This window comes from Massilia sp. 01N417, assembly GCF_056399645.1.
On record NZ_JBFTRS010000015.1, the window covers coordinates 1 to 57671 of the forward strand.

45 protein-coding genes and 1 pseudogene (1 of these 46 running past the window's edge) are annotated in these 57671 nt (G+C 66.7%); 25 read left to right on the top strand and 21 right to left on the bottom strand.

Translation table 11 applies throughout. The features are described 5' to 3' along the window. The 5 genes and pseudogenes from AC1DOQ_RS16380 to AC1DOQ_RS16400 all read left to right on the top strand — a co-directional run. Positions 1-360, top strand: a pseudogene (locus tag AC1DOQ_RS16380) (CheR family methyltransferase); the annotation flags it as partial. Then, entirely contained in the window at positions 357-1037 is a 681-nt protein-coding gene (locus tag AC1DOQ_RS16385; protein ID WP_477366294.1) for a chemotaxis protein CheW, read from the top strand. The pseudogene AC1DOQ_RS16380 and the gene AC1DOQ_RS16385, both read left to right, overlap by 4 nt. Further along, entirely contained in the window at positions 1034-3274 is a 2241-nt protein-coding gene (locus tag AC1DOQ_RS16390; protein ID WP_477366297.1) for a hybrid sensor histidine kinase/response regulator, read from the top strand. Before AC1DOQ_RS16385 ends, AC1DOQ_RS16390 begins: the two co-directional genes overlap by 4 nt. Then, a complete protein-coding gene (gene cheB, locus AC1DOQ_RS16395; protein ID WP_477366300.1) occupies positions 3271-4260 on the top strand; it encodes a chemotaxis-specific protein-glutamate methyltransferase CheB in 990 nt (329 codons plus the stop codon). The genes AC1DOQ_RS16390 and cheB overlap by 4 nt, the downstream gene beginning before the upstream one ends. 35 nt (positions 4261-4295) lie before the next feature. After that, complete coding sequence (locus tag AC1DOQ_RS16400) at positions 4296-5297, top strand: diguanylate cyclase (RefSeq protein WP_477366303.1); 1002 nt, start codon at positions 4296-4298, stop codon at positions 5295-5297. Between the two features lie 6 nt (positions 5298-5303). On the opposite strand, the gene murB is transcribed toward AC1DOQ_RS16400, so the two are convergent. Next, on the bottom strand, positions 5304-6326 hold the full coding sequence (gene murB, locus AC1DOQ_RS16405) for a UDP-N-acetylmuramate dehydrogenase (RefSeq protein WP_477366306.1): 1023 nt from the start codon (positions 6324-6326) through the stop codon (positions 5304-5306). 108 nt (positions 6327-6434) lie between these two features. Between murB and AC1DOQ_RS16410 the strand changes: the two genes are divergently transcribed. From AC1DOQ_RS16410 to AC1DOQ_RS16420, 3 genes are all read left to right on the top strand, one after another. Further along, positions 6435-6920, top strand: coding sequence for a YajQ family cyclic di-GMP-binding protein (locus AC1DOQ_RS16410; protein WP_477366309.1), 486 nt, complete (start codon positions 6435-6437; stop codon positions 6918-6920). A 108-nt stretch (positions 6921-7028) separates the two neighbouring features. Next, positions 7029-8294, top strand: a complete 1266-nt coding sequence (locus tag AC1DOQ_RS16415) for a nitronate monooxygenase (protein WP_477366312.1) — start codon at positions 7029-7031, stop codon at positions 8292-8294. Positions 8295-8360: 66 nt separating this feature from the next. Then, complete coding sequence (locus AC1DOQ_RS16420) at positions 8361-10754, top strand: sensor domain-containing protein (protein WP_477366315.1); 2394 nt, start codon at positions 8361-8363, stop codon at positions 10752-10754. Between the two features lie 72 nt (positions 10755-10826). On the opposite strand, the gene AC1DOQ_RS16425 is transcribed toward AC1DOQ_RS16420, so the two are convergent. Continuing rightward, positions 10827-11678 (bottom strand): exopolyphosphatase, encoded by an 852-nt coding sequence (locus AC1DOQ_RS16425; RefSeq protein WP_477366658.1) that lies wholly within the window; start codon positions 11676-11678, stop codon positions 10827-10829. 340 nt (positions 11679-12018) lie between these two features. On the opposite strand from AC1DOQ_RS16425, the gene AC1DOQ_RS16430 reads away from it, so the two are divergent. The 4 genes from AC1DOQ_RS16430 to AC1DOQ_RS16445 all read left to right on the top strand — a co-directional run bounded on the left by AC1DOQ_RS16430 (position 12019) and on the right by AC1DOQ_RS16445 (position 16579). Then, entirely contained in the window at positions 12019-13389 is a 1371-nt protein-coding gene (locus AC1DOQ_RS16430) for a sensor histidine kinase (protein WP_477366318.1), read from the top strand. A gap of 57 nt (positions 13390-13446) precedes the next feature. Continuing rightward, positions 13447-14229 (top strand): LytR/AlgR family response regulator transcription factor, encoded by a 783-nt coding sequence (locus AC1DOQ_RS16435; RefSeq protein ID WP_477366321.1) that lies wholly within the window; start codon positions 13447-13449, stop codon positions 14227-14229. 76 nt (positions 14230-14305) lie between these two features. Next, positions 14306-15466 (top strand): PAS domain-containing sensor histidine kinase, encoded by a 1161-nt coding sequence (locus AC1DOQ_RS16440; protein WP_477366324.1) that lies wholly within the window; start codon positions 14306-14308, stop codon positions 15464-15466. Positions 15467-15556: 90 nt separating this feature from the next. Continuing rightward, positions 15557-16579: a porin gene (locus AC1DOQ_RS16445; RefSeq protein ID WP_477366326.1), complete on the top strand. Its 1023-nt coding sequence runs from the start codon at positions 15557-15559 to the stop codon at positions 16577-16579. 61 nt (positions 16580-16640) lie between these two features. Here the strand turns inward: AC1DOQ_RS16445 and AC1DOQ_RS16450 are convergent, their stop codons facing one another. The 3 genes from AC1DOQ_RS16450 to AC1DOQ_RS16460 form a co-directional block, all read right to left on the bottom strand. Next, a complete protein-coding gene (locus AC1DOQ_RS16450) occupies positions 16641-17435 on the bottom strand; it encodes a DUF427 domain-containing protein (RefSeq protein WP_477366329.1) in 795 nt (264 codons plus the stop codon). Positions 17436-17516: 81 nt separating this feature from the next. Continuing rightward, positions 17517-18059, bottom strand: a complete 543-nt coding sequence (locus AC1DOQ_RS16455) for a class I SAM-dependent methyltransferase (protein WP_477366332.1) — start codon at positions 18057-18059, stop codon at positions 17517-17519. A 3-nt stretch (positions 18060-18062) separates the two neighbouring features. Then, positions 18063-19004, bottom strand: a complete 942-nt coding sequence (locus AC1DOQ_RS16460; protein ID WP_477366335.1) for a CysB family HTH-type transcriptional regulator — start codon at positions 19002-19004, stop codon at positions 18063-18065. Positions 19005-19185: 181 nt separating this feature from the next. On the opposite strand from AC1DOQ_RS16460, the gene AC1DOQ_RS16465 reads away from it, so the two are divergent. Genes AC1DOQ_RS16465 through cobA form a run of 6 tightly spaced genes read left to right on the top strand, consistent with a single transcriptional unit; the run spans position 19186 to position 25294 of the window. Then, positions 19186-20877, top strand: coding sequence for a nitrite/sulfite reductase (locus tag AC1DOQ_RS16465; protein ID WP_477366338.1), 1692 nt, complete (start codon positions 19186-19188; stop codon positions 20875-20877). Continuing rightward, a complete protein-coding gene (locus tag AC1DOQ_RS16470; protein ID WP_477366341.1) occupies positions 20870-21433 on the top strand; it encodes a DUF934 domain-containing protein in 564 nt (187 codons plus the stop codon). Before AC1DOQ_RS16465 ends, AC1DOQ_RS16470 begins: the two co-directional genes overlap by 8 nt. Continuing rightward, positions 21430-22170, top strand: coding sequence for a phosphoadenylyl-sulfate reductase (locus AC1DOQ_RS16475; RefSeq protein ID WP_477366661.1), 741 nt, complete (start codon positions 21430-21432; stop codon positions 22168-22170). The genes AC1DOQ_RS16470 and AC1DOQ_RS16475 overlap by 4 nt, the downstream gene beginning before the upstream one ends. A gap of 42 nt (positions 22171-22212) precedes the next feature. Then, complete coding sequence (gene cysD / locus AC1DOQ_RS16480) at positions 22213-23166, top strand: sulfate adenylyltransferase subunit CysD (protein WP_477366344.1); 954 nt, start codon at positions 22213-22215, stop codon at positions 23164-23166. Continuing rightward, positions 23166-24515 carry a sulfate adenylyltransferase subunit 1 gene (locus AC1DOQ_RS16485; protein WP_477366347.1) on the top strand — a complete coding sequence of 450 codons (1350 nt, stop codon included), beginning with the start codon at positions 23166-23168 and terminating at the stop codon, positions 24513-24515. The genes cysD and AC1DOQ_RS16485 overlap by 1 nt, the downstream gene beginning before the upstream one ends. Positions 24516-24571: 56 nt before the next feature. Beyond that, complete coding sequence (gene cobA, locus AC1DOQ_RS16490) at positions 24572-25294, top strand: uroporphyrinogen-III C-methyltransferase (protein ID WP_477366350.1); 723 nt, start codon at positions 24572-24574, stop codon at positions 25292-25294. Between the two features lie 224 nt (positions 25295-25518). Here cobA and AC1DOQ_RS16495 read toward each other — a convergent pair whose 3' ends face one another. The 4 genes from AC1DOQ_RS16495 to lptF all read right to left on the bottom strand — a co-directional run bounded on the left by AC1DOQ_RS16495 (position 25519) and on the right by lptF (position 31080). Further along, entirely contained in the window at positions 25519-28176 is a 2658-nt protein-coding gene (locus tag AC1DOQ_RS16495; RefSeq protein ID WP_477366353.1) for a DUF4214 domain-containing protein, read from the bottom strand. A 180-nt stretch (positions 28177-28356) separates the two neighbouring features. Next, positions 28357-28740, bottom strand: coding sequence for a sirohydrochlorin chelatase (locus tag AC1DOQ_RS16500; protein WP_477366356.1), 384 nt, complete (start codon positions 28738-28740; stop codon positions 28357-28359). Between the two features lie 10 nt (positions 28741-28750). Further along, the gene (gene lptG / locus AC1DOQ_RS16505; protein ID WP_477366359.1) at positions 28751-29935 is read right to left on the bottom strand and encodes an LPS export ABC transporter permease LptG; all 1185 of its coding nucleotides are present in this window, start codon (positions 29933-29935) and stop codon (positions 28751-28753) included. Then, a complete protein-coding gene (gene lptF / locus AC1DOQ_RS16510) occupies positions 29932-31080 on the bottom strand; it encodes an LPS export ABC transporter permease LptF (RefSeq protein WP_477366362.1) in 1149 nt (382 codons plus the stop codon). Before lptF ends, lptG begins: the two co-directional genes overlap by 4 nt. An 86-nt stretch (positions 31081-31166) precedes the next feature. Between lptF and AC1DOQ_RS16515 the strand changes: the two genes are divergently transcribed. After that, entirely contained in the window at positions 31167-32663 is a 1497-nt protein-coding gene (locus AC1DOQ_RS16515; RefSeq protein WP_477366365.1) for a leucyl aminopeptidase, read from the top strand. Positions 32664-32795: 132 nt separating this feature from the next. Here AC1DOQ_RS16515 and AC1DOQ_RS16520 read toward each other — a convergent pair whose 3' ends face one another. Genes AC1DOQ_RS16520 through AC1DOQ_RS16530 form a run of 3 tightly spaced genes read right to left on the bottom strand, consistent with a single transcriptional unit; the run spans position 32796 to position 33801 of the window. Beyond that, complete coding sequence (locus AC1DOQ_RS16520; RefSeq protein ID WP_477366368.1) at positions 32796-33236, bottom strand: hypothetical protein; 441 nt, start codon at positions 33234-33236, stop codon at positions 32796-32798. Then, positions 33233-33424 (bottom strand): DUF1653 domain-containing protein, encoded by a 192-nt coding sequence (locus tag AC1DOQ_RS16525; protein ID WP_477366371.1) that lies wholly within the window; start codon positions 33422-33424, stop codon positions 33233-33235. The genes AC1DOQ_RS16520 and AC1DOQ_RS16525 overlap by 4 nt, the downstream gene beginning before the upstream one ends. Next, positions 33424-33801, bottom strand: a complete 378-nt coding sequence (locus AC1DOQ_RS16530) for a phiTE_015 family protein (RefSeq protein WP_477366374.1) — start codon at positions 33799-33801, stop codon at positions 33424-33426. Before AC1DOQ_RS16530 ends, AC1DOQ_RS16525 begins: the two co-directional genes overlap by 1 nt. A gap of 621 nt (positions 33802-34422) precedes the next feature. Between AC1DOQ_RS16530 and xth the strand changes: the two genes are divergently transcribed. Beyond that, on the top strand, positions 34423-35187 hold the full coding sequence (xth, locus tag AC1DOQ_RS16535) for an exodeoxyribonuclease III (protein ID WP_477366377.1): 765 nt from the start codon (positions 34423-34425) through the stop codon (positions 35185-35187). Here xth and AC1DOQ_RS16540 read toward each other — a convergent pair. The 6 genes from AC1DOQ_RS16540 to prpB all read right to left on the bottom strand — a co-directional run bounded on the left by AC1DOQ_RS16540 (position 35168) and on the right by prpB (position 44767). Next, positions 35168-38047: a sensor domain-containing protein gene (locus AC1DOQ_RS16540; protein WP_477366380.1), complete on the bottom strand. Its 2880-nt coding sequence runs from the start codon at positions 38045-38047 to the stop codon at positions 35168-35170. The genes xth and AC1DOQ_RS16540 overlap by 20 nt on opposite strands. A 140-nt stretch (positions 38048-38187) precedes the next feature. After that, entirely contained in the window at positions 38188-39390 is a 1203-nt protein-coding gene (prpF, locus tag AC1DOQ_RS16545) for a 2-methylaconitate cis-trans isomerase PrpF (RefSeq protein ID WP_477366383.1), read from the bottom strand. Between the two features lie 119 nt (positions 39391-39509). After that, on the bottom strand, positions 39510-42122 hold the full coding sequence (gene acnD, locus AC1DOQ_RS16550) for a Fe/S-dependent 2-methylisocitrate dehydratase AcnD (protein ID WP_477366386.1): 2613 nt from the start codon (positions 42120-42122) through the stop codon (positions 39510-39512). After that, on the bottom strand, positions 42119-42640 hold the full coding sequence (locus AC1DOQ_RS16555; RefSeq protein ID WP_477366389.1) for an N-acetyltransferase family protein: 522 nt from the start codon (positions 42638-42640) through the stop codon (positions 42119-42121). The genes acnD and AC1DOQ_RS16555 overlap by 4 nt, the downstream gene beginning before the upstream one ends. Before the next feature lie 44 nt (positions 42641-42684). Beyond that, positions 42685-43854, bottom strand: a complete 1170-nt coding sequence (gene prpC, locus AC1DOQ_RS16560) for a bifunctional 2-methylcitrate synthase/citrate synthase (protein ID WP_477366391.1) — start codon at positions 43852-43854, stop codon at positions 42685-42687. Positions 43855-43876: 22 nt separating this feature from the next. Beyond that, positions 43877-44767, bottom strand: a complete 891-nt coding sequence (gene prpB, locus AC1DOQ_RS16565; protein WP_477366393.1) for a methylisocitrate lyase — start codon at positions 44765-44767, stop codon at positions 43877-43879. A gap of 267 nt (positions 44768-45034) precedes the next feature. Here prpB and AC1DOQ_RS16570 point away from each other — a divergent pair, with 267 nt between their 5' ends. Together AC1DOQ_RS16570 and AC1DOQ_RS16575 are read left to right on the top strand one after the other, a co-directional pair. Then, positions 45035-46648 (top strand): M20/M25/M40 family metallo-hydrolase, encoded by a 1614-nt coding sequence (locus AC1DOQ_RS16570; protein WP_477366396.1) that lies wholly within the window; start codon positions 45035-45037, stop codon positions 46646-46648. Between the two features lie 2 nt (positions 46649-46650). Continuing rightward, complete coding sequence (locus AC1DOQ_RS16575; RefSeq protein ID WP_477366399.1) at positions 46651-47766, top strand: alpha/beta hydrolase; 1116 nt, start codon at positions 46651-46653, stop codon at positions 47764-47766. A gap of 146 nt (positions 47767-47912) precedes the next feature. On the opposite strand, the gene AC1DOQ_RS16580 is transcribed toward AC1DOQ_RS16575, so the two are convergent. Together AC1DOQ_RS16580 and AC1DOQ_RS16585 are read right to left on the bottom strand one after the other, a co-directional pair. Continuing rightward, complete coding sequence (locus AC1DOQ_RS16580) at positions 47913-49574, bottom strand: cation acetate symporter (protein ID WP_477366402.1); 1662 nt, start codon at positions 49572-49574, stop codon at positions 47913-47915. Continuing rightward, positions 49571-49933, bottom strand: coding sequence for a DUF485 domain-containing protein (locus AC1DOQ_RS16585; RefSeq protein ID WP_477366405.1), 363 nt, complete (start codon positions 49931-49933; stop codon positions 49571-49573). The genes AC1DOQ_RS16580 and AC1DOQ_RS16585 overlap by 4 nt, the downstream gene beginning before the upstream one ends. Positions 49934-50044: 111 nt before the next feature. Here AC1DOQ_RS16585 and prpR point away from each other — a divergent pair, with 111 nt between their 5' ends. The 3 genes from prpR to AC1DOQ_RS16600 all read left to right on the top strand — a co-directional run bounded on the left by prpR (position 50045) and on the right by AC1DOQ_RS16600 (position 54322). Then, a complete protein-coding gene (gene prpR / locus AC1DOQ_RS16590; protein ID WP_477366408.1) occupies positions 50045-51667 on the top strand; it encodes a propionate catabolism operon regulatory protein PrpR in 1623 nt (540 codons plus the stop codon). Positions 51668-51761: 94 nt separating this feature from the next. After that, complete coding sequence (locus AC1DOQ_RS16595; protein ID WP_477366411.1) at positions 51762-53147, top strand: pyridoxal-phosphate dependent enzyme; 1386 nt, start codon at positions 51762-51764, stop codon at positions 53145-53147. After that, positions 53144-54322: a trans-sulfuration enzyme family protein gene (locus tag AC1DOQ_RS16600; protein WP_477366414.1), complete on the top strand. Its 1179-nt coding sequence runs from the start codon at positions 53144-53146 to the stop codon at positions 54320-54322. The genes AC1DOQ_RS16595 and AC1DOQ_RS16600 overlap by 4 nt, the downstream gene beginning before the upstream one ends. 10 nt (positions 54323-54332) lie before the next feature. Here the strand turns inward: AC1DOQ_RS16600 and AC1DOQ_RS16605 are convergent, their stop codons facing one another. Beyond that, positions 54333-57671 carry the 3' portion of a S41 family peptidase gene (locus AC1DOQ_RS16605; protein ID WP_477366417.1) on the bottom strand. The gene runs 45 nt beyond the window's last position, so the window shows 3339 of its 3384 coding nt (coding positions 46-3384); the start codon falls outside the window, past its right edge; the stop codon is at positions 54333-54335.

Sequence of the window (57671 nt, forward strand, 5' to 3'; positions counted from 1 at the left end):
GCACCGGCGAGCGCGCCGGCCGCGCCCTCCCTGGCGGCGCTGCTGGCCGAGGCGCGGCGCCTGGCCGATGCCGGCCGCCTGCCGGACGCCGAGCGGGCCTGCCAGGAAATCCTGGCCCTGCAGCCCGGGCTGGCCGAAGCCTGGTTCCTGCTCGGCCTGACCAGCGAATGCGCCGGCCAGCCGCGCGCGGCCGAACGCCACTGGCGCCGCTGCCTCTTCCTGCAGCCCGAGCACTACGAGGCGCTGTGCAGCCTGGCCCTGCTGATCGAGCAGCGCGGCGACGTGATCGATGCCGCCCTGCTGCGCCGGCGCGCCGCCCGCGTGCACGCGCGCCGGCGCGGCGCGGGAGCACGGCAATGACGCAGCTGCCCGGGTCCGGCGCATCGTCCGGCGACTGCTGGCGCCGCATCGGCGTGACTGGCGACCGCAGCTGCGCGGAGCTGGAGCACCACGTCCACTGCCGCAACTGCCCGGTGTACGCGGCGGCGGCCCAGCGCAATCTCCAGCGCCCGGTCGAGCCGGATTACCGCGAGGCCTGGGCGCGCGAGCTGGCCCGGCCCGAACCGCCGCCCGCCGCCACCGATGCCGCCGCGATGGTGTTCCGCATCGGCGCCGAATGGCTGGCGGTGCCGGTGGCGCTGGCCGCCACGGTGGCGCCGCCGGCGCCCGTGCACCGCCTGCCGCACCGTTCCGGCGGGGCCCTGCTCGGCGTGGTCAACGTCGGCGGGCGGGTGCTGCCGGCGGTCTCGCTGGCGGCCATGCTGGGCATCGACACCGCCGCGGCGCCGGCGCCGGCCGGCCGCCACAGCTTCGAGCGCCTGCTGGTGCTGGGCTTGCGCGGCCAGCGCGTCGCGGTGCCGGTCGCGGAGGTGCACGGCATCCTGCGCCATGCCTCGACGGCCCTGCGCGCGCGCGCCGCCACCCTCGGCCACTTGCCGGCGGCGCTGGTCGCCGGCGTGATCGCCGACGGCGCCGTCGAGGCCGGCCTGCTGGACGCCGCCATGCTGGAACGTGAAGTATCGGAGCTGCTGCGATGAGCATCGGCCAGGGATTCGACGGCGACCTGAGCGGCTTCTCGATGCTCGAGCTGTTCCGCATGGAGGCCCAGGCCCAGGCGCGCGTGCTCACCGACGGCCTGCTGCGCAGCGAGCGCGGCCAGGATCCCGCCACGCTGGAAGCGATGATGCGCGCCGCCCATTCGACCAAGGGCGCGGCCGCCATCGTCGGCATGGAGCCGATGGTGAAGCTGGCGCATGCGATGGAGGACGTGTTCATCGCCGCCCAGCAGGGCCGGCTGGCGCTCGATGCGGCTGGCGTCGACGTGCTGCTGGGGGCGGTCGACCTGATGCGGCAACTGGCGGCGCTGTCCGAGTCCGAGCTGGCCGACGCCGGTCCGCATGGCGGCCAAGTCGAGGCGGCGCTTGCCGCACTGGACGCGCTGCAGGCCGGCGCCATGGAGGCGCCCGCGCTCATGCCGCCGGCGCCGGTCGCCGCGCAGCTGCCCGCTGCCGTGCCCAACGCCGCCGCGCCGGTCTTCGACGCCGGCAACGAACTCCTGACTCTGGCCGGCCAGGCGCGCCTGCATGCCGGCCAGCTGCGTCCCTGGGTCGACGCGCTGCAGCGCCACAAGCGCCAGCAGCACGGCATGTTCGCCCCCCTCGAACAGCTGCGCGAAGCGATCGTGGCCGGCGGCGATCCGCGCCTGCTGGAACTGGTGCGCGTGGTCGAGGAGCGCGCCCGTCCGCTGCGCGACAGCCTGCAGCGCAGCATCCTCGATGCCGAGCACTACGAGCGGCAGGCCACCGGCGTCGCCACCCGCCTGGTCGACGAAGTGCTCGAACTGCATATGTGCCGCTTCGGCGACGGCCTGCACGGCCTGCCGCGCATGGTGCGCGACCTCGCGCGCAGCCTGGGCAAGGACGTGCGCCTGGACGTCACCGGCGCCGACACCCTGGTCGACCGCGCGGTGCTGGTGCGCCTCGAAGCGCCGCTCGGCCAGCTGCTGCGCAATGCGGTCGACCACGGCATGGAGACGCCTGCCGGACGCGCGGCCGCCGGCAAGCCCGCCACCGGCACCATCCGGCTGGACGCGCGCCACCGCGGCGGCATGCTGTCGATCGAGGTGAGCGACGACGGCCGCGGCGTCGACCCCGAGCGGATCCGCCGCGCCGCCGTCGCCCGCCGGCTGGCCGCGCCCGGCTTCGCCCAGGCGCTGTCGACCCCGGAGCTGATGGAATTCCTGTTCCTGCCCGGCTTTTCGCTGAAGGAGGACGCCAACGAGATCTCCGGCCGCGGGGTCGGCCTGGACGTGGTGCACGAAGCGGTGCGGGCCCAGAACGGCACGGTGCGGATCGAGTCCACGGCGGGCCGCGGCTTCCGTACCGCCATCGTGCTGCCGGTCACCCAGTCGATCGTGCGCGCACTGGTGGTGGACGTATTGGGCGAGGCCTATGCGCTGCCGATCGCACGCGCCGAACGCGTGCTGCGGGTGCCGGCCGGCGCGGTGCAGACCCTGGCCGGCCGCCAGTACCTGGAGGTCGAGGGCGCCCACCTCGGCCTGGTGGCGGCCGGCCGCGTGCTCGAGCTGGGCGACGCCACGCCGGGCGCCGAGCTGGCGGTGGTCGTGATCGGCGGCGCGCGCGAACGCTACGGCCTGGTGGTGGACGAGGTACGTGGTGAACAGAGCCTGACGGTGCAGCCGCTCGAGCCGGTGTTCGGCAAGCTGCGCGACGTCGCCTCCTGCGCCCTGCTCGACGACGGCGCCCCGGTGCTGATCCTGGACGTGCCCGACATGCTGCTGTCGATCGCACGCCTGCTGGAGGCCGGCGAATCGCTGCAGCCGGTGCCGTCCGGCGCCGGCGCGCGCCCGGACGGGCGCCAGGCCGCGCGCCGCATCCTGGTGGTCGACGATTCGCTCACCGTGCGCGAGATGCAGCGCAAGCTGCTGGCGGCGCGCGGCTACCGGGTCGACGTCGCCCTCGACGGCGTCGACGGCTGGAACAGCGTGCGCGCCGGGGCCTACGACCTCGTGATCACCGACATCGACATGCCGCGCATGGACGGCATCAAGCTGCTCGAACGGATACGCCAGGACCCGCGCCTGCAGCGGCTGCCGGTGATGATCGTCTCCTACAAGGACCGTCCGGAAGACCGCGCGCGCGGACTCGAAGCCGGCGCCGATTACTACCTGGCCAAGGGCGCCTTCCACGACGCCACCCTGCTCGACGCCGTGCGCGACCTGATCGGCGCGCCCTTGCCGGGGGAGCCGTCATGAGAATCGGCATCGCCAACGACGTGCCGATCGCGGCCGAGGCGCTGCGCCGGGTACTGGCCGCCAGCGGCGAGCACCAGGTGGCCTGGATCGCGCGCACCGGCGTCGACGCCGTGCGCCTGTGCGCCGACCTGCGGCCGGACCTGGTGCTGATGGACCTCGACATGCCGCTGCTCGACGGCGTCGAGGCGACCCGCCGCATCATGGCGAATGCGCCGTGCGCGATCCTGGTCGTCACGGCGCGGCCGCAGGACAATGTCGGCCAGGTGTTCCGCGCCCTCGGCGCCGGCGCCCTCGACGTGGTCGCGACCCCGGTGCTGCTCGGCCAGCCGGGCGGCGAGGCAGCGCTGCTGGCCAAGATCCGCACCATCGGCAAATTGGTCGCCGGCCGCCCCGCCCCGGTGCCGGCCGGGGTGCCGCACGTGGCGCGCCTGGTGGCGATCGGCGCCTCGACCGGCGGACCGGCGGCGCTGGCGCGCCTGTTCTCGCTGTGGCAGCCGCCGCCCGACACCGCGGCGGTGGTGGTCCAGCACATCGACAGCAGCTTCGCCGCCCAGCTGGTGCGATGGCTGGGCGAGCAGAGTCCCGCGAAGATCGCGCCGATCGCCGATGGCGACCACCTGGAAGGCGGCATGGTGCAGGTGGCGACCACCGCCGACCACCTGCGCCTGGCGCCCGGCCACCGGCTGCACTACGACGCCGAGCCGCGCGACGAGATCCACCGCCCCTCGATCGACATCTTCTTCCATTCGGTGGCGCGGCACTGGGGACGCGCGGCGACCGGGATCCTGCTGACCGGCATGGGCCGCGACGGCGCCGCCGGCCTGTTCGCGTTGCGCGCGGCCGGCCACATGACCATCGCCCAGGACGAAGCCAGCAGCGCGGTGTACGGCATGCCACGCGCCGCCGCCGAGATGAACGCTGCCCAGAAAATTTTGCCATTAGGCAATATTTCAGAGTGGTTATCGGATAGAATTGGCGGCGCGTAATGACACGCGCATTCCCACCAATTGAATTTCAGCCGATGTCCGCAGCCAGCCCCATCCCCGCCGAGCCAGACCCCGCCAGCTTCCAGATACGCGTGCTGCTGGTCGACGACCAGCTCATCATCGTCGAAGCCGTGCGGCGCATGCTCGCCGCCCATCCCGATATCGACTTCCATTACGTTACCGACGCCCAGGCCGCGCACGCGGCGGCGCTGGCCCTGCGGCCGACCGTGATCCTGCAGGACCTGGTGATGCCGGGCGCCGACGGCTTCCAGCTGCTGGCCGGCTACCGCGCCGAAGACGCCCTGCGCGAGGTGCCGGTGGTGGTGCTGTCGGCCAAGGAGGAGGCCAGGCTGAAGGCGCACGGCTTCGCGGTCGGCGCCAGCGACTACCTGGTCAAGCTGCCCGACCAGCTCGAGCTGGTGGCGCGCATCCGCCACCATTCGCGCGGCTACATCAGCCTGCTGCAGCGCGACGCCGCCTACCGCTCGCTGCGCGCCAGCCAGGACGAGCTGGCGCAGGCCAACCTCGAACTGCGCAAGCTTGCCGCGCTGGACGGCCTGACCGGCATCGCCAACCGCCGCCGCTTCGACGAAGCGATCGACACCGAATGGCAGCGCGCGCGCCGCCGGCAGGCGCCGCTGTCGCTGCTGCTCTGCGACGTCGACCACTTCAAGCACTACAACGACAGCCTCGGCCATCCAGCCGGCGACCTGTGCCTGAAAAAGACCGCCGCCGTGCTGACCGGGCAATTGAAGCGCCCGGCCGACCTGGTGGCGCGCTACGGCGGCGAGGAATTCGCGATCCTGCTGCCGGAAACCGGCCTGGACGGCGCCCTCAAGCTGGCCGAGGACTGCCGCCGCCATCTCGAACAGCTGGCGCAGCCGCATCCGGCCGCCCCCTGCGGGACGGTGACGATGTCGATCGGGGTCGCCAGCGCCTTGCCGAGCGAAGGCGGCAGCATCGAGGCGCTGATCGCCGCCGCCGACGGCGCGCTGTACGAGGCCAAGCGAGCCGGACGCAACCGGGTGGCGGCCTGAACACCCTCAGATCATCACCGGTTCCGGCTCCAGCAGCACCCCGAAGCGCGCCTGGACGTCCGCCTGGATGGCCCGCGCCAGCGCCAGCACTTCCTCGCCGCTGGCGCCGCCATTGTTGACCAGCACCAGCGCCTGCTTCGGATAGACGCCGGCGCGGCCCAGCGACCTGCCCTTCCAGCCGCACTGGTCGATCAGCCAGCCGGCCGCCAGCTTTTCGCTGCCGTCGGCTTGCGGGTGGTGGACCAGGTTCGGCCACCGTGCCAGCAGGCGGGCGCAGTGCTCGCCCGCCACCACCGGGTTCTTGAAGAAGCTGCCGGCATTGCCGATCTCGGCCGGATCGGGCAGCTTGCGGCGGCGGATCGCGATCACGGCGTCGGCCACCTGGCGCGGTGTCGGGCCGGTGACGCCGTCGAGTTCGCGGGCCAGCTCGGCATAGCGCAGGTTCGGCGCCCAGGCTTTCGGCAGCGCGAAGCTCACGTCCAGCACCGCCAGGCTGCGGCCGTCTTCGTGCTTGAACACGCTGTCGCGGTAGGCGAAGCGGCAGGCCGCCGCGTCCATCGTGCGCGTGGCGCCGGTCTCGAAATCAAAGGCGGTGAGCGAATGGAAGAAGTCCTTGACCTCGGCTCCGTAGGCGCCGATGTTCTGGATCGGCGAGGCGCCCACCGTGCCCGGGATCAGCGACATGTTCTCCAGGCCGCCCAGTCCCTGCTCCAGGGTCCATTGCACGAACCCATGCCAGTTCTCGCCAGCGCGGGCGCGCACCAGGATCGCGTCCGGCGTCTCGCCGACGATCTCCTTGCCCATCAGGGCCATGTGCAGCACCAGTTGCCCGATGTCGGCATGGGTGATCAGCAGGTTGCTGCCGCCGCCCAGCACCAGGCGCGGCATGGCGGCGAGTTCCGGGTCGGCGGCCAGCGCCGCCAGCTGGGCGGGTTCGGTCACGCGCAGGTAGCGCCTGGCGCGGGCGCCGATGCCGAAGGTGTTGAAGTGCTGGAGGGAGATGTCGTGTTCGATGGGCAATGCTTGCATGGCTGGGTCCGGAGTTGGCCCGCTGATTATAGTGGGAAACAGGCGCCCCGACGCCAACGCTCCGTTACAATATCGGCATTCGTCACCCAATAAAAAAAGGAATCCACAATGCCATCGTTTGATGTGGTCTGCGAAGCAGACATGGTCGAAGTCAAGAACGCCGTCGAAAACTCGAGCAAGGAAATCGAGACCCGCTTCGACTTCAAGGGCACCTCGGCCAAGGTCGAGCAGAAAGACAAGGAAATCACCCTGTTCGGCGATTCCGACTTCCAGATCTCCCAGGTCAAGGACGTCCTGCTGAACAAGATGACCAAGCGCAAGGTCGACGTCCGTTTCCTGGACGAAGGCAAGATCGAAAAGATCGGCGGCGACAAGGTCAAGCAGGTGCTGAAGGTGCGCAACGGCATCGAGTCCGAAGACGCCAAGAAGATCACCAAGCTGATCAAGGAAAGCAAGATGAAGGTCCAGGCCTCGATCCAGGGCGAATCCGTGCGCGTCACCGGCAAGGATCGCGATACCCTGCAGGAAGCGATCGCCCTGCTGCGCAAGGATGTGACCGATCTGCCGCTCGCCTTCAACAACTTCCGCGACTGACCGGAAGACCGGCCGTTACCGCACGACCGTGCGGTAAATGGCCCTCTGTAAAGCCCATCTCCTGCTGTAAAATGGCGGGCGATTAGTCTATGGCTGTTAAGGAATGCAATGAAACGTGTAGATGATTTCCGCCTGCGTTTGGGCAACAAGGAATACGTGCCCATCATGATCGGCGGAATGGGAGTCGACATCTCGACTTCCGAACTGGCGCTCGAGGCAGCGCGCCTGGGCGGCATTGGCCATATTTCCGACGCGATGGTCCCGGACGTCTCGGACCGCAAGTTCGATACGAGCTTCGTCAAGGAAAAGACCAAGCTCTACAAGTTCAACATCAACAACATGGACAAATCGGTGGTCCAGTTCGACCTGGACCGCCTGGCCGAGGCAACCCGTCTGCACGTGGGCGCAACCATGGACGCGAAGAAAGGCGATGGCCTGATCTTCGTGAACTGCATGGAAAAGCTGACCATGAACGCGCCGAAGGAAACCCTGCGCACCCGCCTGTCGGCGGCGCTCGACGCCGGCATCGACGGCATCACCATGTCGGCCGGCCTGCACCTCGGTTCCTTCGAACTGGTCAAGGACCATCCGCGCTTCCGCGACGCCAAGCTGGGCATCATCGTCTCGTCCGTGCGTGCACTGCAACTGTTCCTGCGTAAGGTTTCGCGCCTCGACCGCCTGCCGGACTACGTGATCGTCGAAGGCCCGCTGGCCGGCGGCCACCTCGGCTTCGGCATCGACGACTGGCAGCAGTACGACCTGCACACCATCATGGACGAGATCCATGCCTTCATGCGCGCCGAACAGCTGGACATTCCGCTGATCGCCGCGGGCGGCATCTTCACCGGCAGCGATGCCGTGGGCTTCCTGGAAAAAGGCGCCGGCGGCGTGCAGGTGGCGACCCGCTTCACCGTCACCCACGAATGCGGCCTGCCCATCGATGTCAAGCAGGAATACTTCCGCGCCAGCGAAGAAGACATCATCGTCAACGGCGTCTCGCCGACCGGCTATCCGATGCGGATGCTGAAGCAGACCCCGGCAATCGGCTCCGGCATCCGCCCGGGCTGCGAGTCCTACGGCTACCTGCTGGACGCGACCGGCAACTGCGCCTACATCAACTCGTACAACCGCGAGGTGCAGGCGAATCCGGATTCGAAGAACATCCGCGTGTTCGACAAGACCTGCCTGTGCACCCACATGCGCAACTTCAACTGCTGGACTTGCGGATCGACCACCTACCGCCTGAAGGACACCACCCACAAGCTGGGCGACGGCAACTACCAGATCCTGTCGGCCGAGCACGTGTTCAAGGACTACCAGTTCAGCATCGATAACCAGGTCGCCCTGCCGGCGCGCGCCGAAGCCGCCGCCTGATATTCTGCGCGGAACGGTTCCCCGGCACCGCTGTCCAACGGCGGATGGCCTTGCATGGGGAGCCGCATGTTCGATACCGATCCGCCCGCCCGCGCCGTCTTCCTGACGGACGACGCGGGCAGCATCATCACCTGGAACCGGGGTTGCGAGACCCTGTTCGGCATACCGGCCGCGAGCGCACTCGGCCGTCCCATCACCAGCCTGTTCGCCGCCAGCGCGCGTGACGCCTGGACCGCGGGCTGGGCCGCCCTGGCCCAGCGTCCCGAAGGCGCCCAGCTGAATGCCGACCTGCGCTGCGGCGGCAACCGCATCTTCGCCGCCACCCTGGCGCTGGCCCCGCAGGTCGACGCCGACGGCCGGCCGCTCGGCTGCGCGGTCGCCGTCACCACCGAGGTCGAACGCGGTTCGCCCGAATCCGAGAACGTCGCGCGCACGCCGCTGTCGGCCGTGGTCGACCTGTTTCCGGGCACCTTCTATGCCCTCAACCGCGAGGGCCGCCTCGTCCTCTGGAACCACAACCTGGAGCGCCTGACCGGCATGGCGCCGGAAGAACTGGCGGCCGCGCGCGGTCCCGACCTGCTCGACCTGCCGCAGCGCCCTTTGCTGGCCGAGGCCCTGCGCCGCGTGCTGGAGGAAGGCGCCGAGATGAAACTCGAAGTCGACTACGTCGCCAAGAACGGCAAGGAAATCCCGGTGCTGCTGTGCGGCACGCGGGTGCGCTGCAACGGCGGCGAGTACGTGTTCGGGGTCGGCATCGACATCGGCGAGCGCCGCCAGCGCGAGGGCAGGCTGCGCCTGCGCGAACGTGCGCTGCACGCGGCCAGCAACGGCATCGTGATCGCCCGCTGCGACGGTCCCGACAACCCGATCGAATATGTGAATCCGGCCTTCGAGCGCATCAGCGGCTACAGCGCGGAAGAATCGCTCGGCCGCGATCCGCGCTTCATGGCCGCGCCCGGCATGGATGCGGGCGAACGGACCGAAGTGCGCGAGGCGATTGCGGCCTGCCGCCCGGTCAACGTGGTGCTGCGCAACCTGCGCAAGAACGGCGAGCTGTTCTGGAACGACCTGAGCATCACCCCGGTCCACGACGAGCACGGCACCGTGACCCATTTCATCGGCGTCATCAACGACGTCACAGCGGCCATGCAGCGCACCGCCCACCTCGAGCACGAGGTCAACCACGACCCGCTGACCGGGCTGGCCAACCGCAACCTGCTGTGGGACCGGCTGGACCAGGCGCTGCACGTGGCGCAGCGTCAGAAGTCGCTGGTGGCGACCGTGCTGATCGACCTCAACAACTTCAAGTCCATCAACGACACCCTCGGCCACGAAGCCGGCGACGTGGTGCTGAAGGTGGTGGCGCGGCGCCTGCAGGCCTCGGTGCGCGACAGCGACACGGTGGCGCGCATGTCCGGCGACGAATTCGTGCTGGTGCTGGCCAACCAGCCCTCGCTGCGCTTCACCCTGCGGATGGTCGAGCGGCTGCGCCAGAGCTTCGCGATCCCGGTGTCCTTCAACGGCCGCGAGATCCCGGTCGGCGCCAGCGTCGGCGTGGCCCTCTATCCGCACGACGGCACCACCGCGACCGAACTGGTGCGCGCGGCCGACGTCGCCATGTACCACGGCAAGGGCAATGGCCATAACGACGTGCATTTCTTCTCCGCCGATATGCGCTCGAGCAGCGACGCCAAGCGCAAGATCGAAGAAGGCCTGCACCACGCCCTCGACAAGGACGAGCTGTTCCTGCTCTACCAGCCGCGCGTCTCGCTGCGCACCGGCCAGGTGATGGGCTTCGAGGCCCTGCTGCGCTGGAATCATCCGGACCACGGCGTGCTGCCGCCGGGACGCTTCCTGACCGAGGCCGAGGAGATCGGCGTCATCGTGCCGATCGGCCGGCGCGTGCTGGACCAGGCCTGCGCCTTCGCCGCCCAGCTGCGCCAGGCCGGCGTGCGCAGGGTGCCGGTCACCGTCAACGTCTCCTACCGCGAATACAGCCAGGGCGACTTCGTCGAGTGCCTGCGCGCCCTGCTCGCCCGCCACGACCTGCCGCCCGACAGCCTGCAGCTCGACCTGCCGATCGACGGCCTGCTGCGCAATCCCGGCCTCGGCCGCGAGCTGTCGCGCCAGCTGCGCGCGCTCGGCGTGGTCCTGTCGGTGGACGGCTTCGGCGCCGGCCTGTGCGACCTCGGCTACCTGCAGCAGCTCGAAGCCAGCCAGGTCAAGCTCTCGCGCTCCACGGTGCACGGCATCGCCGACGGCACCGCCGCGCTGGTGAAGAGCCTGATCGACATCGGGCACAACCTGAACATGGAAGTGGTGGGCGAGGCCGTCGAGACGCGGCCGCAGGCGGAATTCCTGAAGTCGCATGGCTGCGACGAGTTCCAGGGGCGGCTGTTCAGCGAGCCGCTGGAGGCGGAGGCGGCGCGGGAGATGTTACGAAGTTACCAGCCGGCATAACGTTGTCTTAAGCGACGTCCGCACAGCTCGCACCGTCATCCCCGCGCAGGCGCGCAGGCGTGAATGACGGAATTACCCTTCGCTGGTAATCCTCTGCACCAGCGCCCCCAGCACCTCCTCCGCCATGTCGTTCGACACCTGGCAAGTCCCCGCATTCTCGTGCCCGCCTCCGCCGTATTCCAGCATCAGCGCGCCGATATTCGTGTTCGAGCTGCGGTTCAAAATGGACTTGCCGGTGGCGAAGACCGTGTTCTGGTTCTTCAGGCCCCACAACACGTGGATCGAGATATTCGTCTCCGGGAACAGCGCGTAGATCAGGAAGCGGTTGCCGGCGAAGATGGTGTTTTCCTCGCGCAGGTCGAGCACCACCAGGTTCTTCTCGACCTTCGCGCAGCGGCGGATCTGCTGCTTGCACAGCTCGTTGTGCTCCATGTAGAGGGCGACGCGCTCCTGCACGTCGGGCAGCCGCATGATCTGTTCGATGCCGAGGATGCGGCAATGGCCGATCAGGTCCATCATGAGCTGGTAGTTCGAGATGCGGAAGTCGTGGAAGCGTCCGAGGCCGGTACGCGCATCCATCAGGAAATTCAGCAGGTTCCAGCCGGAGGGATCGAGCACTTCCTCGCGCGAGAAGCGCGCCGCATCGGCCTTGTCGACCGCCTCCATCATGCCGCGCCAGGCGGCCGGGAAAGCGCGCGAACCGCCGTAATAGTCGTACACGACCCGTGCCGCCGAGGGCGCGCCGGGGTCGATCACGTGGTTTTCGCGGCGTCCGCTGTTGCGGATGGTTTCCGACAGATGGTGGTCGAAGGCCAGGTGGGCGCCGGCCACATATGGCAGGTTGGTGGTGATGTCGCGCGGGCTGATCGCGATCCTGCCGTCCTGCATGTCCTTCGGATGGACGAACAGGATGTCGTCGATCATGTCCAGGTGCCTGAGCAGGACGGCACAGACCAGGCCGTCGAAGTCGCTGCGGGTGACGAGGCGGTAGCGTTGGGGAGCGGTCGACACGGCTTTACCCTTTCATTTCATGAAGAACGAATAATGGGCTGGCGCAGCCAGGTGTTTGTTCATAATACATTGCAATATTGAAGCTTTCCAAGCTGCATTTGCCCCGAACTGCAGTCCACTCCCCTGTTCCTGCAGGCTGTCGCACGGCGCTGGCATTGGCGGCGGCGCGGAACTAAAGTTGCAACATCCCAACAGTGATGCTGGGGCAAAAGCAGTTACACTCGCCAATCACCGTTTAACCAAGAAGAGCTCCATGCAGACCCGGCGTTCGACCCAGCAGCATTTCTCCAATACCTTGTCGTGGCTGTATCACGCATTCGATTCGGTCGCCACCTGGGTCACGCAGCTGTCGTGGTGGAAATTCTTCTTGTTCGCCGCGCTGATGCTGGTTGCCGGACAAATCCTGCAGGACGAGCTGTTCTCCGGCGGCGAGGAAGAAAACGTGCGCACCGAGCGCAACGCGCGCAAGGCCGAACCCGCCATTACGATCGACGACAGCGGCATCCACATCAATCCTCGCACCAAGCGCAAGGGCAACGAGGAAACGCCGGACAAGGCCACCGAACAGGCCGACAGGATCGCCGAAAACGCGCTCAAGCATGCGGAGGAAGCCAGCAAGGCCGCCGCGGAGGCGGACAAGGCTGCGGCGGCGGCGGACAAGGCCGGCGAGGCCGTCCCGCCAGTGCCACCCGAGCCGCCGGCGCCGGCCGGCCGCGGCAAGGGCGACACCCGCGCGCCCACCAAGCTGATCCGCAGTACGAACGGCGGCGAAGTCCATATCGACCTGCCGCCGCAGATCGGCGAAGAGCTGTCCGACGCCATCGAGGCGGCCGTCGACGATGCCGCCGAAGCCAAGGCCAGGAGCTACCACAAGCAGGCCTCGACCTGGTTCACCAGCTTCGTCTGGCTGCTGGTGATGGCCCTGTTCGGCACCAAGGCCCTGATGGGCGGCAAGAAGCGCGCCGAGGCCGAGATGCAGAGCGCCACCGCGGTCGCCGAACGCGAATCGATGCAGCGCCAGCTGTCGGAAGCGCGGATGGCGGCCATGCAGGCCCAGGTCGAGCCGCACTTCCTGTTCAACACCCTGGCCTCGGTCGAGCACCTGATCGAGACCGATCCGCCGCGCGCCTCGGCCATGCAGCGCACCCTGATCCAGTACCTGCGCGCCGTGATCCCGCAGATGCGCGACGCCAACCTGACCACCAGCCTCGGCCGCGAGGTCGACATGGTCACCTCCTACCTCGACCTGCTCAAGATGCGCATGGAAGAAAGGCTGACGGTCGACCTGCAGGTGCCGGAGGGCCTGCGCAGCGCGGCCTTTCCGCCGATGATGCTGCAGTCGATGGTCGAGAACGCGATCAAGCACGGCCTGGAGTGCAAGCCCGAGGGCGGCCACCTGGCGGTGACGGCCGAAATTGTCGACAGCAAGCTGCGCGTGACGGTGGCCGACGACGGCGTCGGCTTCGGCGTGGTGCCGAGCAAGGGCACCGGGCTGGGCCTGTCGAACATCCGCGAGCGCCTCAAGCTGCTGCACGGCGAGGCCGGCCAGCTGCACATCGCCGCCAATATCCCGAGCGGGGTGATCGCCACCATCGAGGTTCCCTACCAGCTGGCATCAAAATGATTGCCTGCTACCCGATTTCGTTGAATAATCGTCACTCTGCCTTTACTTCTTTTTGCCATGCCTACAGCAATCATTGCCGATGACGAAAGACTGATGCGCGACCTGCTCCGTACCCGCCTGTCCCAGGTGTGGCCGGAACTGGAAATCGTCGGCGAGGCCAAGAACGGCGACGAAGCCGTGCAGCTGGTTTCCGCCCTGAAGCCCGACCTGACCTTCCTCGACATCCGCATGCCGGGCAAGTCCGGCATGGAAGCGGCGCGCGACATCGGCGACGCCAGCCAGATCGTGTTCGTCACCGCCTACGACCAGTACGCGGTCGAGGCCTTCGAGCGCGGCGCCATCGACTACGTGCTGAAACCGCCCGAGCCGGAACGCCTGCAGGTCACGGTCGAACGCCTGAAAGAGCGCCTGGCCGCGCCAGCCAGTACCGGCGCCGCCGCGACCGCCAACGTCAGCGATACCGTCACCGCCATGCTGTCGCAGCTGGCCGAGAAGATCGCCGCGCCCAAGCCGAAGTACCTGCAATGGATCCAGGCCAGCATCGGCCAGGACCTGCGCATGATCCCGGTCGAGGAAATCCTGTTCTTCCGCTCCGACGAAAAATACACCTGCGTGCAGACCGAGAAGTTCGAGGCCCTGATCCGCAAGCCGGTGCGCGACCTGGCCGATGAGCTCGATCCGTCCCTGTTCTGGCAGATCCACCGCGCGACCCTGGTCAACGTCAATGCGATCGAAGGCGTGACCCGCGACATCCGCGGCCGTCACCTGGTGCTGATCAAGGGCCGCCCCGACAAGCTCGAGGTCAGCCGCAGCTTCCTGCACCTGTTCAAGCAGATGTAAATCAAGCCGTACTCAAGCGCCGCCGCGTAAGGTAGATGCCGGGCCCGCATTTGCGGGCCGCTTTTTACGGGCATCCATGAAACGACAGCGCCTTCGCTCGGCCGCCTGGGCCCTCACCTGCTCGGTGAGCTGCTTCCTGGCCGGGCTCGCGGCGGGCTACCGGCTGGGCTGCCGGTCTCGCGAAGACCCCGATACCGTGCCGGCCGGCCGCCAGATCGTCCACGACGCCAACGATGCCATCGTCTCCGTCGACGGCCGCTACCGCATCCTCATGGCCAACCCGGCCGCCGCGGCACTGTTCGAGACCTCCGTCGCCAACATGGTCGGCAGCCCGCTGGCGCGCTACGTCGAATCGGCCAGCGCCGACCCCGACGAACCGCTCGAGTACTTTCGCGCCGGCAGCGGCCGTGCCGGCCGCCGCGCCACCGATTACGCCGTCACCGGCCTGCGCGCCAACGGCCTGCGCTTCCCGATCGAGGGCTCGATCTCGCGCGCCAACGAAGGCGCGCCCTTCTACACCGTGATCATGCGCGACGTCTCGGAGCGCAAGCGGGTCCAGGAAAAGCTGAGCCGCTCGCACGACCAGCTGCGCCAGCTGTCGGCGGCCCTGCAGACCATCCGCGAAGAAGAGCGCACCCACATCGCGCGCGAGCTGCACGACGACCTCGGACAGATCCTGGCCTCGCTGCGCATGGACCTGACCCTGCTGCAACAGGCCGACGGTACCTCGGCCGACAGCCTGCGCCTGATGGCCGGCATGGAGCAGAACCTGCTGACAGCGATCGCCTCGCTGCGCCGCATCGCCACCAACCTGCGCCCGCGCGCCCTCGACGAAGGCGGCCTCTACTTTGCCTTGAAGGGCCTGTGCGAGGATTTCGTCGAGCGCTACGCCATCCCCTGCACCCTGCTGGCCGACGAAGCCGAGCTGCGCCTGGACGATACCGCCAGCACGGCGATCTTCCGCATCGTGCAGGAAGCGCTGACGAATATCGCGCGCCACGCCGAGGCCAGCGCCGTCACCATGAACCTGTTCCGCTCGAACAGCGAGCTGCTGGTCACCATCCACGACGATGGCCGCGGCATCCGCCCCGAGGACATGGAAAAGGCCGAATCGCTGGGCCTGATCGGCATGCGCGAGCGGGTCTGGGCCATGAACGGCGAGATCAGCATCACCTCCGACGAGCCGCCCGGCACGCGGATCGACATCGTCCTGCCGGTTCACGCCCACCTCGTATAATCTTTCGTTCTGTCATCAAACCGACATATCTCTTCGATAAGATGCGACCCGTTTCGTCACCTGTTTCGTCATCTAACTGGAGAGTTCTGAATGCAAGTCAAACGCCTGGCAGCCGCCCTGGTAGCCCTCACCCCGCTGTTCGCAGCCGCCCAGACCAACGTGACCCTGTACGGTGTCCTCGACGCCGCCATCTCGTCGCAGGACACCGGTGGCCCGGAAGGCCGCACCACCGTGGTCAACTCGGGCAACCAGTCGAGCAGCCGCTTCGGCTTCCGCGGCACTGAAGACCTGGGCAATGGTCTGAAGGCCATGTTCAACCTCGAAGCCGGGACCTCGATCGACACCGGTGCCGGCGACTCCTCCCTGTTCGGCCGCCGCGCCGTGGTCGGCCTGGAAGGCGGCTTCGGCAGCCTGACCCTGGGCCGCGAATACTCGCCGATCGCCGCCATCGCCGCCGCCACCGACGCCTTCGGCCAGGGCTTCTACGGCAGCAACCTGTCGGCCTTCACCACCAACCGCCTGACCCGCCGCCTGTCGAACTCGGTCAACTACAAATCGCCGTCGTGGAACGGCCTGAAAGTCCTGGCCGCCTACTCGGCCGGCGAAGTCACCACCGCCAACACCCCGTCGGGCGACCTGAAAGGCGTCGGCGTCGAGTACACCCTGGGCGGCCTGTATGTGGGCGCGGCTTACCACGAGATCAACCGCCTGGCGATCGACAAGGACAAGGAATCGGCAATCGGCGCGGCCTACAAATTCGACCAGCTGGGCGGCTTCGAAGTCAAGGCCAACTGGATGGAAGCGGACCGCGAAGGCACCCCGGCCAAGTACAAGCAATACAACCTGGGCGGCTCGATGCCTTTCGGCGCACACCGCGTCTACGCCAACTTCCAGCAGCAGAAGCAAGGCGCCGCCAAGGGCAACAGCTGGGCCCTGGCCTATACCTACTCGCTGTCGAAGCGCACCAACCTGTACGCCAGCTACGCCAGCCTGGACAACAACAACAGCGGCGTGTTCGGCCTGAGCTCGTCGTCGGTCACCATCGCCCCGGCCGCCACCGCGCTGGGCAAGGATCCGGACGTGCTCTCGCTGGGTCTGCGTCACAGCTTCTAAGCCGCTATCGCCAAGGCTGACAAGGAACGCGGCGCGGGGAGCGATCCCTGCGCCGCGTTTTTTACGCTTGCAGGATGTCGCCGTCGACCCTGACCTCGACCTTGTCGGGATAAAAGCTGAACCAGCGCGGAATCATGAGCGCATCGCCCATCGGGGTGGTGAGATTCCATGCCATGTCGGCGATGTGCCGGCCGTCGACGTCGGCATGCCAGTGCTGGCCGTCGCCCTTGTAGGGGCACTGCGACACGGTCGCGCTTTTCACCAGCGCCACGCGCAGGGCATCGGGCGGAAGGTAGAAACGCGGCGCCATGGAGGTCTCGTACAGGATCGCCGGCGCCGCGGATTCGGCGAGCACGGTGCCGCCGGCGGACACCACGACGTGGTGGGAAGAGCGCTGTACGTCGAAGCGGTGATAGGGGTCGCGCGGGTGGGCGTAGCCGAGGTCGTCGTCGAGATACCAGGCATCCACTTTTTCCAGGTCGAACACCAGGTGATCCCGCAGGGCCGCGGCGGCGGCGGGCGGCGCCTCGAAGGAGCGGGCGGCGGCCTTCAGGTCGCCTTGGCCGCTGCGGATCGACCAGGCGCGGACCACGCCGAGCCGTGCGTCTTTCGAGTCGCCCTCCTGGGAGAGCAATGCCGTTCGCACGTCCGCACGCGGCACGCACAGTTGCATCACGCGGCCGGTCTGGTGCAGGGCCAGGCAGCTGCGGCTGTCCGCCACGATCACGTTACTTTGCCGGATGCGCAAGCGCTTCGGAAATGGTTCCCAGAACAGCAGCGGCGTCGCGGGTGGTGTGACGTCGAAACGCCCTGCAGGCTCGCTGCCGAAGGGGGCGGTACCGATGGTAAGCGCCATGCCGATTCTCCACTGTCGATATCGGCATACAGTAATCCCGATTGCAAAAATCGGGATCACGATTGGCGGCGCGGGGCCTGCTTACTTCAGGCGGCCGGTCAGCACCCAGAAATATTCCCAGCGTGCGATCCTGAGTTCCTTCACAGCATTGCCCAAGCGCTTGCGCAGCGCGCTGTCGGTCGGATAGCTCTTGGGACGCTCGATCCGGCTGCCGTCTTCGGTGGCGACCACCTCGTAGGTATTGCCCTGGGCATCGGTGCGCGCCACCGGATTGCTGGTCCCTTCGACATAGACGTCGTCCAGCAGCACCAGCAGCGCATCCTTGGCCGCCGCCTTGCGCAGCCTGCCCAGGAAGGCATCCTGCTCCTCGCGCTTCAGGCGCGACCAGCAAAATTCGGCCACCACCGCGGTATAGCCGGCGGCGCCCTCGGGCAGGGCCGGCACCCGGCCATCCTCGCCGCTCAGTTCCAGCACCGTGTGGCCGGCCGTCAGCTCGGCGACCTGGTCGCGCACGTCGGCCAGGTCGGCGTCGCGGTCCGACAGCTCGCTGGCGTCTTCGTCGTACTCTTCGTACGCTTCGTACTCTTCGTGATCTTCGTGATCGTCGTGTTCTTCGTGATTCATGATTTACAGCTCGTAATTATCGGGGGTCCCGCGCATTGCCGACTCGACCATCTTGCGGTTGAGCGTCGGCGCGAGCAGCTCGATGAAGGTATAGATATAGCTGCGCAGATAGGCGCCCTGCTTCACCGCCACCCGCGAGACGTTCATCCCGAACAGCTGGCCGACCGGGATCGCGCGCAGGTTGCGGTCGCGCTCGGCATCGAAGGCCATGCCGGCGATGATGCCCACGCCCATGCCCAGTTCCACATAGGTCTTGATGACGTCGGCGTCGATCGCTTCCAGCAGCACGTCCGGTTTCAGGTTGCGCAGTTCGAAGGCATGATCGATCTTGCTGCGGCCGGCGAAGGCGGCATCGTAGGTGATCAGCGGATAGCTGGCAATCTCTTCCAGCGAAATCGCCTTCGAGCGCGTCAGCGCGTGTTCGTGCGGCACCACCAGCACGTGTTCCCACTGGTAGCACGGCAAGGTGATCAGGCCGTCGATGGCGGCGATCGACTCGGTGGCGATGGCCAGGTCGGCCTGGTCGTTCTTGACCATGTCGGCGATCTGGCGCGGATTGCCCTGCAGCAGGGACAGCCGCACTTTCGGGAACTTCAGCATGAAGGCCTGCACCACCTTCGGCAGCATGTAGCGCGCCTGGGTGTGGGTGGTCGCAATGGTGAAGCTGCCGCTGTCCTGGGCCGCGTATTCCTTGCCGATCCGCTTGAGGCTGTCGATCTCCTGCATGATCAGCTCGACGGACTCCAGCACCAGCCGGCCCGGTTCGGTCAGGCCGCGGATGCGCTTGCCGTGGCGGGTGAAGATGTCGACCCCGAGCTCTTCTTCGAGTTCGATGATGGCCTTGGACACCCCGGGCTGGGACGTGAACAGCGCCTTGGCGGCGTCGGTCAGGTTGAAGTTTTGGCGGACCGCTTCGCGGACGAAGCGTAATTGGTGTAGGTTCATTGCCCTTTTTGTATTGATAAAAGCCGTAGACGCATTTTACAAGGATGCTTATGCCGCTGGCGCATATAAGCAAATAAATTCTCAGTAGTTTGGAATAAGACGCCATTTTATTAAGATTCCACATAGTCTACCGAGCCTGCACGCCCGCCCGGCGTGAATGGCCCAAACCAGGATCCATGCCATGTACCGTTACGACCAATACGACCACCTCATCGTACGCGAGCGCATCGCCCAATACCGCGACCAGGTAAGGCGCCGCCTCAGCGATGAGCTGACCGAAGAAGAATTCCTGCCGCTGCGCCTGCAGAACGGCCTGTACATGCAGCGCCATGCCTACATGTTGCGCATTGCCGTGCCCTACGGCCTGCTGTCCACCAAGCAACTGCGCATGTTCGCCCACATCGCCCGCAAGTACGACCGCGGCTACGGTCACTTCACGACGCGCCAGAACATCCAGTTCAACTGGATCGAGCTGGAGCAGACCCCGGACATCCTGACCGACCTGGCCTCAGTGGAAATGCATGCGATCCAGACTTCGGGCAATTGCATCCGCAACACGACCACCGACCAGTTCGCCGGCGTGGCTGCGGACGAGATCGTCGATCCGCGCCCCTTCGCCGAGATCATCCGCCAGTGGAGCACCTTCCACCCCGAGTTCGTCGCCCTGCCCCGCAAGTTCAAGATCGCCATCAACGGCGCCGTCGCCGACCGCGCCGCGATCGCCGTGCACGACATCGGCCTGACCGCGGTGCGCAATGCCGCCGGCGAAGTCGGCTTCAAGTTCATGGTTGGTGGCGGCCTCGGCCGTACGCCCATCATCGGCAGCACGATCAACGAATTCGTGCCCTGGCAGGACCTGCTGACCTATACGCAGGCGGTCATGCGCGTGTACAACCAGTTCGGCCGCCGCGACAACAAGTACAAGGCCCGCATCAAGATCCTGGTGAAAGCCGTCGGCGCCGAGGAATTCGCGCGCATGGTCGAGCAGGAATTTGCCGACCTCAAGGGTGGCCCGGAAACCCTGACCCGCGAGGAACTGGACCGCGTTGCCGCCTACTTCAACCCGCCGCCGTACGCCGCGCTGGACAACATCGACCCGCGCGCCGGCCATGAATCGAACCGCGCTTTCCAGAACTGGCTGCAGCGCAACGTCAAGCCGCACAAGATGGCGGGCTATGCCTCGGTCGTGCTGTCGCTGAAGAAGACCGGCGTGCCGCCGGGCGACGCCACCGCCGAGCAGATGGAATTCGTCGCCGACCTGGCCGACCGCTACAGCTTCGGCGAACTGCGCGTCACCCACGAACAGAACCTGGTGCTGGCCGACGTCGAGCAAGCCAGGCTGTACGAGATCTGGGAACAGGCCAAGGCCAAGGGCCTGGCGACGCCGAACATCGGCCTGCTGACCGACATCATCTCCTGCCCGGGCGGCGACTACTGCTCGCTGGCGAACGCGAAGTCGATCCCGATCGCGGCCGCCATCGCCCAGCGCTTCGACGACATCGACTACCAGCACGACATCGGCGACATCGAACTGAACATCTCGGGCTGCATCAACGCCTGCGGCCACCACCACGTCGGCCACATCGGCGTCCTCGGTGTGGACAAGGACGGTTCCGAGTGGTACCAGGTGTCGATCGGCGGCGCCCAGGGCAATCAAGCGGCGCTCGGCAAGATCATCGGGCCCTCGTTCTCGGCGGCGCAGATGCCGGAAGTGGTGCAGCGCCTGCTCGACGTCTATGTGCGCGAGCGCGTCGAGGGCGAGCGCTTCGTCGACGTCGCCCAGCGCCTCGGTATCGCCCCGTTCAAGGAACATGTCTATGCCACGCCGATCCCGGCCGGCGAACTGGCTGTCGGAGAAGATGAATATGCCTAAGCTGCAGCACCACGAACAGATCATCAAGGGCCGCGAAGTCGTCGCCGACGACTGGACCGTCCTGCGCCTCGACGAGGGCGAAACGCCCGAGAGCGTCGAGGTCCCGGACGGCAAGATCATCGTCCCGCTGGCGGTCTGGGAGGTCCAGCGCGCGACCCTGGCCGCGCGTCCGCAGCTCGGCCTGTGGTTCGCCTCCGACGAGCAGGCCCAGAGCGTCAAGGACGAGCTCGGCAAGTTCGCCGTGATCGCCGTCGACTTCCCGAAGTTCAGCGACGGCCGCGGCTATTCGATCGCCTTCAACCTGCGCAAGCGCCTGGGCTATACCGGCGAGCTGCGCGCGATCGGCGACGTGCTGCGCGACCAGCTGTTCCAGATGTATCGCTGCGGCTTCGACGCCTATGCGACGCGCCAGGACCGCTCGATCCACGATGCGCTCAAAGGCCTGACCGTGTTCTCCGAAACCTACCAGGCATCGGTCGACCAGCCGCTGCCGCTGTTCCGCCGCCACCAGCGCGATGTGCCGCCCGAGCACAGCGACGTCGGCGCCGGCATCTGAAGCACCAACAGGAAGACACCATGAGCGACCTGCACGCGCGCGTCACCGAAACCCGCGCCATCCTGGAACGCATCGCACGCGATTTTTCGCCGGCCGTGTTCGCCTCCAGCCTGGCGGCCGAGGACATGGTCTTGACCGACCTGATCCTGAAAGCAGCCCTTCCGATCGGCATTTTTTCGCTGGAAACCGGCCGCCTGCACAAGGAAACCCTGGACGTGCTGGACAAGGTCAAGACCCATTACGGCGTCGAGATCGCCCTGTTCCGGCCCCAGCCGGAAGCGGTCGAGCAGTATGTGGCGCAGAACGGCCTGAACGCCTTCTACGACAGCGTCGAGATGCGCAAGGAATGCTGCCGCGTGCGCAAGGTCGAGCCGCTGGGACGCGCCCTGAACGGAAAAAAAGCCTGGATCACCGGCCAGCGCCGCGCCCAGTCGACCACCCGCGCCGAGCTGGCCGTGCAGGAAGACGACGCTGCCCACGGCATGGCCAAGTTCAACCCGCTGGCCGACTGGTCCGAGCAGGACGTGTGGGACTACATCCGCACCAACGAGGTGCCCTACAACAGCCTGCACGACCGCGGCTACCCGTCGATCGGCTGCGAACCCTGCACCCGCGCGATCCAGCCGGGCGAAGATATCCGCGCCGGCCGCTGGTGGTGGGAAAACCCGGAATCGAAGGAATGCGGACTGCACCTGGTCGACGGCAAACTCATCCGAATCAAATCCGTGGCCGCCTGAGCCGCCGCGGACGAACACAAGACATTCACAGGCAAGGCCATCATGACGACTTTTATTGACATCCCAGGGGCGCTGAGCCCTGGAGCGCTCGGCGACGTGAATTCCCGCCACCTGGACGCCCTCGAATCGGAAGCGATCCACATCCTGCGCGAGGTCGCGGCCGAGTGCTCGAACCCGGCCCTGCTGTTCTCGGGCGGCAAGGATTCCGTGGTGCTGCTGCGCCTGGCCGAAAAAGCCTTCCGTCCGGGTAAATTCCCCTTCCCGCTGGTCCACATCGACACCGGCCACAACTTCGACGAAGTGATCGCCTTCCGCGACGCCCGCGTTGCCGAACTGGGCGAGCGCCTGATCGTCGGCTCGGTCGAGGACTCGATCAAGAAGGGCACCGTGCGGCTGCGCAATCCGCAAACCGATTCGCGCAACGCCGCCCAGGCGGTCACGCTGCTGGAAACCATCGCCGAATACGGCTTCGACGCCTGCATCGGCGGCGCCCGCCGCGACGAGGAAAAGGCCCGCGCCAAGGAGCGCATCTTCTCCTTCCGCGACGAATTCGGCCAGTGGGACCCGAAGGCCCAGCGCCCCGAGCTGTGGGACCTGTATAACACCCGCGTCCACCCGGGCGAGAACATGCGCGTGTTCCCGATCTCGAACTGGACCGAGCTCGACGTCTGGCAATACATCGCCCGCGAAAAGCTGGCCCTGCCGCCGATCTATTACGCCCACGAGCGCCAGGTGATCCCGCGCAACGGCCTGCTGGTGCCGCTGACCCCGCTGACCCCGGCCCGCGAAGGCGAGCAGGTCGAGACCCAGACCGTGCGCTTCCGCACCGTCGGCGACATCTCCTGCACCTGCCCGGTGGCCTCGACCGCGGCCACCCCGGCCGACATCATCGCCGAAACCGCGATCACCCAGATCACCGAGCGCGGCGCTACCCGCATGGACGACCAGACCTCGGAAGCGTCGATGGAAAAGCGGAAAAAACAAGGATACTTCTGATGAACGCCCRTATTGTTGCACCTGCAAACGAAGAACTGAACCACGCCGCCGACCTGTCCGGCCAGGCCAGCCTGCTGCGCTTCATCACCGCCGGCTCCGTCGACGACGGCAAGAGCACCCTGATCGGCCGCCTGCTTTACGACAGCAAGGGCATCTTCGCCGACCAGCTGGCGGCCGTCTCGCGCTCGAAACACAAGCGCACCGTCGGCGACACCATCGACCTGTCGCTGCTGACCGATGGCCTGGAAGCCGAGCGCGAACAGGGCATCACGATCGACGTCGCCTACCGCTACTTCGCCACGCCGAAGCGCAAGTTCATCATCGCCGACACGCCCGGCCACGAGCAGTACACCCGCAACATGGTGACCGGCGCCTCGACCGCGGATGCCGTGATCATCCTGGTCGACGTCTCGAAGGTAAAACTAGGCGACGACGGTTCGGTGGAACTCCTGACGCAAACGAAACGCCACTCGACCATCGCCAAGCTGCTGCAGATCGAGCACGTGATCGTGGCCGTCAACAAGATGGACCTGGTGAACTACGACCGCACGGTCTACGACCGCATCGTCGGCGCCTACACCGAATTCGCCAACAGCCTGGGCCTGCAGGACATCACCGCGATCCCGCTGTCGGCGCTGGCCGGCGACAACGTGGTCGAGAAGACCGACAACATGCCGTGGTACGAAGGCCCGACCCTGATCGAGCTGCTGGAGTCGATCAGCGTCTACGACGAAGCCCACGACGCCCCCTTCCGCTTTCCGGTGCAGCTGGTGGCGCGCCACAACGGCCACGAAGCCAACGACTTCCGCGGCTACATGGGCCGCATCGAGTCGGGCAAGGTGTCGGTGGGCGACAAGCTGGTGGTGCAGCCGTCCGGCGTCGAAGCCACGGTCAAGGAGATCCAGACCTTCGACGGCAGCCTGCAGACCGCGGTGGCCGGCCAGTCGATCACCCTGCTGCTGAACGAATACGTGGACGTCTCGCGCGGCGACGTGCTGGCCGGGGCCGCACAGCCGGCCACCCTGCTCAAGCAGGTGAAGGCCGACGTCTGCTGGATGGCCGACGAACCGCTGGACGTGCGCCGCAAGTACTGGATCAAGCACGGCACCCGCCAGACCATGGCCAAGGTGAAGGCGATCGAAAGCGTCCTCGACGTCAATACCCAGCAGCGCAAAGCCGTCGAGAATCCAGGCGAAGGCCTGAAGCTGAACGACATCGCCCGCATCGAGCTGGCCGTGCAGCAGCCGCTGGCGGCGGATGCCTACGAGGATATTCGTGCGACCGGGGCTTTCATTCTGATTGATGAAGTGACCCATCAGACGGTGGCTGCGGGTATGATCCGCCTCTAACCCGTCATTCCCGCGCAGGCGGGAATCCAAGTTGGACGCGTTTCTTAAAGGAAGATATGTCTGCGCTGGGCAAAGTCTATTTAATCGGCGCCGGTCCCGGCGCAGCCGACCTCATCACCGTGCGCGGCGCCCGCCTGCTGGCCCAGGCCGACGTGGTGCTGTACGACGCCCTCGTCACGCCCGAGATGCTGGAACTGTGCGCCCAGGCCGAGAAGATCTCGGTCGGCAAGCGTTCCGGCCAGCGCTCCACCGCCCAGGTCCATATCAACGAACAGCTGGTCGAATGCGCCCGCCGCTACCGGATGGTGGTGCGCCTGAAAGGTGGCGATCCGATGCTGTTCGGGCGCGCCGACGAGGAGTTGCGCGCCCTCGAGGAAGCCGGCATCGACGTCGAGGTCGTCCCCGGCATCACCACGGCGGTCGCGGCGGCGGCAGCCACGCGGCAGCCGCTCACCAAGCGCGGGGTGGCGCGCAGCGTCGCCTTCTTCACATCCAGCACCGCACCCGACCAGCCGGAACATGCCGCCCTTCCCGAGACCGACACCATGGTGCAGTACATGGGCGGACGCGAAGCCGCCGCCACCGCCGAGCGCCTGCTCGGCCAGGGGCGCCGCCCCGACCTGCCGGTGGTCGTGATCGAAAACTGCAGCCGCCCCGACCAGCGCATCCTGCGCCTCACCCTGTCCGGCCTGGCCCACGGCCTGGACATGGCCCACGGCCCGGTGCTGGTGATGATCGGCGAAGCCCTGCAACGCCGCCCCCACCAAGCCCGGGATTGAAAACCTTCAGGGCAAGTACGGCGAGCCGAATGCAACGCCGCCATACCAGAGGAGACTAAAAACTCCCAGGGCAAGGCGCATTTGGCGAAGACAGTACGCTAGTACGGCGAGCCAAATGCAACGCCGCCATACCAGAGGAGACTAAAAACTCCCAGGGCAAGGCGCATTTGGCGAAGACAGTACGCTAGTACGGCGAGCCAAATGCAACGCCGCCATGGGAGTTTTTAGCCGTGCCAGGGGGTGTAGTCGATGCCGTTCTGGATAGCTCCGATCACCTGCACCTGGTTCTCCGCGCTCTCGCTAAAGTCGACCAGCACCTGGGCGCGCGATACGAGCTGGATCGAATGCAGCCAGAAATCGTAGCCGGCGGCGTCCGGCGTGCGGTGCAGCACGTTCGCATACAGCGCCTCCACGTACTGGGCATCGTTCGGATTGGCGCCGTACCTGTCGTGGAATTCGGCACTCTCGATGAAGCTGTTCGCCACCTGCATCAGGGTATGGCCGCCGTCCATCGAATCGATCCAGTAGCCCAGGCCACCCTTGTCCGGCGTGCGGTTGAAGGCGGCCTGGTAGAGGCGATAGGCCTCGCCGGCATTGCCGTTGATGTCCAGCGCCAGGGTCTTGTCGCTGAACTGCACGCGCTCCACATTGGCCAGCGTGGTCGTGCTGCCGTTCACATAGTCGAGTACCGTGACATTCGTGCCGTCGGTCGACAGCTTGTAGTTGGCGCTCGTGTTGGCGAAGACCGCCGTGTCGACGCCTTCCTTGCCGTCCAGCAGACCGCCGCCGGCGCCTGCCGCCAGCATGTTGTTGCCGGCCGTGCCAATCAGCTTCGCTGCCGCCGGCAGGCCCGGCGTGGCCGCCACCGGCGTGCTCGGGGTACTCGCGACCGGCACGCTGGGAACGGTCACGACCGGGGCAGGTGCCGGCGGCGTGGTCACCACCGGCGGCGCCGGCGTGGTGACGGTCGATGCCGGGTTGCCGGCGGTGTCGCCGGCATGCGAGGCCTGGCTGCTGTCCTGCACCGGCGCGGCCGCCGTTCCCGGGTAGACCCGCGCTTCGACCGACACACCGCCCGCCTGGCTGTCGACCCAGGCCGCGGCAAAGCCGCCGTTGGCCAGGGCCACCAGGTCGGGACTGGTCTGGTCGCCGGCGCGCATCTGGTTGATCCCGAATTCCTGGGTGTCGACTGCGCTGCCGTCGGCGCCGAAGCGGCGGCCGAAGATGCCGCTGCCGTCGTAGTCGCCGCTCTGCGACTGCCAGGCGACCACGAAGCCGCCGTCGGACAATGCGGTCACCGCGGCGTCGTAGCGGCCGCCGCCGGACAACATGTTCGCCTGCGTCGCCGCGCCCAGCGCCTGGCCGGTACTGTCGTACACCTTGAAGAAGATGTCGCTCATCGTGTAGCCGAGCGGCTCGTTGACATAGCTGTCCCAGGCAACCACGAAGTTGCCGTTTGCGAGCGTGGTCACGTGCGGCAGCGGGGCCGCGGTCGCCAGGCTGGCCGCATAGCCGTCGCCGTTGACGACGATGGCCTGGTTCGAGGTGCTGGTGGCGGCGTACACATTGCCGTCGTTGATCTCGCCCCAGGACACCACATAGCCGCCCTGCTTCAGCGCCGACAGGCTCGGGCTGAAGGCCGAGGACAGCGCGCCATAGTCTTTCTGCGCGCCGGCCAGGGAACCATCGGCGGCGGCCTGCTGCACGTGGACCGCACCGCCGCTGCGCCAGCCGACCGCGAAGGAACCGTCGGCCAGGGTGGTCAGCGCCGGCATGGCGGCGTCGCCGCTGGCGCCGCCGTCCAGCACGTGTTCGGCGCCGGCGCTGCCGTTGGCCTCGACCACGCGGTAGGCGATATGGGTCGCGCTGCCGTCGTTCACGGAATAGGCGACCGCGAAGCGGCCGTTGGCGAGCGCCGTCACCGCCGGCTCGCCTTCGAGTCTGGCGTCGCCGTTCGGCGTCAGCGCGAAGGCCGCACCGGTGGGGGCGCCGCTGGCGTCGCGCATCTGTGCCCACAGGCCGGCACCGGCGCCGCCCGCGACGCTATCACCGCCCTGCCAGACGGCGACGAAACCGCCGCCCGACAGCTTCGCCAGCGCCGGATTGGCGGCCCAGGCATTGCTGGCGGCACCGAGTTTCAGGTCGTTGCCGAAGCCCGCCAGGTCCTGCGCGGCGCCATCCTGCACGGTATAGCTCAGGATGCTGGCGACGCCCTCGCCCGCTTTCGGATTGCCGTTGGCGTCGAGCTGGTAGCGGTCGTAGTAGTGCACGGTCACCGTTGCCGACAGGCCGGTCGCCGGCAGCTGGCCGGCATCGGCGATCACCAGGCGCGCCGAGGTGTCGGTGGCCGGGTTGTAGGCGATCGAGAACAGGCCCGGGGTCGACTGGCTGTCGATCACCCAGCGCCCACCGGTCGGCGAACCGGTATCGATCGGGGACAGCTGGTCGACCACCGCGCCGGCCTGCATGGTCGAGAACATCGTGTCGTTCTCGCCGGTGAGGCCGGCGGGCGCATTGTCGACGATGACTGTGTTGTCGCTCGAGACCACGCTGCCGTCCGCCAGCTTGTAGTGGGCGCTGAAGGTGTTCGGCAACGTTGTGTTGGTGCTGCCGTCGAGGAAGCGCCACACGGTGYCGCTTGCCTGGACATAGCTGCCTTGGCCGTCGACCGGCAGCGTGTACGGATTCCAGGTCTTGCCGTTGTCGTAGCTGTACTGGAGCTGGCCGCGCGACAGCTGCTGCCCGGCGGCGCTGGCGATATCGAATGCAAGCGCCGTCACGGCGGAAGACGATGCGCCCGACGCCATCGTGGTGCCGGCATAGGTCCAGGTAGGGCTGCCCCAGGTGGGGCGGACGTAGATGATGGTCGAGGGGGAGGTCATGGGGATCAGAAGCGGAGCGATATCCGTCATGATTCCCTAGGGCAAATTTAAATTCAATGAGGAAATTGTTTTCCGTACGGGAATTTCGCCGAAAACCAACAAAAGATTATCCTTGAAACAACTCAGTTAGCGAAAAAGATTGCCTCCACTGCAATCAAGTTAACGAACAGGATAGATGGATCAGCCAGGCAGGGCGCCCGCGCAATAGGCCGCCATCGCGGCCAGCACGTCCGGGTCTTCGCCGACCGCGGGAACGGTCGAAAAGCTGACTTCGGGATGGGCGGCGCGCAGTTCCTCGACCAGGCGCGGCAGGTCGCGCAGCAGGTGGCCGCCCTGCCCCAGGAAGATCGGAACGATGGTGATCTCGCGCACGCCGCGCGTGACAAGCAGCGCCGCCTCTTCCGGCAGGCTGGGCGTCATCAGCTCGAGGAAGGCCAGCGAGACCGCGACGTCGGGCCGCTGCCTGGCGGTGAGCTCGCGCAGCCGCTGGAAGGGCACGGCCCAGGAGGCGGCGCGGGCGCCGTGGGCGAACAGGACTAGCGCACGTTCGGAATGCGGTTCCACGATGGTCTCCCTAACGCCGCTCGACCCAGCGCAGGGCGGCCAGCGCGAGCAGCAGGAACAGCAGGCTGGGCGCGACCGCCGTCATGAAGGCCGGCCAGGTCGACAGCATGCCGATGTGCGAGAACAGGTTGTCGATCAACATGAAGCTCACGCCGATCATGATGCCGACGAAGATCTTGAAGCTGACCCCGCCGCTGCGCACCTGCAGGTAGCCGAAGGGCAGCGCCAGCGCCATCATCACGAAGATCGACAGCGGGCCGATCAGCTTGCGCCAGAAGGCGATCTTGAAGCGCTCGGTTTCCTGGCGGTTCTCCGCCAGGTGGCGGGTATACACGGCCAGTTCGTTGGCCGACATGCGCTCCGGATCCGAACGCGACACCGACAGGATCTTCGGCGTGATCTCCGATTCCAGGTCGAGGGTCGGGATCTTGCGCGTGGAAACGGCGGCGGTGTCCTGGCCGAAGCTGTTCTGGATGGTCTGGCCGTTCGGCAGCGGCGCGCCCGGTGCGGGCAGCGTGCGGCTGTTGGTGAACTGGGTCTCGGTCACGTTCTGCAGGCGCCAGGTGTGGTTGCCGCCGAAGACGGCGCTGGCGGCCGTGATCAGCGCGCGCATCCGCATATTGTTGTCGAACTCGTAGAGGCGCACGTCCTGCAGCTGGCCGTCCGGGAGGATCTGGCGCGCGTTGAAGAAGCGCGAACCGGTCACCGGGCCCTTCGGCCCACCCTCGTGGATGGTGTCCTTGGTCCACATGCCGGAACGGAATTCGGCCGACACGGTCGCCCCCTTCGCCGACAGGCGCAGGCGCTCGGCCAGCGGCGCCGTGCGCGGCGTGACCAGCTCGCCGAAGATGAAGGTGACGACCACGAATACGGCGCCGATCTTGAACAGGATCCAGGCCGTCATCCGGGTCGACATCGAGGAGGCGCGCATGATCGTGAATTCCGAGGTCTGGGCGAACTGCGCCATCGTGTAGATGGTGCCCAGCAGGGCGGCGATCGGCATCACGCGGTACATATTACCGGGCACCAGCATCAGCACGTAGAGCAGCGCATGCTGGATCATGTAGCCGCCCTTGCCCACTGCCGGCAGTTCGCCGGTCAGGTCCATGAAGGCGGCCAGGGCCAGGAAGGCCACCAGCACGAAGGCCACGGCCTGCGCGATGTTGACGAAGAAGTAGCGCTCGAGGATCTTCATTTTGCGCCCTCCTTCGCGGCGCCGCTCTGCAGGAGGCGGCGGCGCTTCCAGGCGTTCGCCAGCAGCAGCGGATGCCAGCGGTGGTGGATGTTCAGGCGCCAGGCGAACAGCGCCAGCGCGGCCAGCAGCACCAGCGCATGCAGCGGCCACCAGCCCATGCCGAACGCGAGCTTGGCCTGCTTGACGGCCTGCTCGGCGGCCTTGGTCAGGTTCAGGTAGGTGAAGAAGATCAGCAGCGCCAGGATCAGGTTGGTCGAGGCGCCGGCGCGCGGGTTGACGAAGCCGAGCGGGATCGCCAGCAGCATCAGCACCAGGCACATGATCGGCGCGGTGATGCGGTACTGGAGTTCGGCATCGGCGTACTGGTTGCGCGGCATCGCGATCAGGGCCGGCGTCGACAGGCTCTCGACCTTGAACTCGCCCATCACCGGGGCCTGGCTCGAGACCCGCATCCGGTAGCGCTCGAATTCCATCGACTGGAAGTCCGGCTTGCCGGGCGTGCCCTGGTAGCGCCGGCCGTTCTTCAGCACCAGGTACTGGCCGCCCTTGCCGTCCGGTTCGATCTGGCCTTCCTTGGCGACCACGGTGGTGTTCACGCCCTGGTCGATGGTATTGACGAACACGTTCTGCACCACGGTCGAGGAACGCCCCGCGGAGCTTTCGACGAAGAACACGCGGTCGGCCGCCGCCGATTCACGGAACTGGCCGGGCGCGACGCGCTGCAGGTCTTCGCGCTTCTCGAAGCGCTCGGTGAACTCGTTGCTCTTGAGCTGGGCCCAGGGCATGGCGACCAGCGACAGCCCCGCCACCAGGATCGCGACCGGCAGGCCGAAGGTCAGCACCGGCGCGATCCAGCGCGTGAGCGACTGGCCGGAGGCGAACCAGACGACCATCTCGGAGTCGCGGTAGCTGCGCGTGATCACGACCAGCACCGAAATAAAGCTGGTGAGTATCAGGATAGTTGGCAGATAATTCAGCACCGCAAAAGCGATCAGCGCGAGCACGTCGCCCGATGCGACCTTGCCTCCCGCGGCCCGGCCGAGGATGGTGATCAGGGTCCAGGTGACGAGGATGGAAAACAGGACGGTGAAGGTTGCGCCGGCGACGCTGGCCAATTCACGCTGTAGGGCGCGTCGGAAAATCATTCGATAGTTATAATTGCAGGTTAGGCACTGACGCGCGCATCGCCGATTCGCATGCCGCGGCCTCGAATAGACAAACGGAGAACCAAATGGACTTTAGCATAAAAGCATTCGACACAAAAAACACGCTGACCGCCGCCAAATCCGGCTGCATCGCAGTCGCAGTGTTCGAAAACAAGAAACTGTCGGAGGCCGCCAAAGCCCTCGACCTGAACGGCGAGATCGCTGCCGCCGTCAAGTCGGGTGATATCTCCGGCAAGGCCGGCACCACCCTGCTGCTGCGCGGCGTTGCCGGCGTTGCCGCGGCCCGCGTGCTGCTGGTCGGCATGGGCGCGGACGAAGCCGTGAGCGAGAAGAGCTTCACCGGCGCCGTCAGCGCCGCCCTGAAGACCTTCGCCACGCTGGGCGCGCAGGATGCCATTATCGCATTCCCGCTGGAGAATGTGAAAGACCGCGACCTGGCATGGGCAATCCGCAGCATCGTGGTTGCCGCCAACGAGGCCGAATTCCGCACCGACGGGCAAAAGAGCAAGAAGGATCCGGCACTGACCGGCGTGCGCAAGCTGGCCATCGCCGCTCCGCAGGCGAACGCGCAGCTGAAGGCCGTGCTGGCCCAGGCCCAGGCGATCGCCAACGGCATGAACCTGACCAAGGAACTGGGCAACCTGTCGCCGAACGTCTGCACCCCGACCTACCTGGCCAACACCGCCAAGAAGCTGGGCGCCGACTATGGCTTCGACATCGAAGTCCTGGAGCGCAAGCAGCTCGAAGCCCTGAAGATGGGCAGCTTCCTGTCGGTCACCCGCGGCAGCGAAGAGCCGCCGAAATTCATCGTCCTCAAGCACAACGGCGGCAAGAAGAACGACGCGCCGGTGGTCCTGGTCGGCAAGGGCATCACCTTCGACACCGGCGGCATCTCGCTGAAGCCGGGGCCCGGCATGGACGAAATGAAGTACGACATGTGCGGCGCCGGCTCGGTGCTGGGCACCTTCCGCGCGATCGGCGAGATGGGCCTGAAGCTGAACGTGGTCGGCATCATTCCGACCTGCGAGAACATGCCGTCGGGCCGCGCCACCAAGCCGGGCGACATCGTCACCGCGATGAACGGCACCACCATCGAGATCCTGAATACCGATGCCGAAGGCCGCCTGATCCTGTGCGACGCCCTGACCTACGCCGAGCGCTTCAAGCCGGCCGCCGTGATCGACATCGCGACCCTGACCGGCGCCGTGATCGTCTCGCTGGGCCACCACACCACGGGCCTGTTCACCCGCGACGATGACCAGCACAACGCCCTGGCCGCCGAGCTGATGGACGCCGGCAAGCAGGCTGGCGACACCGCCTGGCGCCTGCCGATCGGCGAGCAGTACAACGAGCAGCTGAAGTCGAACTTCGCCGACCTGGCCAATATCGGCACCCCGGGCGGCGCCTCGATCACCGCGGCCTGCTTCCTGGAGAACTTCACCCGCAACTACACCTGGGCCCACCTGGACATCGCCGGCACCGCCTGGAAGTCGGGCGCGTCGAAAGGCGCCACCGGCCGTCCGGTGCCGCTGCTGACGACTTTCCTGTTGAACCGCGTGTAATTGCTACGCCGCCCCACGCGACGTCGCCCCCGCGCAGGCGGGGGCCCAGGTTCGTAGTGCCCTGGTTACGTTTGAAGCTGGCGGTATGCGTATAAACCTGGATCCCCGCCTGCGCGGGGACGACGCACTTTCTCAGAAAATGGGCGTACTCGAATCCCCCACCCCATGCTCCCCTTCGCCAGGCTTCGCCGGGCGCATGTACACCGTCAGGGTGGGAGCATAGGCGTAGTTGTTCTCGACATAGTCGCGCAGGCCCGCGCTGAAGAGGATGTTGCCGACCAGGCGGTTGGCCTTGTAGTGCGCGCCCCACCATTCGTCGGCGCTGCCGACACCGTCGCGCTTGCAATAGACGGCCAGTGGTTTGCTGCTGCGGGTGACCGTCACCCGTCCGGGCGCGACCACGAACCAGCGGCCGATGTCGTTCGCCAACAGGCAGCCGACGCCCGTCACTTCGCGATGATCGAGAATGGCGTGCACCTCCACCTGCTGCTCGGGGGAGTCGCCGTTGATGCCGCCGCTGCCCACGCAGCCCGCCAGGCAGGCGCCCAGCGCAAGCAATGGAAATTTCTTCATGCGCCGTCCGCGGCAAAGCGCGGCAGGCGCACGCCGTCGACCTCGACCGTTTCGAAAAAGACGTCCTTTGGCCGGACCCAGGTCCTGCCGTCTTCGCCACGGTAGACAATCACCGGCGTATGATCCGCCTCGAGCATGGCCTCGCAGACCAGCTCATAGACCCCGCCCTTGTAGTGGCGGTAGCGCATCAGGTCTGTTCTTCGACCTGGCGGCTCTGGTTCTGGTTCTGGCTCTTCTTCTTCAGGCCCTGGATGACCCGCACGATGCCTTCGACGCCGGCGCTCTCGTCGAGCGTACTGAAGGCATCCAGGACTTCGTTCAGCACGCGGTTGCGCACCGCGGCCTCGTCGGCCAGCATGACCGGGGCCTTGTCCTCGGCCGGCGCGAATTTCTGCACCTGCTGGGCCTGTTGCGCCTCGAGGGCCTTGCTGCCGTGCGTGAGCGCGGCCTGCCAGATCAACCAGCGGCGCTGGGTTTCATATACCAGGTACTCTTCCGGCTTGTCCTCACGGCGCCGGACAATGTGGCCATCGCGTTGGGCCCATGCTTCGAATGCTTGACGCATTGCTGTCCTTTACAAAAGCTGTGTGCAAATCCTGCTTGCGGATCCGCGATCGTTACACACCTGCCAGCGGCCGGAACGGTTCCGGACCGGGCAACCCTAACAAAGCAATGAATTGCCAGGAGATACTTGACTTCAAAGAAATATGCAAATACTACACTAAAATTGGCCTACTGCAACTTTTTCTTCCAGAATGGAAAAAGATACGAAATCGTTCCGTGTCTTGCCGCGATTGTTACATATTGTCACAGTCAGGCCGTGTTTGCCAGACCTTGTCATATGTTTTTCTTATCGAGCAATGATTTTACGTCATCAACGTTGCTTTTTGTGCAAATTATTACAACCACGCACGGTTTCAAAAGAAACTTTCATAAATACAACAAATGGCTTTGAACAGGACCAAGGGCGCGGTGATCGATAACATCTTCCTTTGCACCTCGCAACGAGGTAAAGCAACATTCGTTCCTTCTCAAGTAAATTTCATAAAATCAAATAGTTAGCGTTTTCCTTTTCAAGCGTGTCCGCTGTCCTGTAAGTAATTCCGACAAGCATCGACTAAAGACGTTCTCATAAGCTGGTTGAACCATTAAGATGCAGGTCCGTTTGATCTTTCGACACCCATTAATGAAAATCGCCACCTGGAACGTAAACTCTCTCAAAGTGCGCCTGCCGCACCTGCTCCAATGGCTTGCCGCCAATCCGGTCGACGTGCTCTGCATCCAGGAAACCAAGCTCACCGACGACAAGTTCCCCGTCGCCGAGATCAATGCCGCCGGCTACCAGGTCGCCTTCACCGGCCAGAAGACCTATAACGGCGTCGCCATCCTCTCCCGGCATCCGCTGAGCGACGTGGTGCGCAACAACCCGCATTTCCCGGACGAGCAGCAGCGCCTGATCGCCGCCACCGTGCAGGGCGTGCGGATCATCTGCGCCTATGTGGTGAATGGGCAGGCGGTCGGCTCCGACAAGTACGCCTACAAGATGGCCTGGCTGTCCGCCCTGCGCGAGTGGGTGAAGGAAGAGATGGCGGCGCATCCGGACTTCGCGATCCTGGGCGACTACAATATCGCGCCGGACGACCGCGACGTCCACGACCCGGCCGAGTGGGAAGGCCAGATCCACTGCTCCGAACCGGAGCGCGACGCCTTGCGCGCGTTGTTCGGCCTGGGCCTGACGGACGCCTTCCGCCTGTTCGAACAGCCGGAAAAGCAGTACAGCTGGTGGGACTACCGGATGATGGCCTTCCGCCGCAACCGCGGCCTGCGCATCGACCACATCCTGCTGTCGCCGAGTCTTACGCAGCGCTGCACCGCCTGTACGATCGACCGCGAGCCGCGCAAGTGGGAGCAGCCTTCGGACCACACCCCGGTCATCGCAACGCTCGGCTGAACAGCGGCGGTATCTCCTCGGCGGCGGCCGGCTTCGCGAACAGGTAGCCTTGCAGGTAAGCGCAGCCGTGCCGGTGCAGCAGGTCCATCTGGCCCTCGGTCTCGACCCCTTCGGCCACCACCGACAACTGCAGGCTGCCGGCCAGCGCCATGATGGCGGCGACGATCGCCTGGTCCTCGCTGCTGGATTCCAGGTCGCGCACGAAGGCGCGGTCGATCTTGATCTTGTGGACCGGGAAGCGCTTCAGGTAGGCCAGGCTCGAGTAGCCGGTGCCGAAGTCGTCGATCGACAGGCGGATGCCCATCTTCGAGATCTGCCCCAGCGTTTCCAGGGTCTGCTGGCCGTGCTGCATCAGCGCGGTCTCGGTGATCTCGAACTCGAGCAGGCCCGGGTCGATCCCGGTGTCAATGAGGATGCGGCGGATCGAATCGATCAGGCCGCGGTGCATGAACTGGCGCGCCGACAGGTTGATCGCCAGCGGCACCGCCGGCAGCCCCGCGCGCTGCCACGCCACCGCCTGTTCGCAGGCGGCGCGGATCACCCACTCCCCCACCGGCACGATCAGGCCATTCTCCTCCAGCATCGGGATGAAATCGTCGGGCGCGACCAGGCCGTGGCCGGGACGGCGCCAGCGCAGCAGCACTTCCAGGCCCCGCACGCTGCGCTCCCGCATGCAGACGATGGGCTGGTAGAACAGCGTGAATTCGCGGCGTTCGAGGGCGCCGTGCAGGCTGGTCTCGAGTTCGAAATGGCGCGCCGCGGCCACGTTCATGCGTTCGGCGAAGAACTGGTAGTTGTTGCGGCCCGAAGCCTTGGCGTGGTACATCGCGGCATCGGCCTTGCGCATCAGGGTCTCGACGTCCTCGCCGTCGTCCGGGCACAGGCAGATGCCGATCGAGGGCGAGATATGCAGGCTGCGGCCTTCGAAGCGCACCGGCTCGGCCAGCGCGCCGATGATCTTCTCGCCGACCAGCGCGCATTCCTCGGCCGCGCGCACGCCCGGCACCAGCACCACGAATTCGTCGCCGCCCAGGCGCGCCACGGTGTCGACCGCGCGCACCACCTTGCACAGGCGGTTCGCGACTTCCTTCAGCAGGTGGTCGCCGGTCAGGTGGCCGAGCGAATCGTTGATGGTCTTGAAGCGGTCCAGGTCGATGAACATCACGGCCAGCTTGCGGCCGTCGCGCCGTGCCGCCAGCATCGCCCGGTCCAGGCGTTCGGAGAGGAGCGCGCGGTTCGGCAGCCCGGTCAGGGCATCGTGGTAGGCCATGTGGTGGACCCGCGCCTCGGCCTGGCGGCGCTCGACGATCTCGGCCTGCAGCAGCCGGTTCGCGCCGGCCAGTTCGGCGGTGCGCTCCTGTACCCTCACCTCGAGCTCGTCGCGCGCGCGGCGCAGGGCGTCGGCCGCCTCGCGCTGGTCGGTGACGTCGTCGATCAGCCAGACGCTGCGGCCGCTGCTCTCGGCCAGGTCGAAGGGCCGGCCCGACAGGCGCGCCCAGAAGCGCGTGCCGTCGCGCCGCATCAGCTGGTGCTCGGCCATGTGCACGCGGCCGGCCGCGAAGTCGCTGCGGGTCTGGCGGCGCGCCTCGTCCCAGCTGGCGGCGTCCGGATAGAGCGCGCGTACCGACGCGCCCTCGATCGCGCCGCCGGCAAAGCGGAACAGCTCTTCCATCTTGCGGTTGCAGCGCAGCGTGCGCCCGTTCTCGACCACCGCGATGCCCAGCACCGCGTTGTCGAGGATGGCCTGGTTTTCGAGCAGGGCGTTGCGCAGCGATTCCTCGTCGCGCTTCTGGCGGGTGCGGTCCTCGATCATCCAGATCGTGCCCTGGGCCGGCGACTCCCGGTTGATCGCATAGCCGATCAGCCTGACCCACATCGGCGTGCCGTCCTTGCGCACCATGGTGCTCTCGGCCTCGAAGGGCTTGCCCTGCCCGAGCACGCTGTAGGCCGCCACGCCCAATTCGTCGAAAGTCTGGTCGTCGGCATACAGGATGCGCGTCAGGCGCTCCAGGGTCTCGCCTTCACGGTAACCGAACATGCGGTCGAAGCTGCTGTTGGCGCGCGTGATGACGCGCTCGCGGGTGAAGAAGATGCCGATCGAGGCATTGGTCATGATCGCCTGCACCTCGATCAGGGCCTGGCGCGCCTCGGTGACGTCTTCCAGGATCCAGATCGTGCCGGCCTCGCGCGAGCTCATGTCGACCGCCTTGGCGCGGATGCGGCACCAGACCAGCGAACCGTCGCGGCGGCGCAGCTGGATCTCGGCCTGCTCGAACAGATCGCCGGCGGTCAGGACCTGGATCGCCTTCTCCATGAAGGCTTCGTATTGCGTCCGCGAGACGAAGAATTCGACCGGGTCGCGCCCGACCAGTTCGCAGGCGTCGTAGCCCAGCATCTCGGCCATGCGCGGATTGCAGGACTTGACCAGGTGCGGCAGGGTGACGACGATGCCGACCGGGGCGTGTTCGAGCACCGCGGCCTGCTCCATGCGCGCACGCTGGTCGGCCTGGCAGGTGCCGGGCAGTTCGCCGAACACGAAGGTGGCCCCGGCAATGCCGGCGTCCGCCGGCAGCGGCCGCGCCCTCACCTCGACCGCCACGTCGCGCGCGCCGGCGGCGAGCACGCCGCTCCAGCGCCGTTCGCCGCCCGGCGCCAGGGCGGTCTCGTGCAGCGCCTGCGGGACATTGCGCTCGCAGAACAGCGCCGGCAGCGTGCGGCCCTCGGGCGGCGCACCGAGCAGCCGCCCGAGCGCCTCGTTGGCCGCCCAAATCATGCCCTGCGCGTCGCAGGCGCACGCCGGCGCCGCGAGCAGCGCCAGCGCTTCGGCCACCAGGGCCGGTTTGCTCGTTACACGATCCATCCCTTGTTCCAGTCTCCGGGTCCGTCCATGGGACCTCTATTTCCCAGGGGAATCATAAACCACAAATCACTGGAAATATCAAACTGGCAAAAAAAAGGCCCGCCGTGTTGTACGGCGGGCTCATCGGATAAATACGCTTGCTAGAAGGCGTCGCCGGGAACGCGTACGAAACCTTCCATCAGCACCCGGGCGCTGCGGCTCATCACGGCCTTCCTGACGACCCAGTCGCCGTCCTCCTGCTCGGCCTGGGCGCCGACGCGCAGGGTGCCGGACGGGTGGCCGAAACGCACGGCTTCGTGCGCACGGCCGCCGGCGGCCAGGCTGACCAGGGTGCCGGGAATCGCCGCCGCGGTGCCGATCGCCACCGCCGCCGTGCCCATCATCGCGTGGTGCAGCTTGCCCATCGAGAGCGCGCGCACCAGCAGGTCGATGTCGTCCGCTTTCACCTGCTTGCCGCTCGACGCCGTGTAGTCGGCGGGTGGCGCGACGAAGGCGACCTTGGGCGTGTGCTGGCGCCGCGCCGCCTCTTCCAGGTGCGCGATCAAACCCATGCGCATGGCGCCGTGGGCGCGGATCAGTTCGAACATCGCCAGCGCCTTCGGGTCGCCGTTGATGTCGTCCTGCAGCTCGGTGCCCTTGTAGCCAATGTCGGCGGCGTTGACGAAGATGGTCGGGATGCCGGCGTTGATCATCGTGGCTTTCAGGGTGCCGACGCCGGGCACGTCCAGTTCGTCGACCAGCTTCCCGGTCGGGAACATCGAATTGCTCCCTCCTGCGCCGCCCTCGCCTTCCTCGGCCGCCGGGTCCATGAACTCCAGCTGCACTTCGGCCGCCGGGAAGGTCACGCCATCCAGTTCGAAGTCGCCGGTTTCCTGGACCTGGCCATTGGTGACCGGAACATGGGCGACGATGGTTTTCTGGATGTTGGCCTGCCAGATCCTGACGGTGACGGTACCGTTTTCCGGGATGCGGCCGGCCTCGATGAAGCCGTTGGCGATGGCATACGGACCGATCGCCGCCGACAGGTTGCCGCAGTTGCCGCTCCAGTCGACGAAGGGCTTGTCGATCGAGACCTGGCCGAACAGGTAGTCGACGTCATGGTCCGGGCGCGTGGCCTTGCCGACGATGACCGTCTTGCTGGTGCTGGAAGTGGCGCCGCCCATGCCGTCGATCTGCTTGCCGTAGGGGTCGGGGCTGCCGATCACACGCATCAGGAGCTTGTCGCGCGCCTCGCCGGGGACTTGCGCGGCTTCGGGCAGGTCCTGGAGGCGGAAGAAGACGCCTTTGCTGGTGCCGCCACGCATATAGGTGGCGGGGATTTTAATCTGTGGGACGTGGGCCATATATGTGAGCTCCTTTGACCTTGTAGGGTGGGCACACCGTGCCCACGCGTGAAGTCAGCATTGCGCCAGCTTTCGCGTGGGCTCGGGGAGCCCACCCTACGAACAACCATCGACCTTAATCAAGCAGCGACTTTGGTGGTCGCCAAAAAGTCCTGCGCAAACCGCTGCAGCACGCCGCCGGCCTCGTAGATCGATACCTCTTCCGCCGTATCCAGGCGGCAGGTTACCGGCACCTCGACCGTCTCGCCGTTCTTGCGATGGATGACCAGCGTGAGCGTCGCGCGCGGGGTGCGCTCGCCGGCCACGTCATAGGTCTCGGTACCGTCCAGGCCCAGGGTCAGGCGGGTGGTGCCCGGCTGGAATTCCAGCGGCAGCACGCCCATGCCGACCAGGTTCGTGCGGTGGATGCGCTCGAAGCCCTCGGCCACGATGGCTTCCACGCCCGCCAGGCGCACACCCTTGGCCGCCCAGTCGCGCGAGGAGCCCTGGCCGTAGTCGGCGCCGGCCACCACGATCAGCGGCTGCTTGCGCTCCATATAGGTCTCGATCGCTTCCCACATGCGCGTGACCTGCCCTTCCGGCTCGATGCGGGCCAGCGAGCCGGCGCGCACGCTGCCGTCGGCATTCCGCACCATCTCGTTCTTGAGGGTCGGGTTGGCGAAGGTCGCGCGCTGGGCGGTCAGGTGGTCGCCGCGGTGGGTCGCGTAGGAATTGAAGTCCTCTTCCGGCAGGCCCATCTTGTGCAGGTATTCGCCGGCCGCGGAGTTCATCATGATGGCGTTCGAGGGCGACAGGTGGTCGGTGGTGATGTTGTCGCCCAGCACCGCCAGCGGACGCATGCCCTTGAGCGTACGCTCGCCGGCCAGCGCGCCTTCCCAGTAGGGCGGACGGCGGATATAGGTGCTCATCGGGCGCCAGTCGTACAGCGGCGACACCGCTTCTTCCGTCGATTCCTGGCGCGCGAACATCACGTCGTAGACCTTGCGGAACTGCTGCGGCTTGACCGATTGCTCGACCACGGCGTCGATCTCGGCATCGCTCGGCCAGATGTCGGCCAGGCGGATTTCCTTGCCATCGGCGCTAGTCCCCAGCACGTCCTTTTCGATGTCGAAGCGGATCGTGCCGGCGATCGCATAGGCCACCACCAGCGCCGGCGACGCCAGGAAAGCCTGCTTGGCATAGGGGTGGATGCGACCGTCGAAGTTGCGGTTGCCGGACAGGACGGCGGTCGCGTACAGGTCGCGCTCGACGACTTCCTTCTGGATGACCGGGTCCAGCGCGCCCGACATGCCGTTGCAGGTGGTGCAGGCAAAGCCGACGATGCCGAAGCCCAGCTTTTCCAGTTCCGGCAGCAGGCCCGCCTCTTCCAGGTAGAGCGCCACGGCCTTCGAGCCCGGCGCCAGCGAGGATTTCACCCAGGGCTTGCGCAGCAGTCCCAGCCTGTTGGCGTTCCGCGCGATGAGGCCGGCGGCGATCATGTTGCGCGGGTTGTTGGTGTTGGTGCAGCTGGTGATGGCGGCGATGATCACGGCGCCGTCCGGCATCAGGCCCGGCTCGTTCTCCACCCGCATTTCCGCTGGAATGGCGATGCCCTGGGCCGCCAGTTCCGAGGTCGGCACGCGCTTGTGGGGGTTGGAGGGTCCGGCGATGTTGCGCACCACGGTCGACAGGTCGAACCGGAGCGTGCGCTCGTACTCGACCTTGGCCAGGGTGTCTGACCACAGGCCGGCTTCCTTCGCATAGGTCTCGACCAGCTTCACCAGTTCGTCGTCGCGGCCGGTGAGCTTCAGGTACTTGATGGTCTGCTCGTCGATCGAGAACATGGCGGCGGTGGCGCCGTATTCCGGGGCCATGTTCGAGATCGTAGCGCGGTCGCCCAGGGTCAGGTTCGACGACCCCTCGCCGAAGAATTCGAGGTAGGCGGACACCACCTTGGACTTGCGCAGGAACTCGGTCAGCGCCAGCACGATGTCGGTGGCGGTGATGCCGGGCTGCGGTTTGCCGGTCAGCTCGACGCCGACGATGTCCGGCAGGCGCATATAGGAAGCACGGCCCAGCATGACGCTCTCCGCTTCGAGGCCGCCGACGCCGATCGCGATCACGCCCAGGGCGTCGACCATCGGGGTATGCGAGTCGGTGCCGACCAGGGTGTCCGGGAAGGCCACGCCATCCTTCACCTGCACCACGGGGCTCATGCGCTCGAGATTAATCTGGTGCAGGATGCCGTTCCCCGGCGGGATCACGTCGACGTTCTGGAAGGCCTTCTTGGTCCACTCGATGAAGTCGAAGCGGTCTTCGTTGCGGCGGTCTTCGATGGCGCGGTTCTTGGCGAAGGCGTCCGGATCGAAGCCGCCGCACTCGACCGCCAGCGAGTGGTCGACCACCAGCTGGGTCGGCACCACCGGGTTGACCAGGGCGGGATTGCCGCCTTGCAGGGCGATGGCGTCGCGCAGGCCGGCCAGGTCGACCAGGGCGGTCTGGCCCAGGATGTCGTGACAGACCACGCGCGCCGGGAACCACGGGAAATCGAGGTCGCGCTTGCGCTCGATGAGCTGTTTCAGCGAAGGCACGAGGGCCTGCGGCTCGCAGCGGCGCACCAGGTTTTCGGCCAGCACACGCGAGGTGTAGGGCAGGCCGTCCCAGGCGCCCGCCTGGATTTCCTCGACCGCGGCCTTGGCGTCGAAGTAGTGCAGATTGGTCCCGCGCAGGGGTTTGCGATATTGGCTGTTCATGATGGATCAGGTGAAACCAGAGATAAGAACAGGTGCTGCGTGGCGCAGTACCTGCCCTCGTGGAAGATGGCATCCGGCTGGCAGCCGAATTGCTGGAAGCCGAGGCTGTCGTACAGGCGGCGCGCCGGCGCGTTGTCCTCGTTGACCACCAGCGTGAGCTGGCGGATGTGGCCGAGCGAGCGGGCAAAAGCGATCAGGTGCGCCGTCAGCAGGCGCCCGATGCCGGCGCCCTGGTGGCTGCGCTCGACCATCAGGCTGTTCAGGCTGGCGACGTGACGCAGCCGCCTGCCCTCCTTGGCGCGCAGGCAGATGGCGCCGACCAGAGCGTCTCCGTCGAAGGCGCCGAACCAGTGGTAGTCCGGCCTGGCCAGGCGCTCCGCATGCCAGGCGAGGGATTTGCCGAGCGCCTCTTCGTAGTCGGGACCGTGCGCGAACTGGAAGTCGCGCAGGCTGGCCAGGCGCAGGGCGCGGTAGGCGGCTGTGTCGCTTGGGGTGAGTTGGCGAATGGTCGGGTCCATGGTATTTGCCGTCGTTCCCRCGAAGGCGGGAACGACGGTGGTGATTACTTACGCTCCGCCAGCGGCACGAAGGTCAGATCCTCCGGCCCCACATAATTCGCGCTCGGACGAATGATCTTGTTGTCGATACGCTGCTCGATGATGTGGGCCGACCAGCCCGAGGTGCGCGCGATCACGAACAGCGGCGTGAACATCGCGGTCGGCACGCCCATCATGTGGTACGACACCGCCGAGAACCAGTCCAGGTTCGGGAACATCTTCTTCACTTCCCACATGACCGATTCCAGGCGCTCGGCGATGTCGAACATCTTCATCGAACCGGCGCTGGCCGACAGCTGGCGCGCGACTTCCTTGATCACCTTGTTGCGCGGGTCCGAGATCGTGTACACCGGGTGGCCGAAGCCGATCACGACTTCCTTGTTGGCGACGCGGTTGCGGATGTCGGCTTCGGCTTCGTCCGGGTTCTCGTAGCGCTTCTGGATCTCGAAGGCGACTTCGTTGGCGCCGCCGTGCTTCGGACCGCGCAGCGCGCCGATCGCGCCGGTGATGGCCGAGTAGATGTCGGAGCCGGTGCCGGCGATCACGCGGCCGGTGAAGGTCGAGGCGTTGAACTCGTGTTCGGCGTACAGGATCAGCGAGGTGTGCATCGCTTTCACCCACTCATCGGACGGCTTCCGGCCGTGCAGCAGGTGCAGGAAGTGGCCGCCGATCGAGTCGTCGTCGGTCTCGACTTCGATGCGCTTGCCGTTATGGCTGAAGTGGTACCAGTACAGCAGCATCGAACCCAGCGATGCCATCAGGCGGTCGGCGATGTCGCGCGCGCCCGGGATGTTGTGGTCGTCCTTTTCCGGCAGGGTGCAGCCCAGCACCGAGACGCCGGTGCGCATCACGTCCATCGGGTGCGAGGCGGCCGGCAGGGCTTCCAGCGCGCTCTTCACTGCTTGCGGCAGGCCGCGCAGCATCTTCAGCTTGGCCTTGTAGCCTTTCAGTTCGGCGGCGGTCGGCAGCTTGCCGTGCACCAGCAGGTAGGCGATCTCTTCGAATTCGGAGGTGTCGGCCACGTCCAGGATGTCGTAGCCGCGATAGTGCAGGTCGTTGCCGGAGCGGCCCACCGAGCACAGGGCGGTATTGCCGGCGGCGACGCCGGACAGGGCGACGGATTTCTTCGGTTTGAACGTCGTCGGGGTCTCGTTCTGCGTGGTCTGATCGGTCATGGTTAAGGTCTCCGTAGTCGAATTATTTGGCTTTGTTCTGGGCAAACAGGGCATCGAGCTTCTGTTCGAAGCTATGGTAATCGATGCGGTCGTACAGTTCGGCGCGGGTCTGCATGGTATCGACCACGCTCTTCTGCGTGCCTTCGCGGCGGATGGTCTCGTAGACGTTCTCGGCCGCCTTGTTCATGGCGCGGAAGGCCGACAGCGGATACAGCACGATGTCGACGTCGGCGCCCGCCAGCTCGTCGACCGTGAACAGCGGGGTCGAACCGAATTCGGTGATGTTCGCGAGGATCGGCACCTTGACCGCCTTCTTGAACTGGGCGTACATCTCCAGGCTGGTGATCGCTTCCGGGAAGATCATGTCGGCGCCGGCTTCGACGCAGGCAACCGCGCGCTCCACGGCCTTGTCCAGGCCCTCGACGGCCAGCGCATCGGTGCGCGCCATGATGACGAAGTTGTCGTCGGTGCGGGCGTCGACGGCGGCCTTCACGCGGTCGACCATCTCGCCCTGGCTGACGATCTCCTTGCCCGGACGGTGGCCGCAGCGCTTGGCGCCGACCTGGTCTTCGATATGGCAGGCGCCGGCGCCGGCCTTGATCAGCGAGCGCACGGTACGGGCCACGTTGAAGGCGGACGAGCCGAAGCCGGTGTCGATGTCGACCAGCAGCGGCAGGTCGCAGACGTCGGTGATGCGGCGCACGTCGATCAGCACGTCTTCCAGGCCCGAGATGCCGAGGTCGGGCAGGCCCAGGGAGCCGGCAGCCACGCCGCCGCCCGACAGGTAGATCGCGCGGTAGCCGGCGCGCTTGGCCAGCAGGGCGTGGTTGGCGTTGATCGCGCCGATCACCTGCAGCGGATGTTCTTCCTGCACGGCCTGGCGGAATTTGGCGCCTGCGGAGAGTTGGCTCATGTCCTCTTACCTTTCAATGATGCGTTGACGGGAATATGCCATCAGTAATGCAAACGGCGTGCCAAGCCAATCGGCAGCGCCCTACCCCGTGTTTTCAAGCACTTGCGCCGTTCCGCCGTGCGTGTTTCGGCATCGACGTTTCATGAACGTTTCATTTTGAAACATCGTTGCGCAACACGCAAGCCCAGATCTTGTTCGCACAGCCGTTTGCTCAGGCGTAGAATCCCTTGCGCAATTCCTTTTTGACAAATACAACCAAGAGGATCTATGTGCGACATTCGTAAGGCCGGCCTGCTCGCCGGCATCGCCCTGCTCTGCTTCGGCGCGCGTGCCGAACCGGTCGACGCCAACACCATCAACCGCATCGCCGACGAAGGCTATAACCGCGGCCAGGTCGTGAACCTGGCGGCCTACCTGACCGACCGCATCGGCGGCCGCATGACCAATTCGCCGGCCATGCGCCAGGCGGAAAAGTGGACCCAGCAGATGTTCACCAGCTGGGGCCTGAAGAATGTCCACGCCGAAGGCTACGATTTCGGACGCGGCTGGTGGATCGAATCCTCGAGCGTGCGCATGGTCGCGCCGCGGCCGCTGGCCCTGACCGCGATCCCGGTGGCCTGGACGCCGCCGACCCGCGGCACGCTGAGCGCGCCGATCGTCGTGGCGCCGGTCCGCCACGTGCGCGACCTGGCCCAGTACAAGGGCAAGGTGAAAGGCAGGATCGTGCTGGTCAGCTATCCGGAAGCGCCGAAGGACGACACCAGCGCCACCTTCAAGCGCTACGACGAGGCCGAACTGGGCAAGCTGTCGACCTACGACCAGCCGCAGTACGATCCGGACCAGTCGTTCGACATGTACAAGAAATACTTCGAGCAGGCGCGCGAGATCGACCGCTTCATGGCGGCGGAAGGAGCGCTGGCGCTGGTCAAGATGTCCTACCGTAACGGCGGCCTGGTGCAGGGCGAAGGCTACTTCCACCGCAAGGGCGAGACCGTCGCCCTGCCCGAAGTCGAGATGGCGGCCGAGGACTACCGCCGCCTGGCGCGCCTGGCCAAGGTCGGCGAAGTGAAGCTCGAACTGAACAGCAACGTCCACTTCGACGACCGCGACATGAACGCCTACAACATCCTGGCCGAGATCCCGGGCAGCGATCCCCAGGCCGGCTATGTGATGGCGGGCGCCCACCTGGACAGCTGGGTGGCCGGCGACGGCGCCGCCGACAATGGCGCCGGCTCGGTGGTGGTGATGGAAGCGGCGCGCATCCTCTCGCAGCTGGGCGTGAAGCCGAAGCGCACGATCCGCTTTGCACTATGGTCGGGCGAGGAACAGGGCCTGCTGGGCTCCCTGGCCTATATCAGGAACCACATCGCGACCCGCCCGCGCCCAAGCAATCCGGAGCACGCCAAGCTGCCCGAGTTCATGTGGGAGAGCTACCCGGTCACGCCGCTGCCCGGCTATAACGAGATGGCCGCCTACTTCAACCTCGACAACGGCTCGGGCAAGATCCGCGGCATCTACGCCGAGGGTAACTTCGCGGCGATCCCGGTGCTGAAGAACTGGCTCGCTCCCTTCGACAGCCTGGGCGCGAACAAGGTCGTGGCCAAGAAGACCGGCGGCACCGACCACCAGGTCATGGCCGGCATGGGCCTGCCCGCCTTCCAGTTCATCCAGGACCCGCTCGACTACGGTTCGCGCGTGCACCACTCGAACCTCGACACCTTCGACCACCTGCGCACCGAAGACCTGCGCCAGGCCGCGGTGATCATGGCCACCGTGCTGCTGCAGGCTGCCGAAAGCGACACGCCGATGCCGCGCAACGTGCTGCCCAAGCAGCCGACGCCGACCGATCCCTTCCACTACCGCGATCCGGCCAAGGAGTGAGGATGAAGCGCGCAACCGCATCGCTTGCCTGCGCGCTGCTGCTGGCCGGCCCGGGTGCGAACGCCCGGGCCGACGGCATCGCCGGCCGGCTTGATGCCGTGAAAATCGTCGCCGGCATGCGCCGCATCGTCACTCCGCAAGGCATCGAAAAGACGCAGGCGGTGAAGATCGGCGGCATCGAGCAGTGGATCAGCGTGCGCGGCGCCGACCTCCGCAACCCGGTGCTGCTGATGCTACACGGCGGCCCGGGCTATGTCGCGATGCCGACCAGCTGGTACTTCCAGCGCGGCTGGGAAGAGTATTTCACGGTCGTGCAATGGGACCAGCGCGGCGCTGGCAAGACCTACGCCGCCAACGATCCGGACAAGGTGGCGCCGACCATGACCCGTGCGCGCATGCTGGCCGACGCCGAGGAGATGGTGGCCTGGCTGCGCAAGGAATTCGGCAAGCAGCGCATCTATGTGCTGGGCCATTCCTGGGGCAGCTCGCTGGGCATCGAACTGGCGCAGCGCCATCCGGACTGGCTGCACGCCTATATCGGCATCGGCCAGATCACGGATGCGCCGGAGAGCGAGCGGCGCGGCTGGCGCTTCGCGATGGACGCGGCGAAGAAGGAGAACAATCTCGAAGCGGTGCGCGAGCTGGAATCGATCGCGCCGTATGCCGCGCCGGGCAAGCAGGTAGCGCTGAAGGACCTCTACCTGCAGCGCAAATGGCTGGGCCGCTACGGCGGCGCGGTGTATGGCCGGACCGGTTTCGACGCCGAGGCGGCCGCGGTGAAACTGTCGCCGGAATACACGGATGCGGATCTAGAGACCATCTGGGACGCCACCGAGTTCTCGTCCAGCCGCCTGCTGGCGGAGACGGTCTCGCTGGACTTCAGCGGCTACACGACATTCCACTGCCCGATCCTGATCCTCAACGGACGGCACGACTACAACGTGTCCTCATCGGCCACGGCGGAATGGTTCGGGAAGGTGAAGGCGCCGGCCAAGCAGCTGGTGTGGTTCGAGCACTCGGCGCACGAGATCTTCAACGAGGAGCCGGGCAAGACCCTGGTGTCGCTGGTGCGCTATGCGCGGCCGTTTGCGGAGAAGGCGGGCGACGTCGCGCCCTGAAAATCGCCGTCGCCCCCTCGAAGGTAAAAAACCTAGCCGATCAAGCGGCCGGGTTTTTTTATGTAGGGTGGGCTCCCCGAGCCCACGCGAAAGCAGGCAAGACGCAAACGTCCTCGTGGGCACAGCGTGCCCACCCTACATGCCGATTAGTGCGCCGAAGCCGCAGCAGCCCCGATACCAGTCTCCGAACGCACTTCCTGCGCCTCGAAACCAGCCTTGTCGATCGCCGCACGCGGGCTCTTGTCGGTGACCGAGAACAGCCACACGCCGACGAAACCGACGATCATCGAGAACAGGGCCGGCGAGGTGTACGGGAAGATCTCGGTCTTGTTGTGGAAGACGTCGACCCACACCGATTTCGACAGCACGGTCAGGATCACGGCGGTGGCCAGGCCCAGGAAGCCGCCGATGGTGGCGCCGCGGGTGGTGCACTTGCTCCACAGGACCGACATGAACAGCACCGGGAAGTTGGCCGAGGCGGCGATCGCGAAGGCGAGCGACACCATGAAGGCGACGTTCACGGTTTCGAACACGTAACCCAGGCCCACGGCGATGATGCCGAGGATGACGGTGGTGATCTTCGAGACGCGCAGTTCGCTGCCCGGGGCCGGCTGGCCCTTCTTTATGACGGTGGCGTAGATGTCGTGCGAGACGGCCGAGGCGCCCGACAGGGTCAGGCCGGCCACCACCGCGAGGATGGTCGCGAAGGCCACGGCCGAGATGAAGCCGAGGAAGACGTCGCCGCCGACGGCGCTGGCCAGGTGCACGGCCGCCATGTTGTTACCGCCCAGGAGCTTGCCTGCCGCATCCTTGAAGGCGCTGTTGGTACCGACCAGCACGATCGCGCCGAAGCCGATGATGAAGGTCAGGATGTAGAAGTAGCCGATCCAGGTGGTGGCCCACAGCACCGACTTGCGCGCTTCCTTGGCGCTCGGGACGGTGAAGAAGCGCATCAGGATGTGCGGCAGGCCGGCGGTACCGAACATCAGCGCCATGCCGAAGGAGATGCCGGAGATCGGGTCCTTGATGAAGTTACCCGGGCCCATGATCGAGTCCTTCTTGGCGTGCACTTCGACGGCCTTGGCGAACAGCTGTTCCGGGCTGAAGTTGTACATGGCCAGCACCGAGAAGGCCATGAAGGAGGCGCCCGCCAGCAGCATCACGGCCTTGATGATCTGGACCCAGGTGGTGGCGGTCATGCCGCCGAACAGCACGTAGACCATCATCAGGATACCGACCAGCACCACGGCGATGCTGTAGTCCAGGCCGAACAGCAGCTTGATCAGCTGGCCGGCGCCGACCATCTGCGCGATCAGGTAGAACAGCACGGTGACCAGGGTGCCCGAGGCGGCGAACATGCGCACCGGCTTCTGGGCGAAGCGGTAGGCGGCGACGTCGGCGAAGGTGAAACGGCCCAGGTTGCGCAGGCGCTCGGCCATCAGGAAGGTGATGACGGGCCAGCCGACCAGGAAGCCGATCGCATAGATCAGGCCATCGAAGCCGTTGGCGAACACCGCGGCCGAGATGCCCAGAAAAGAAGCGGCCGACATGAAGTCGCCGGCGATCGCGAGACCGTTCTGGAAGCCGGTGATGCCGCCGCCCGCGGTGTAGAAGTCGGACGCCGAGCGGGTGCGCTTGGCCGCCCACTTGGTGATGAACAGGGTCAGGATGACGAACACGGCGAACATCGTGATCGCGGTCCAGTTGGTGGCCTGCTTGGTGGCCTGGCCCAGGTCGGGCGCGGCGATGGCGGCGTTGGCTGCGGCGAGAGCGGCCAGCGCGCCGGCGTTGCGGATCAGGTTCTTCATGCTGCGCGCACCTTGTTCGGCTGGTTGGTCGGTGCGGCCTGGCCGGGCTGGCCGGCAGCGGCATTGCGCTGGATGGCGTCGGTCAGGGCGTCGAATTCGCTGTTCGCGCGGCGCACGTAGATGCCGGTGACGACGACCGTGAACAGGATCACGAACAGGCCCAGGGGCACGCCCCAGGACATCACGCCCGCACCGATACGGGAACCCATGAATTCCTTGTCGAAGGCGTTCAGCAGGGTGAAGCCGTAGTACACGACCATCACGGCCCAGGTCAGCATCCAGCCATAGCGGGAGCGGGTCTTGACCAGCTTCTGGTAATTCGGGTCGCTCTTGACCCGTTGAACAATATCTTGATCCACTTTTGTCTCCAATACTTTTAGTCATGCCTTTTATGCAGGCTGTTTGCGATCCTACGGGCCGGTCCTTACCCGATTCTTACGGCATGGGTCGGATTCCACTACACTTGCGATATGAGTCATCCCACCCGCACCCTGCACGAGGGCCTCGACAAGCCTGTGATCTGGACCGTTTCCGTGTCCCGCCTGTCGGATCTGTTCCGCGACATCACCCTCGAATACGACCACCTGGCCCAGATCGAACCGCTGCACCTGGGTTTCGACGACGCCGCGCGCCACATCCGCGAGCGCATGGCGACGGACCATTGCGACGTCGTGATCGCGGCCGGCTCGAACGCCGCCTACCTGAAGGGACGCGTGTCGGTGCCGGTGGTGGTGGCGAAGGCCAGCGGCAGCGACGTGATGCAGGCGCTGGCGCGGGCGCGCCGCCTGTCGCCGCGGGTCGCGGTGATCAGCTACCAGCAACCGATGCCGGAACTGGCGGAGTTCGCGGCCACCTTCGGCCTGACCATCGTCCAGCGCACCTATGTGACGGAGGAAGATGCGCGCGCCGCCATCGACGAGCTGAAGGCGGACGGGATCGGGGCGATCGTCGGCGCGGGTTTGATTACCGACCTGGCCGAGGAAGCCGGCCTGAAGGCGGTGTTCGTGTATTCGGCGGCCTCGATCCGCCAGGCCTTCGACGACGCGCTGGAGATGGCGCGCCTGACCCGCCTGGAAGCGGGACGCGGACGGCGCGGCAGCCCCGATCCGCGGCGCGCGCGGCGCGGCCTGAACGACCTGCGCGGCGACTCGCCGGCGATGGAGAGGCTGCGCCAGGCCGTGGTGCTGTACGCACGCTCGCCGGCAACGGTGCTGATCCAGGGCGAGACCGGCAGCGGCAAGGAACTGGTGGCCCAGGCCATCCATCGCGAGAGTCCGCGCCGCGGCGCCCTGCGTCCCTTCGTCGCCGTGAATTGCGGCGCGATCGCCGAGTCGCTGCTGGAATCCGAGCTGTTCGGGCACGAGGAAGGCGCCTTCACCGGCGCACGGCGCGGCGGCCGTGCCGGTTTGTTCGAAGCGGCCAACGGCGGCACCCTGTTCCTCGACGAGATCGGCGAAATGCCCCTTAGCCTGCAGACCCGCCTGCTGCGCGTGCTGGAAGAACGCGAAGTGATGCGGGTGGGCGGCACACGGCCGGTGCCGATCGACGTGCGGGTGATCAGCGCCACCCACTGCGACCTCGACGCCCGCGTGCGCGAGGGACGTTTCCGCGCCGACCTGTTCTACCGCCTGGCGGTGCTGCGCCTGGCGCTGCCGCCCCTGCGCGAACGGCGCGCCGACATCCCGCAGCTGGCCGAATGGTCGCTGAAGAACGCGATGGCGGCCCTCAGCGCCCGTCCGCATCCGAACCTGGCCGCCGAGATCGCCGCCTGCGCGCCGCTCCTGCAAGCCTATGCCTGGCCGGGCAATGTGCGCGAGCTGCGCAACCTGATGGAGAGATTGGCACTGTTCCTGGCCGCCGAGCCGCTGCAGGCCCTGACGCCGGCCTTCCTGCTGTCGGTGGCGCCGGAACTGGGCCAGGCCCTGCCTTCGCCGCCCCCGTCCGCTCCCCTGCCCGCCACGGCCGTTCTTGCATCGTCGCATGAAAGCGTGGCCGAGGTGCTGGCCCGTTTCGGCGGCCAGCGCGAAGCCGCGGCCCGCCACCTGGGCATCAGCCGGACCACGCTGTGGCGGCGCCTGAAATCCGGCGCCTGACTTTCCTCAAAAGAGTTAATCTTCCCCAAGCAGGGACGCCAACAAGCGTCCTATGCTCGTCTTTTTTTGACGGCCTGGCCGCCTTGGAGGAGATATGGAAACCGCGCAACCCGCGTCATCCGCCGCAATCTTTTCGCTGATCGGCAACACCCCGCTGGTCGAGGTCACCCGGATGGACACCGGCCCCTGCCAGCTGTTTCTCAAGCTCGAATCCCAGAATCCCGGCGGCTCCATCAAGGACCGCATCGGCCGCGCCATGATCGAGGCCGCGGAAAAGGATGGCCGCCTGCAGCCGGGCGGCACGGTGGTCGAGGCCACCGCCGGCAATACCGGCCTCGGCCTGGCCCTGGTGGCCCGCATCAAGGGCTACCGCGTGGTGCTGGTGGTGCCGGACAAGATGGCGGCCGAAAAAATCCTGCACCTAAAGGCCCTCGGCGCGGAAATCCACCTGACCCGCTCGGACGTCGGCAAGGGCCATCCGGAGTACTACCAGGATTATGCGGCGCGGCTGGCGCGCGAGATTCCCGGCGCCTGGTTCGCCGACCAGTTCAACAATCCGGCCAACCCCTGGGCCCACGAGACCACCACCGGCCCCGAGATCTGGGAGCAGATGCGGCACGAGGTCGACGCCATCGTGGTCGGGGTCGGTTCCTCCGGCACCCTGACCGGGCTGTCGCGCTACTTCGAGAAGGTGCAGCCGGCGCTCGAATTCGTGCTGGCCGATCCCGAGGGTTCGATCCTGGCCGAGTACGTGCGCACCGGGCGCGTGTCCGAGGTGTCGGGCTCGTGGGCGGTCGAGGGCATCGGCGAGGACTTCATTCCGGCCATCGCCGACCTGTCGCGGGTACGCCGCGCCTATTCCATCGGCGACGAGGAAAGCTTCAACACCGCGCGCGCCCTGCTGCGCCAGGAAGGCCTGCTGGCGGGTTCCTCGACCGGCACCCTGCTGGCCGCCGCCCTGCGCTACTGCCGCGAGCAGACCACACCGAAGCGCGTGGTCACCTTCGTGTGCGACACCGGCACCCGCTACCTGACCAAGGTCTACAGCGACGGCTGGATGGTCGACCAGGGCTTGCTGCACCGTCCGCGTACCGGCGACCTGCGCGACCTGATCGGGCGCCGCTTCGACGACGGCGAAGTCGTCACCGTGTCTCCGACCGACCCGCTGCTGACCGCCTTCAACCGCATGCGCAGCGCCGACCTGGCCCAGCTGCCGGTAGTCGACCGCGGCCGCCTGGTCGGGCTGATCGACGAATCCGACCTGCTGCTGCACGTGACCCAGGACCAGCAGCACTTCCAGGCGCCGGTGTCCGGCACCATGACCTCCGACCTGCAGACCCTGCCGCCCTCGGCCGGGATGCGGCAGCTGCGCGACATCCTCGACCGCGGCCTGACCGCCGTGATCGCGGAAGGCGATCATTTCTACGGACTGATCACGCGCTTCGACCTCCTCAACCACCTGCGCAGGACTCTTAAATGAACGATCACGAAGGCAAGCGCCACCTGGCCACCCGCGTCATCCACGGCGGCCAGGCGCCCGACCCCGCCACCGGCGCGGTGATGCCGCCCATCTATGCAACCTCGACCTTTGCCCAGGAAAGCCCGGGCGTGCACAAGGGCCTCGACTACGGCCGCTCGCACAACCCGACCCGCTGGGCGCTGGAACGCTGCGTGGCCGACATCGAAAGCGGCGGCGCGGCCTTCGCCTTCGCGTCGGGCCTGGCCGCGATTTCCGCAGTGCTGGAATTGCTGCCCGCCGGCTCCCACATCGTGGCCGGCGACGACATGTACGGCGGCACCTACCGCCTGTTCGAAAGGGTGCGCCGGCACAGCGCCGGGCTCGAGTTCACCTACGTCGACCTGACCGACCCGCTGGCGGTGGCCAATGCCCTGCGTCCGGAAACCAGGATGGTGTGGGTGGAGACGCCGACCAACCCGATGCTGAAGCTGGCCGACCTGCACGCCATCGCCACCCTGTGCCGCGAGCGCGGCGTCCTCAGCGTGTGCGACAACACCTTAGCCAGCCCCATCGTCCAGCGTCCGCTGGAGCACGGCATCGACATCGTCGTGCACTCGACCACCAAGTACATGAACGGCCATTCGGACGTGATCGGCGGCGTGGCCGTGGTCGGCACGGAAGCGCGCCACCAGCAGCTGCGCGAGCGCCTCGGCTTCATCCAGAACGCGGTCGGCGCGATCCAGGGGCCGTTCGACAGCTTCCTGGTGCTACGCGGGATCAAGACCCTGGCGCTGCGGGTCGAGCGCAGCTCGGCGAATGCGATGGAGCTGGCGGGCTGGCTGGAAAGCCAGCGCAAGGTCAGCCGCGTGTACTATCCCGGCCTGGCCTCGCATCCCCAGCACGAGCTGGCGCGGCGCCAGATGCACGGCTACGGCGGCATCATCTCGATCGACCTCGATACCGACCTGGCAGGCAGCAGGCGCTTCCTGGAACACTGCGAGATCTTCACCCTGGCCGAGAGCTTGGGCGGGGTGGAGAGCCTGATCGAGCACCCGGCCATCATGACCCATGCGACCATTCCGCCGGAGCAGCGGGCACTGCTCGGCATCGGCGACGGCCTGATCCGGCTGTCGGTCGGCATCGAGCACGTCGACGACCAGCGCGCCGACCTGGCGCGGGCGCTGGCCGCCGTTTGAAGGGCGAAACTCAGCGCTTCAGGGCCGGAATCGCCGCCGGCTTCCACGGCTTGACCGGCTCTTCCTTCATCTTCTTCTCCAGCAGCTCGAGGGCCACCTCGAGCTGGCGGTCGCGCCCGTTGAAGGTCTCGAAAGGCAGGTTGTCCACCTCGACATCCGGGATCACGCCCACGCCTTCGATCAGCCACTCGCCGTCGGTCGAGAACTGGCCGTTCTCGGCGACCCGCGCCATGCCGTTATCAAGCAGGCCGTTGCCGTCGCTGAGCCAGACGCCGGCGCCGGCGGTGCGCTTGCCGACCAGCGGGCCGAGCTTCAGGGCCTTGACCCCGGCGGCGAAGGTCTCGCCGTCCGAATAGGTCAGCTCGTCCGTCAGCACCACCAGGTGGCCGCGGAAGGTGTTCTGCATGTTCGAATAGGGCTGCTTGCCGTTCGAGGACCAGAAGGCCCAGGCGCGCCGCAGCAGCTTCTCGATGATCCAGCTGTCGATGTTGCCGCCGTTATTGCGGCGTACGTCGATGATCAGGCCGTCCTTGTTGATGTTGGCGTAGAAGTCGCGCGCAAAGGCGTTGATGTCGCGCGCCACCATGGCCCGCAGGTGCAGGTAGCCGATCCTGCCTTTCGAAGCGCTGTCGACCTGCCGCGCCCTGTCCTGCTCCCAGTCGGCGTAGCGCAGGCTGGCATGGGTCGCCATCGTGACCGGGGTGACGATGACGGCACGTGGTTTTGCATCCTTCGTGCCCGGGCTCTTCACGTTCAGCAGCACCTGCTTGCCGGCGGTGTCCAGCAGCAGGTCGGAAATGTCGCGCGCTTCCGGCAGCGACCTGCCGTTGACGGCCGTGATGATGTCGCCTTCCCTGACCTGGACGTCCGGCGCGGCCAGCGGACCGGCCTCCGACGGCAGTTCCGGCTCGCTGCGGTAGACGTGGTCGACGCGATAGCCGTCGGCCACCCGGGTCAGCACCGCGCCCAGGCTGGCGGGCGTGCCCTCCGCGGGCGCGCGGCGCACGTCGCCAGGACGGATCTGCGAGTGCAGCGCGCCGACCTCGCCGATCATCATGCCCAGCACGTCGTCCAGTTCCGCGCGGTCGGTCACGCGCTCGACCAGCGGCGCATAGCGGGTGCGTGCGGCGTTCCAGTCGATGCCGCGCATGTTGGCGTCGTACAGGAAGTCGCGGTGCATGCGCCAGGCGTCGTTGAACATCTGCTTCCATTCCATGCGCGGGTTCGAGCTGACCGCCCAGTCGTCGACCTTGACCTTGGATTTCGTGAGATCCGCGGGCGCCTTGGCGGCGGCGTCGACGATCAGCATGTCGCCCGGCGCGCCCTTGGCGAAGGTGCGGTAGAAGACGTGCTTGCGGTCGGTGGACAGGCCGAATTCGCGCACATTGGCGGCGAAGGTCTCGGGCTGCGGGCTGCTGCGCGAAATGGCAAGGGTCTTCAATGTGCCCTTGGCGCGCTCGTCGTCGCCGGCGTCCAGCAGGTAGAGGCGCTTGTCGTCGACGGCGAGGGCGCGGTAGTTGCCCGGTGCGACCGGTACCTCGTACAGGCGCTCGCGCAAGCCCTCGTACACGATCGGAGGCAGCGGCGGCGCCGGCTTGTCGGCACCGGCCCTGGCTTCCGCCGCCGCAGCGGCCGCTGCGACGGCCGCGCTCTTGGCGGCATCCGCCTCTTCCGCGCCGGACGACTTCACGGCCGCCCTGGCCGCTGCCTCGGGCGACTTTTCTTCCGGCTTGGTCAGCTCGTCTTCCGGCTTGAACGGGAAGCGCACCCCGGGCTGCAGCGCCAGCGCGTACACGCCCACGCGCTTGTCGAACACCGGGCCCATGTTACGGTCGCCCCAGGGCGAGGCATTGCCCAGGTTGAAGTGGCGCGCGGAGAGGAAGTACAGCCATTTACCGTCCGGCGAGAAGGCCGGCGAGCTGGCTTCGTAGCGGTCGGTGGTGACGAAGCTGAGCTTGCGGCTGGCCAGGTTCAGCATGCCGATCTGGCTGCGCCGCTCGCTGCTGCCGTCGCGCACGAAGGCCAGGTTGCGGCTGTCCGGCGACCAGACCACCTGGTCCGGACGATCGAGACCGGCTTGCCCGGCGTCGTCGATGATGACGTTGGCCCGGGTGGCCAGGTCGAGCAGCCAGGTGCGGCCCTTCTTGTCGGTGTGCGCCAGCCATTTGCCGTCCGGAGACGGGTAGAGGCTCAGGCGGTGGCTGGCGCCGTCGAGCGTCAGGCGTTCGCCGTGGCCGGAACCGTCTGCCGCATAGCGCCAGATTTCGTTCTCGCCGCTGGTATCGGCGATGGCATAGATCCATTTGTCGTCGTGGCTGAAGACGGCGCCGCGGGCGCGCGCGCCTTCCGGCACCGCGATCTCGACGCGGCGATGGCTGCCGGTGCCGGCGATCGTCACCCTGCCGCGCGCGGTCAGCACGATGCGCTCGGCCTTGCTGGCGACCTCGATGCCGGTCAAGGCGTCGAGCGGCGACTTCACGCGGCGCAGGCGCTGCTGGTCGAAGTCGGAGACCAGGCTCGTGTGGACCAGGGAGTCGCGTCCGCTGGCGATGTCGAACACGTGCAGGTCGGCACCCAGCTGGTAGGCGATGCGCCCGTCGCCGAGCGAGGCGGTGCGCACGTCCCATTCCTTGTACTGGGTGAGCTGGCGGCGGTCGCTGCCGTCCGGGAGCGAGGTCCAGAGATTGTCGGCGCCGTTCGCATCGCTGATGAAGTAGAGGCGGCCGTTCCACCACATGGCGTGGCGGTTGTTGGCGCGGCCTTCGGCGGATTCGCCCTTGAACAGCGGCTGGGCCTCGGTCTTCGAACCCAGGTCGAAGCGCCACAGCTGGGCATGGGCACCGCCGCGGTAGGACTTCACGTTGTCGCGGGTCTCGGACAGGCCCATGCGCGTGAAGTAGACGGTGCGGCCGGCATCGTCCAGCACGGCATCGTTGGCGTCGGCGAGCGGTAGCACGCGGCGCGTCATCCTGGTCGGGTCGAGCACGGCGACCACGCGGCGCTTGCTCGGGCCGACCGGGTTGTCGATGCCGACCAGGACCTCGCCCTGGGCCGTCCAGCCAAGCACGCTCACGCCGCCATTTTCGAACGTGATGCGCTTCGGCAGTCCGCCTTCGATCGGCATCACATAGGCTTCCTGGGCGCCCTCGTAGGAGGCGACGAAGGCGACGAACTTGCCGTCCTGCGAAATCGCGGCATGGGTTTCGCTCGACGGGTGGGTGGTCAGGCGGGTCGCCTTGCCGCCGGCCACGGAGGTGCGCCAGAGGTCGCCTTCGGCGGTGAACACGATGGTATCGCCGCGCACCGCAGGAAAGCGGACATAGGGATCGGCGGCGAGCGCCTGCCGGCC

Excerpts from the sequence above, each read along its gene's own strand:
- AC1DOQ_RS16385 (WP_477366294.1), top strand. The coding sequence starts at position 357 with ATGACGCAGCTGCCCGGGTCCGGCGCATCGTCCGGCGACTGCTGGCGC.
- AC1DOQ_RS16390 (WP_477366297.1), top strand. The coding sequence starts at position 1,034 with ATGAGCATCGGCCAGGGATTCGACGGCGACCTGAGCGGCTTCTCGATG.
- cheB (WP_477366300.1), top strand. The coding sequence starts at position 3,271 with ATGAGAATCGGCATCGCCAACGACGTGCCGATCGCGGCCGAGGCGCTG.
- AC1DOQ_RS16400 (WP_477366303.1), top strand. The coding sequence starts at position 4,296 with ATGTCCGCAGCCAGCCCCATCCCCGCCGAGCCAGACCCCGCCAGCTTC.
- murB (WP_477366306.1), bottom strand. The coding sequence starts at position 6,326 with ATGCAAGCATTGCCCATCGAACACGACATCTCCCTCCAGCACTTCAAC.
- AC1DOQ_RS16410 (WP_477366309.1), top strand. The coding sequence starts at position 6,435 with ATGCCATCGTTTGATGTGGTCTGCGAAGCAGACATGGTCGAAGTCAAG.
- AC1DOQ_RS16415 (WP_477366312.1), top strand. The coding sequence starts at position 7,029 with ATGAAACGTGTAGATGATTTCCGCCTGCGTTTGGGCAACAAGGAATAC.
- AC1DOQ_RS16420 (WP_477366315.1), top strand. The coding sequence starts at position 8,361 with ATGTTCGATACCGATCCGCCCGCCCGCGCCGTCTTCCTGACGGACGAC.
- AC1DOQ_RS16425 (WP_477366658.1), bottom strand. The coding sequence starts at position 11,678 with ATGATCGACGACATCCTGTTCGTCCATCCGAAGGACATGCAGGACGGC.
- AC1DOQ_RS16430 (WP_477366318.1), top strand. The coding sequence starts at position 12,019 with ATGCAGACCCGGCGTTCGACCCAGCAGCATTTCTCCAATACCTTGTCG.
- AC1DOQ_RS16435 (WP_477366321.1), top strand. The coding sequence starts at position 13,447 with ATGCCTACAGCAATCATTGCCGATGACGAAAGACTGATGCGCGACCTG.
- AC1DOQ_RS16440 (WP_477366324.1), top strand. The coding sequence starts at position 14,306 with ATGAAACGACAGCGCCTTCGCTCGGCCGCCTGGGCCCTCACCTGCTCG.
- AC1DOQ_RS16445 (WP_477366326.1), top strand. The coding sequence starts at position 15,557 with ATGCAAGTCAAACGCCTGGCAGCCGCCCTGGTAGCCCTCACCCCGCTG.
- AC1DOQ_RS16450 (WP_477366329.1), bottom strand. The coding sequence starts at position 17,435 with ATGGCGCTTACCATCGGTACCGCCCCCTTCGGCAGCGAGCCTGCAGGG.
- AC1DOQ_RS16455 (WP_477366332.1), bottom strand. The coding sequence starts at position 18,059 with ATGAATCACGAAGAACACGACGATCACGAAGATCACGAAGAGTACGAA.
- AC1DOQ_RS16460 (WP_477366335.1), bottom strand. The coding sequence starts at position 19,004 with ATGAACCTACACCAATTACGCTTCGTCCGCGAAGCGGTCCGCCAAAAC.
- AC1DOQ_RS16465 (WP_477366338.1), top strand. The coding sequence starts at position 19,186 with ATGTACCGTTACGACCAATACGACCACCTCATCGTACGCGAGCGCATC.
- AC1DOQ_RS16470 (WP_477366341.1), top strand. The coding sequence starts at position 20,870 with ATGCCTAAGCTGCAGCACCACGAACAGATCATCAAGGGCCGCGAAGTC.
- cysD (WP_477366344.1), top strand. The coding sequence starts at position 22,213 with ATGACGACTTTTATTGACATCCCAGGGGCGCTGAGCCCTGGAGCGCTC.
- cobA (WP_477366350.1), top strand. The coding sequence starts at position 24,572 with ATGTCTGCGCTGGGCAAAGTCTATTTAATCGGCGCCGGTCCCGGCGCA.
- lptG (WP_477366359.1), bottom strand. The coding sequence starts at position 29,935 with ATGAAGATCCTCGAGCGCTACTTCTTCGTCAACATCGCGCAGGCCGTG.
- lptF (WP_477366362.1), bottom strand. The coding sequence starts at position 31,080 with ATGATTTTCCGACGCGCCCTACAGCGTGAATTGGCCAGCGTCGCCGGC.
- AC1DOQ_RS16515 (WP_477366365.1), top strand. The coding sequence starts at position 31,167 with ATGGACTTTAGCATAAAAGCATTCGACACAAAAAACACGCTGACCGCC.
- AC1DOQ_RS16520 (WP_477366368.1), bottom strand. The coding sequence starts at position 33,236 with ATGAAGAAATTTCCATTGCTTGCGCTGGGCGCCTGCCTGGCGGGCTGC.
- AC1DOQ_RS16525 (WP_477366371.1), bottom strand. The coding sequence starts at position 33,424 with ATGCGCTACCGCCACTACAAGGGCGGGGTCTATGAGCTGGTCTGCGAG.
- AC1DOQ_RS16530 (WP_477366374.1), bottom strand. The coding sequence starts at position 33,801 with ATGCGTCAAGCATTCGAAGCATGGGCCCAACGCGATGGCCACATTGTC.
- xth (WP_477366377.1), top strand. The coding sequence starts at position 34,423 with ATGAAAATCGCCACCTGGAACGTAAACTCTCTCAAAGTGCGCCTGCCG.
- AC1DOQ_RS16540 (WP_477366380.1), bottom strand. The coding sequence starts at position 38,047 with ATGGATCGTGTAACGAGCAAACCGGCCCTGGTGGCCGAAGCGCTGGCG.
- prpF (WP_477366383.1), bottom strand. The coding sequence starts at position 39,390 with ATGGCCCACGTCCCACAGATTAAAATCCCCGCCACCTATATGCGTGGC.
- acnD (WP_477366386.1), bottom strand. The coding sequence starts at position 42,122 with ATGAACAGCCAATATCGCAAACCCCTGCGCGGGACCAATCTGCACTAC.
- AC1DOQ_RS16555 (WP_477366389.1), bottom strand. The coding sequence starts at position 42,640 with ATGGACCCGACCATTCGCCAACTCACCCCAAGCGACACAGCCGCCTAC.
- prpC (WP_477366391.1), bottom strand. The coding sequence starts at position 43,854 with ATGACCGATCAGACCACGCAGAACGAGACCCCGACGACGTTCAAACCG.
- prpB (WP_477366393.1), bottom strand. The coding sequence starts at position 44,767 with ATGAGCCAACTCTCCGCAGGCGCCAAATTCCGCCAGGCCGTGCAGGAA.
- AC1DOQ_RS16570 (WP_477366396.1), top strand. The coding sequence starts at position 45,035 with ATGTGCGACATTCGTAAGGCCGGCCTGCTCGCCGGCATCGCCCTGCTC.
- AC1DOQ_RS16575 (WP_477366399.1), top strand. The coding sequence starts at position 46,651 with ATGAAGCGCGCAACCGCATCGCTTGCCTGCGCGCTGCTGCTGGCCGGC.
- AC1DOQ_RS16580 (WP_477366402.1), bottom strand. The coding sequence starts at position 49,574 with ATGAAGAACCTGATCCGCAACGCCGGCGCGCTGGCCGCTCTCGCCGCA.
- prpR (WP_477366408.1), top strand. The coding sequence starts at position 50,045 with ATGAGTCATCCCACCCGCACCCTGCACGAGGGCCTCGACAAGCCTGTG.
- AC1DOQ_RS16595 (WP_477366411.1), top strand. The coding sequence starts at position 51,762 with ATGGAAACCGCGCAACCCGCGTCATCCGCCGCAATCTTTTCGCTGATC.
- AC1DOQ_RS16600 (WP_477366414.1), top strand. The coding sequence starts at position 53,144 with ATGAACGATCACGAAGGCAAGCGCCACCTGGCCACCCGCGTCATCCAC.